We start from the raw sequence: 54787 nt of genomic DNA, 5'->3' as shown, positions 1-54787 counted from the left end.
GAGCTCCAGCAGGTCGGAGAGCAGGCGACGGCCCTGCTCGTCGGTCTTGCCGGTGATCCGCGGCCGCTGCATCTCGTGGTAGAGCGCCTCGCGCAGCTGCGGCTCGATCACCGGCCGGCGATCCTCGACCACCAGCACCTCCTCGAGCCCGCGCGCGAAGTCCCGTGCGGCCTCGGCATCCAGCGGCCAGGCGAGGCCGACCTTCCAGATGCGCAGGCCCGCCATCCGCGCCAGCTCGTCGGTGATGCCGGCATCGCGCAGCGCCTGGCGCAGGGTCGCATAGGCCTTGCCGCGGGCGGCGATGCCGAAGCGCGCCTGCGGGCTGTCCACCACGATGGGGTTCAGCCCGTTCGCCCGGGCGAAGGCGACGGCCGCCGGCAGCTTCACATGGCGCAGGCGCTGCTCCTGCGGGATGGCGTGGTCGCGGAGGCGGATATGCACGCCGTCGGGCGGGAAGGCGAAGTCCGGGATCACGCTCGCATAGGCCGCCGGGTCGACGAGGACGGAGGCGGCGCCGTCCATGGTCTCAGCCACGCATTTCATGCCGACCCAGAGGCCGGCGAAGCGCGACATGTCGATGGCCTTGAGGCCGTAGTCCAGGATCTCATGGACGCCGGCCGGGTCGAGCACCGGCATCTCCACATCCATGAAGCTGATCTCGCAGCCCGAGGTGATGGTGGAGGACTTGCAGGTCGGGTCGTCGCCGGCGAGCGCCAGCACGCCACCCTTCGGCGCGGTGCCGGCGCTGTTGGCATGCCGCAGCACGTCGCCGGAGCGGTCGACGCCCGGCCCCTTGCCGTACCAGATGCCGAAGACGCCATCGACCGTCTGGTTGCCGTAGAGCGCCACCTGCTGGCTGCCCCAGACCGCGGTCGCGGCCAAGTCCTCGTTCAGCCCGGGACGAACGACGATATTGGCCTCGGCCAAGCGCTTGGCCTGCTTCATCAGCTGCATGTCGTAGGTGCCGAGGGGCGAGCCGCGGTAGCCGCTGATATAGCCGCCGGTGTTCCAGCCCAGCGCGCGGTCGAGCTGGTGGCGCACCAGCGGCAGCCGGACCAGGGCCTGGATGCCGGTCAGCAGCAGGGTCTCGCCCGATTTGTCCCAGCGGTCTTCGAGGGTCGCTTCGGGGCGTAGGATACTGCCCATGGTCCGTCTCCCGCGTCGTTGTCCCGAATGTCGGGCGGCCGGGGCGCCAGGGCAATCCCCCGGACCCAGCCTTTCAGCATGGAAGGATGAACCGCTCCCGCCGGGGTTTCTTTCCGTTCTTTGTGCTGCACCGCCGAAAAGGCAGAAGGATCATCTGCGGTGGGCGGTCGCGGGATGGGGAGCGACAAGGCGTGGCCCGGCGTCGAACAGCTTCTCCCGGTAGGTGCCCGGCGCGTAGCCGCGCTTGTAGGCGCCGCGCGCTTGCAATTCGGGCACCAGCAGGTCGACGACGGCCTCGATCCCCTCCGGCATCACCGTCCGGGCGAGGTTGAAGCCGTCGACATCCGCCGCCTCGGCGAAGCCGATCAGCGCCTCCGCCACCTCCGCCGCGCTGCCCACGATCGGGCGCTGCCGGCTGCCGAGGACGAACTGGTCGATGAGCTGCCGCTTGGTCCAGCCCGGGCCGAAGACCCGGCGCATGGCCTCGACATTGGAGCTGATGGCATCCGTCGCGGCGACCTCGATCGGCTCGTCGATGCCGAACCGGTCGAAGTCGATGCCGAGCGAGGCCGCGGCATGGGCCAGGGCGCCCTCGACGCTGGCATGGCGGCAGTACTCGGCCAGCAGGTCTTCCGCCTCGGCCCGCGTCCGGCCGACGATCAGCGTGGCGCCGGCGAAGATGCGGATCGGCCGCGGCGCCGCCCGCACCCGGAGGTCGGCGGTGAGGCGGGCGATATCCGCCGGCCGGCCGTAATTGACGAAGACGCATTCGGCATGCCGCGCGGCGAAGGCCCGGCCCCGGTCGGAGGCGCCGGCCTGGTAGAGCACCGGTGTCCGCTGCGGCGAGGGCTCGACCAGGAAGGGCCCGCCCCCGGCCACGTCACGCACACGCGACGGGTCGGCATAGACGCCCGACGCCCGGTCCCGCCGCACCGCGTCATCCGCCCAGGAGCCCTCCCAGAGCGCATAGGATCGGTCCATGAAGGCCTCGGCCGCGTCGTAGCGGTCGTCATGCGCCGCCTGCCTCTGCAGGCCCATGGCGCGGGCGGCGCTGTCGAGATAGCCGGTGACGATGTTCCAGCCGATCCGCCCGCCTGTCAGGTGGTCGAGGGTTGCCATCCGCCGGGCGAAGAGCGGCGGCGCCTCGTAGCTGAGGTTGCAGGTGACGCCGAAGCCCAGGTGCCGGGTCGCCGCCGCCATGGCCGGCACCAGCAGCATCGGGTCCAGCAGCGGGATCTGCACCGCGTTGCGGATGGCGGCATCCGGGCTGCCGCCCAGCACGTCGTAGACGCCGACCACATCGGCGAGGAACAGCCCATCGAAGAGCCCCCGCTCCAGGGTCCGCGCCAGCGCCATCCAGTAGTCGAGGCCGGTGTATTCCACCGAGCGGTCGCGGGGATGGGTCCACATCCCGTGCTGGATATGGCCGACGCAAGCCATATCGAAGGCGTTCAGGCGGATTTCGCGGGGCATGGCAGCCGGCTTAGCATAGCGCATGGACGCCATCGACCGCCGCATCCTCCGTGCCCTCCACCGCAATGCCCGGCTCACCAATGCCGAGCTGGCCGAGGAGGTCGGCCTCTCCCCCTCGCCCTGCTGGACGCGGGTGAAGCGGCTGGAGCAGGCCGGCGTCATCAAGGGCTATGTGGCGATCCTCGACCAGGCCGCGCTCGGCCTGCCGGACACCGTCATCATCGAGGTGATGATGGAGCGGCACGACGAGGAGAGCCTGCGCCGCTTCGAGCAGGCGGTCACCGAGATGCCGGAGGTGGTGGAGGCCTGGCTCGTCACCGGCGAGTACGACTACGTCATCAAGGCCGTGGTCGGCGGCACGGCGGGCTACGAGCGGCTGCTGCGGGAGAAGCTCTACCGCCTGCCCGGCGTGCGCCACACGCGGAGCAGCTTCACCCTGCGCAACCTGAAGCAGATCTGGACGCCGGCGCCCTAGGCCGGCGGCAGCACCCGCTCCGCGCGGTAGGCGGCGATCTGCCGCTCGAACATCGCCCAGCTGTCGACATGGCCGGTGAAGCCGGCCAGCCGCGCCGCGGTCATCGAATGCAGCACGTCGTAGTCCATGCCGAGGACGAAGTCGGCGAACGCCCAGCTCGCCACCGCCTCGATCGGCAAAGCGAGGCCGTGGCGCGCGCGGATGCCCTCCCAGACCGGCCCCTTGTCGGCCATCCAATGCGCCAGCCGCATCGGCCGCACGGCGCCGCAGGGCAGGCCGAACCGCTCGGCGAGGAAGGGCCAGAGGCCGCACCAGCGGAAGCAGTCGCCGTTGACGAGGTTGAAGGCCCGGTTGGCGCAGCGCGGTTCGCCGATCATCCAGAGCACGCCCTCGGCCAGCAGCGCGGCATCCGTCACCTCGTGCAGGGCGGTCCAGGTGCCGGGCTTGCCGGGGAAGTCGAGGGGCAGGCCGAGCGCCCGGCAGATCGCGGCATAGGCGCCGAGGGTCGAGACGAGGTTGCGCGCCCGGCCCGGCGCCACGTCGAGCACGAAGCTCGGCCGGCTGGCGTTCCAGGACCAATCCTTCCCCTGCTGGCGCGCGGCCACCAGGTCCTGCTGGTCGTAGTAGAAATTGGGCGGCATGTGGCGCGGGTCATCTTCCCGGGCCGGGGTGCGGAAGGGGCCGATATGCACCCCGTACCACTTGCCGCCATGCACCAGGTGCAGGTGGCGGAAGCGCGGCAGGCCGGCCTCCGCCGCGTCCAGCAGGTTGCGCAGCATCGCCAGGTTGGCGGCGACATCCTCCACCCCGCTCTCGCCATGCGGCGCGCGGGAGGCATAGACGAGATGGGTGATCTCCGGCCGCGCCGCCAGCGCGCGCGCCAGCCCCGCCGCGTCCTGCAGGTCGGCCGCGATCCAGTCCCCCGCCCCCTCCGGCACGCGGCGGGACAGGCCGATCGGGGCGAGGCCCGGCGTCAGCGCCGCCCGTTCGGCGATGCGAGTAGCCGCGGCGCCGCTGGCGCCGACGATCAGCAGGCTGCGTGCGTTGCTCATGGCCCCTCCCCCACGGGCCGACAGACTGGACCGCCCCCCGGCGGGGCGCCAGGGCCTGCCCGCCTGGGCCATGCCGGTGCTAGACTCGGCGAAACCTGTCCGGGAAAACGCCATGCCGACGCGCCGCCGCCTGCTGCTCGCCACGCCCGCCCTGCTCGCCGCGCCGGCCCTGGCGCAGACCGGCTTCGACCACACCATCCGGGTCGTCATCCCCTTCGCCCCGGGTGGCACCAGCGACATCCTCGCCCGCATCCTGGCGCCGGAGCTGACGAAGCAGCTCGGCCAGTCGGTGGTGGTGGAGAACCGGCCGGGCGCGGCCGGCAACCTGGGCGCCGATGCGGTGGCCAAGGCGCCGCCGGACGGCCACACCATCCTGCTGATCGATGCCGGCATCCTGGCGACGGCGCCGAGCCTCTTCACCCGCCTGCCCTTCGACGTCCGGCGCGACCTGGCGCCGGCGACCATGCTGATCTACGCGCCCTACATCCTCGCCGTGCATCCGAGCCTGCCGGCGAAGGACGCGGCGGAGCTCACCGCCTATGCCAAGGCCAACCCCGCCAAGGTCAACGTCGCCCATTCCGGCATCGGCGCCGCCAACCACCTGACGGCGCTGATGCTGACCCAAGCCTGGGGCACGGAGCCGGTTTTCGTCCCCTATCGCGGCGGGGCGGCGGCGCTCTCGGCGGCGGCGAGCGGCGAGGCGAACCTCATCATCAACGGCGCGACGGCGACGCAGCCCTTCGTGCAGAACGGCACGTTGCGCGGCATCGCCGTCTCGGGCGCGCATCGCCTTGCCGCCTTCCCGGCGCTGCCCACCTTCCGCGAGCTCGGCTGGCCCGCGGTCGACAGCGGCACCTGGCAAGGGGTGCTGTTGCCGGGCGGCACGCCCCAACCGATGATCGCCCGCTGGGACGAGGTGCTGCGGAGCGTCCTCGCCCAGCCGGAGGTGACGCGGCGCATCGCCGATCTCGGTGGCGAAGTCCGCGCCGAGGGTCCCGCCGCCTTCCGCGGCTGGCTTGCGAGCGAGACCGAGAGCTGGGGCGCCATCATCCGCGCCAACAACGTGAAGCTCGATTGAGCGCCAACGCAACCGCATCGGGCGCGTTACCGGTGTTGAACTGAGGCACCAGGGGCTGTATGGCCCCTGTCGCCGCCGCGGGGCCTCCCGCCGGCAACCCGACGACAGAGAGACCGATGGACCCCCACCCTAGGCGTGGCACTGCCCCGATCGCCCCCGCGGCGACGGTTGCGGTGCCGCCCGGAACAGCGAGACCCGCCTCCGGCCCGGTGCCAGGCGAGACGGGAGGCGCGGCCTAGGCGGCGCTTTCCCCGCTCGCCTCCACCCTTAGGCCCCGGACGGGATGGAGACGAGCGATGGCGAATGGCGCACTCACCCGCGATGCGACCCTCGGCACGACCTTGGCCGAGGCGCGTGATGTTTTCATGAAACGGCACGAGGCGGCGGAGCACCCCGCTATGCCGGCGGCCGCCCTGGCCCTGGGCGATGGCGAGGCCACGCCGGCGCCGAGGAACCCCTGGGCCGGCGTCGTGGCCACCCGCCTCTGTCGCGTCGCCCTCGCCCTGCCGAAGGCGGCGTAACCCGTCCGCAAGACTGCCCCGCAATGCGATTGCTGCCCGGCCCAACCCTGCCCCGCGCCCTTTTCGGGGCATTGGCCGGGGCTGCCTTGGCGCTGCTCGGCCTGCTTGGCCCGGCTGCGGCGCAGGGCTATGGCAGCGCCGCCGTCGCCAATGTCGGCCCGCCCGAGGCGGCGCTCTTCCCTGACCTCGCCGCGCTCCAGGATCGGCTGGAGGAGCAGGGCTGGATGCTGCGCGGCCAGGCGACCTTCGTGCTGCAGGGGCATCCGCGCTTCAACTCGCCTTATCGCGGCGAAGGCAGCCTCAGCCCGGCGGCGAATGCACGGAACACGCTGTCCACCGACCTCATCCTCGGCCGGCAGCTCTGGCGCGGCGCGGAGGTGATCGTCGATGCCTCGGTGACGCGCGGCTTCGGCCTCTCCAACTCCACCGGCGCCGCCGCCTTCCCGAACAACGAGGCCTTCCGCCTCGGCTCCACCGAGCCCACCTTCTTCGTCCCCCGCGCCTTCCTGCGCCAGACCATCGCCCTCTCCGGCGACACCGTGCCGGATGACGAGGACCCGCTGCGTTTCAACGGGCCGATGCCGCGGGAGCGGCTGACGATCACGCTCGGCAAATTCTCGGTCTGGGACATCTTCGACGACAACCTGTACGCGCATGACGCTCGCACCCAATTCATTAATTGGGGCCTGGTCGGCGCCGGCGCCTTCGACTTCGCGGCCGATGCGCGGGGCTGGACCTATGGCGCCGCGGTGGAGTGGGAGAACGGCGTCTGGGCGTTGCGGGCCGGAGCCTTCCAGGTGGCAAGGCGTGCCAATGGCCTCTTCATGGACCCGGGTATCACCCGCGCCTGGCAGGTGATCGGCCAGGTGGACCGCTTCTACGAGATCAATGGGCGGCCGGGCGCGGTGCGGCTGCTCTACGGCGCCTCCCGCGCCCGGCAATCCAGCTGGGGCGAACTGTTCGAGAACGGCTTCGAGAGTTTCGACAAGAACCCCTCCGGCTACCGGCTGAAGCAGATGGTGGCGCTCAACATGGAGCAGGCGCTGACCGACGACCTCGGCGCCTTCCTCCGCCTCTCCTGGAATGACGGCCGCACCCAAAACTGGATGTTCACCGAGATGGACCGCGCCATCTCCGCCGGCCTCTCGCTGCGTGGCGACCGCTGGGAGCGGCCGGCGGACACGATCGGCCTCGGCACCAATATCGGCTGGATCTCGTCCGGGCGGCGGCAATACCTGGAGGCGGGCGGCATCGGCTTCATCACCGGCGACGGGCGGCTGAATTACTCACCGGAGCTGGCGACGGAAATCTTCTACGATGCGCGCATCGCGCCCGGCCTCAGCATGGCACTCGACTACCAGCTCATCGCCAACCCGGCCTACAACGCCGACCGCGGGCCGGTGAACGTCTTCTCACTCAGGACGCGGGTCGCCTTCTGAACTCCATGGAGGCGATGGCTGATCTGCGCATGACGCGGGTGGTAATTTCGATGGACCCACGCCATACCACGACCATCATGCGTGACATCCCCACCCTCCAGGCCGACGACACCGCCATCCGCCTCGCCGGCCTCAGCAAGCGCTTCGCCGCGGGCGGGACGCTGGCGCTGAGCGACGTCTCGCTTGAGGTGCGCAGCGGCGAGATCTTCGGCATCGTCGGCCGCTCCGGCGCCGGCAAGTCCACCCTGGTGCGCACCGTCAACCTGCTGGAGAGGCCGGATACGGGCGCTGTCACCGTGCTCGGCCAGGACCTGCTCGGCCTTGATCCTGAGGCGCTGCGGGCGGCCCGGCGCGGCATCGGCATGGTCTTCCAGCACTTCAACCTGCACCACCGCCGGACAGTTGCGGAGAACATCGCCTTCCCGCTCGAGATCGCCGGCATCCCCCGCGCCGAGCGCGTTGCGCGCGTCGCCGAGTTGCTGCCGCTGGTCGGGCTGGAGGCGAAGCGGGATGCCTATCCGGCCCAGCTCTCGGGCGGGCAGAAGCAGCGCGTCGGCATCGCGCGCGCGCTCGCCAGCCGCCCGCGCATCCTGCTCTGCGACGAGGCGACCAGCGCGCTCGACCCGGAGACGACGGCCGAGATCCTGGCGCTGATCCGCGACCTGCGCGACCGGCTGCAGCTCACCGTGCTGCTCATCACCCATGAAATGGCGGTGGTGAAGTCGATCTGCGACCGCGTGGCGGTGATGGAGGCCGGGCGCGTCATCGAGCAGGGACCGGTGCTCGAGGTCTTCACCCGGCCGCGCCAGGAGACGACGCGGCGCTTCGTCGCCGAGGTGATCGGCCATGGCGTGCCGGCCGGGACGCTCGCCCGCCTGCCCGCGCCAAGGCCAGGCGAGGCGCGGCGGTTGGTGCAGGTACTCTTCCTCGGCCCGCACAGCACGCGCGCCGTCATCAGCGAGGCAAGCCGGGACTTCGGCATCAACCTCGACATCGCCGCCGGCCGCATCGACAGCATCGCCGGCGAGCCCTTCGGCGTGATGGCGCTCGCCGCCTATGGCCCGGCCGAGGCGCTGGAGGCGGCTTTCGCCTGGATGCGGGCCTTGGGCCTCGTCATCGAGGAGATCGCGGCATGAGCTGGCTCACCTCCATGATGCAGGACCTGCTGATCGAGGCGCTGGGCCAGACCCTCGTCATGGTCGGTGTCAGCACGGTGCTCGCCGTCACCTTCGGCCTGCCACTCGCCCTGCTGCTGCATGTGACCGGACCGGACGGCCTCACTCCGCGGCCCTGGCTGAACCGGCCGCTCGGCCTCGTCGTGAATGCCGCTCGGTCGACGCCCTTCATCATCCTGATGGTCGCCATCGTGCCCTTTACCCGGCTCGTCGCCGGCACCTCCATCGGCACCGGTGCGGCGATCGTGCCGCTGGCCCTCGCCGCGACCGCCTTCCTCGCCCGGCTCTTCGAGAATGCGCTGCGCGAGGTCGATTCCGGCGTGGTCGAGGCGGCCCAGGCCATGGGCGCCTCGCGCGGCCAGATCGTCTGGAAGGTGCTGGTGCCGGAGGCGCTGCCAGGGCTGATCGCCGCCGTCACCGTGGCGCTGGTCTCGCTGGTCGGCTTCTCCGCCATGGCGGGGGCGATCGGCGGCGGCGGGCTCGGCGACCTCGGCATCCGCTTCGGCTACCAGCGCTTCATGCCGGAGGTGATGGCGAGCGTCGTCCTCATCCTCATCCTGCTGGTGCAGGGCCTGCAGTCCATCGGGGACTGGCTGGTCCGCCGGCTGTCCCACCGTTGACCGGAGTACCCCGCATGATCCGCCGCCGCCCGCTGCTGCTCGCCGCTCTTGCCGCACCCTCTCTCGCTTACGCGCAGGAGATCGGCAGCGCTGCCCGACCGCTCCGCATCGGCGCGACGGCGGGGCCGCATGCCCAAGTGTTGGAAAAGGTGCGCGAGGTCGCGGCGCGCGACGGGCTCGTCCTGCGCATCACCGAATTCCAGGACTACATCCAGCCGAACGCGGCGCTGGCGGCGGGCGACCTCGATGCAAACAGCTACCAGCACCAGCCCTTCCTCGACCAGCAGGTGAAGGACCGCGGCCTGCCGCTGGTCGGCGTCGGCAAGACGCTGATCTTCCCGCTCGGCGTCTATTCCCGGAAGGTCAAGTCGCTGGCGGAGCTGCCGCAGGGCGGCCGCGTCGCCATCCCGAACGACCCGACCAATGGCGGCCGCGCCCTGGTGCTGCTGGCCTCCAAGGGCGCCTTCGGCCTGCGCCCGGGCAGCGACTTCCGTGCGACGGTCGCCGACATCACCGAGAACCCGCGCCGGCTGCGAGTCCTGGAGCTGGAGGCGGCGCAGCTGCCCCGCGTGCTGCAGGAGGTGGATGCAGCGGCGATCAACACCAATTTCGCCGTTCCCGCCGGGCTCAACCCGGTGAAGGACGCGATCGCGCTGGAGAGCGCCGATAGCCCTTATGCCAACCTCATCGCCGTGCGGCGGCAGGACCAGGCGGCGCCCTGGGTGCGGCGCCTGGTGGCAGCCTACCAGACGCAGGAAGTGAAGGATTTCGTCGCCGCCACCTTCCAGGGCGCGGTGGTACCCGCTTTCTGAGACCGTCCGTCAGGCGACGGTGACGGGGCCGAGCGGGTCGATCTGGGGGGCGCGCATGACGCGGTTCCGCCCGTCCTGCTTGGCTCGGTAGAGTGCCTGGTCCGCCGCCTCGACCAGCGCCTCCGGCCCGCGGGCAATGCGGCAGGAGGCTGGCTGCATGCCGGCCAACCCGACGCTGACGGTGACGACGCCGCATTCGAGGCCGCGACTGGCATGCGGCAAGCCGAGCGCCTCGACCTCATAGCGCAGCCGTTCGGCGACGGCCTCGGCGCCCTCGGCATCGGTCTCCGGCAGCAGCACGACGAATTCCTCGCCGCCATAGCGGGCGACGAGGTCGCCGGCCCGGCGGATCGTCGCCCCGACGGTGGCTGCCACCACCCGGAGGCAGGCATCGCCGCCCTGATGGCCGTAATGGTCGTTGTAGGATTTGAACCGGTCCACATCGACCATGATGAGGGCGATCGGCAGCCCCGCCTGCATGCAGCGCGCCCATTCCTGCCCGAGCGCCTCGTCGAAGGCGCGGCGGTTGGCGACGCCCGTCAGCGCATCGAACCGTGCCAAGCGGGCAAGCTGGGTCTCGAGCGCCTTTCGCTCGGTGATGTCGCGGGCCACGGCGACCACGCCGTCCAGCGCGCCGCTCGCCTCGTCCTTCACCACCTTCAGCGTCGCTTCCAGCCAGATCTCCGTCCCGTCGGCCCGCCAGCTCCGGTAGGTGATCATCGCCTCCTCCGCCTCACGCGTGCGCAACCGGGCGATCTCGGTCCGCACCGCCGGCATGTCCTCGGGGTGGATGTCCTCCGTCGCCGGCCGGCCGACCAGCTGCGCCGGGTCGCGTCCGACCAGGCGGAGCGCGGAGGGCGAGACATAGCGGCGGATGCCGTCCGAGCCGATGCGGGAGACGATGTCGCTGGTATTCTCGGCCAGCAGGCGGAACTCCGCCTCGCTCTGCCGCGCCGCCTGCTCCGCCGTCTGGCGCCGGCCGAGCTCCAGCCGCAGCCGCCAGAGGGCGGCGAGCAGCGCCGTGACCAGCACCAGCGTCGTCCCGCCGATGACGAAGGCCCGCGGCCGCCACTCGGCCTCGATGGCTTCGATCGAGATGCCGAGGTTAAGGATCAGCGGCAGGCCCTCGATGCGCTTGAACACGTAGAAGCGCTCGACCTTGTCGCGGCCGGAGATGCTGCGGTAATGCCCCTCGGCCGCGTTCGGGATGGCGCGGAAGGCGGTGCCCTGGCTGAGATCCTGGCCGATCAGCCCCGGCTCCTCCGGCATGCGCATCAGGACGATGCCGTCCTCGCGCAACAGGGTGATCCGCCCGCTCGGGCCCAGGGCGAGGCTGCCGAAGATGTCCCTGAAATAGTCGAGCTTCAATGCGGCGACCACGACCCCACCAAGGCTGCCATCCGGCCTGTCCCAGCGGCGGCTGAGGGCCAGCCGCCACTCTCCGCTGCCCCGTCCGACGAAGGCGCGGCTGAGGAAGAGCCCAGCCTCGGTACCGGCCTGATGCACCCTGAAATAGTCCCGGTCGGCCAGGCTGAGCCCCTGCAGGCCGACGCCGCCGGTATCGCTTACCACCACGCCCTCGGCATCGAGGATGATGACCGAGCCGAGATGCCGCGCGGTGGCCGAACGGTCGAAGACGGGGGTGTGGAGCAGGCGCTCGCGATGGACGCCTTGGCCCTGGCGCAGCCGCTCGGCGACGTCGAGCAGGGCGAGGTCGAGCGTGCCGAGGGTGCGGGCGATGTCCTGGCCGACCGCACGGTTGAGGTTCAGCGACGCCTCGGTCGCCTCGGCCCAGCGATCGGCGCGCATCTCCAGGATGACGGCGATGGCGAGGACGCAAAAGCCAAGCACCACGAGCAGACTGAGAGCGGCGGTCCACCCGCTTCGCATGACCTCCCAGACCGACCGCATCGACGACAAACCCCCGGACCGGTATTTACACCAGCGCACGGAAAGCAGACAGGAAAATGCACCGAAAGGTGGTAGGGGCGGCGGGATTCGAACCCGCACGGGCTTGCGCCCGAGGGATTTTAAGTCCCTTCCGGCTACCGTTTCGGCACGCCCCCGTGCTTGCCGAGGCTAGCACGCACGAGCCATGAAGGCATCACCGCATGCAGCGGAGGAAGACGGTCGAGGGATGCGCAACCTCCCCGACCTCGGCCGCGTTGCGCAGCGCCGAGCCGGTGGTCGGTGCCAGCCGTGGCTGGATGCTGTTGCGGCGAAGGAAATCGACCACTTCATTACCCTTCACAGCGAAATTGACGTTCTGCGGGATGTCCCCGGTGGATTGGGCGATGCGCTGGGCATTCAGCTTTGACACGACGACACCCACCACATTGCCGCCGAGATCGAGCAGCGGACCGCCGGAATTGCCCGGCTGCACCGGCGCGCTGATCTGGAACTGCGTCTGGTTGTCTCGCAGCCCGGCCAGTGCCGAGATCTCTCCCGTGGTCAGGGTCGGGCCGGAGGAAAGCAGGCCGGCCAGCGGGAAGCCATAGGTGACGACACCCTCGCCGCGCCGCAGCTCCGGCCCGCTGCGGAAGCTGAGCACCGGTCCAGGGTCGCCGCCCTGCACGGTCAGCAGGGCGAGGTCCCGCTGCTCATCCGTTGCGCCGACGCGGGCGGTCAGCTCGGCGCCAGTGGAGGTGCGAACGCGCATTTCCGAGCACTGCCGTGCCACATGGTAGTTGGTGAGGATGCGGGAGGGCGCGACGACGAAGCCGGTGCCGGAGGAGACGGCACGCGGCCCGCCCGGCGACGCACCGAAGGGCCCGCTGCCCGGCGGCAGGGGCGGCGGCTTGCCGCCCGGCACCGCGGCGACGGCCGGGCCTGACGGAACGGGCGATGCGCCGAGCGGCGGCGGCTTGCCGCCCGGCTCCGCCGGCGCCGGGTTCACCCCGAGCGGCGGCGGCTTGCCTTGCGACCAAGCCGGGCCCAGCCCGGTGGCGATCAGGCAGATTGCAACGGGCAGCACGAGCTTGCGCATGGCGCGAGCCTGCCGCTGGCCGGTAGGTCGGGTCAACATCACAACATCTGCCCCTCGGTCACGCTCAGAGCAGCCCCTCCCGCCGGAGGGAGACCTGCCGCCCGTTGCCGATGATGAGATGGTCATGCAGGTGGATGTCGAAAACGGCGGCGGCGGCCTTGATCTGCGCGGTCATCTGCAAGTCGGCGCGCGAGGGGGTCGGGTCGCCCGAGGGGTGGTTGTGGACCAGGACCAGCGCCGTCGCCTGCAACTCCAGCGCGCGCCTCACCACCTCGCGCGGATAGACCGGGCTGTGGTTCACCGTGCCGCGGCCCTGCACCTCGTCGGCGATCAGCTGGTTGCGGGCGTCGAGGAAGAGCACATGCACCTCCTCCACCCGCGCCCTGGCCAGGCTGGCGGCGAGGTAGTCGAGCAGCCGCTCCCAGGAGTCTAGCAGCGGCCGGTCCAGCAAATCGGCCCGTGCCAGGCGAAGGGCGGCGGCCTGCACCGTCTTCAGCGCGGCGGCCCCGGCTTCCTTCACCCCCTCCACTTGGCAGAGTTCGGCGGCCGGCGCGGCGATGGCATTGGCGAAGCTGCCGAAGCGGGCCATCAGCGCGCGGGCGATCGGCTTGGTATCCTGCCGCGGCAGGGCGAGGAAGAGCACCATCTCGAGCAGCTCGTAATCGGCGAGCGCCTCGGGCCCGGCGGTAAGCAGGCGCTGGCGCATGCGGGCACGATGGCCGAGATGGCCTAGCGCAACCTCCGGCATCTTGAGCGGCAAGGCCAGCAGCCCCATATCGGCGAAGCCCTTCGCTTTCCCGCCCTTCGGCATCCCTGGCCCCATCTGCACGGGGCCAGACTACACGATACTCATATGGAACGAAAAGCCGCTAGACCTCGTAGGGCGGCTTGTGCAGCCCGGCGGGGGAGTAGGTGAAGACCTCCGCCCCCGTCTCGGTGACGCCGACCATGTGCTCGAACTGAGCGGAGAGGCTGCGGTCCCGCGTCACCGCCGTCCAGCCATCGTCGAGGATCTTCACCTCCGGCCGGCCGGCATTCACCATCGGCTCGATGGTGAAGAACATGCCGGGGCGGAGCGTCGGCCCCTCGCCGGGGCGGCCGAAATGCAGCACGTTCGGCGGCTCGTGGAAACGCCGGCCGATGCCATGGCCGCAGAAATCCCGCACCACGGCGAAGCGGTGGCGCTCCACGAAGCTCTGGATGGCATGGCCGATATCGCCGAGCGTCGCCCCCGGCTTCACGACCTCGATGCCCCGCATCAGCGACTCATAGGTGACGTCGAGCAGCAGCCGCGCCTTGGTCGAGGCGGTGCCGGCGACATACATCCGGCTGGTATCGCCATGCCAGCCGTCGAGGATGACGGTGACGTCGATGTTCACCACATCGCCATCCATCAGCACCCGCTCGCCGGGGATGCCGTGGCAGACGACATGGTTGATCGAGGTGCAGATCGACTTGGGATAGCCGCGATAGCCAAGCGGCGCCGGCACCGCGCCCTTCGACAGGATGTGCTCGTGGCAGATGCGGTCCAGTTCGGCGGTGGAGACGCCGGGACGGACGTGCGGGGTGATGAGGTCGAGCGTCTCGGCGGCCAGCTGGCCGGCCCGCCGCATGCCCGCGAAGTCATCGACGGAATGAAGGGTGATGCGGCGTGCGTCGCCGCCCTGCTGGTCCATGGTCTTCGACTGTCTCTGCATTCGGCGGTTGCGCCCAAGATGATCGCGGGGCGCCCTCGGTGCAATACTTGCGAGGCCCGCGACATGTCGCGGACGCGCGAGGTCAGCCCCCGGCGCGTTCGCCCGCGCTGCGCTCCTCGACGCCGAGGGCATCGGCCAGCCGGGCATTGGCGCTGCCGGGGCGGGCGGGCCGGCTCTGGCTCTCATGCGGCGCCCAGCCGGTCATCATCAGCAGGCGGAAAGAGGCGGGGATGCCCTCCGGCTCCTGCGGCAGTCCGGCCAGCGCCATCGGCAGCAGGGCGCGGGGCGGAATGCGCCCGTCGCGGGCCAGCACGGCATTGGCCTCGCCCGCTGCCCTCAGGTCCCGCAGCAGGCCGAGCGGTGTGCGGTACCGCAGCGGCAGGGTTTCCCCATCGGCGACCGGCAGGGCGAAGCCGGCCCGCTGCAACAGCCCCGCCAGGTCGCGCAACTCCGGGAAGGGCGAGACGCGGGGCGACAGGCCGCCGCGCAGTGCGCTCTCAGCCCCGGCCAGCGCCTCGCGCAATTCCTGCAAAGTGCCGAAGCCGGGCAGCGAGGCAAGGAACAGCCCGTCCGGCCGCAGCACCCGGCGAATCTGCACCAGCGCCCCCGGCAGGTCGTTCACCCAATGCAGGGCAAGGTTGGCGACGACTAGGTCGAAGCTTTCCGGGGCGAAGGGCAGCGCCTCCTCGTCGCCCGCTACCGGCAGGCCCCCGGCCCCGGCCGCCATGCGCGCCGAGAGGTCCATCGAGACCACGAAGGGGATGCCCCGCGCCCGGAGCCGCGGCGGCACCACCCCGCGCCCGCCGAGGTCGAGCGCCCGGGTGAAGCGGCGGGTGATGTCGTCCAGCCGGTCGAGCAGCCGTTCGGCCGCCTCTTCCAGCACCGGCGCCACCTGCGCGACGGTGCCGGCGGCGCGGTCGCGGCGGAGGCGCACCAGGTGGCGGTCGAAGACACGCATCGGGTCGGGGCTGCTCATGCCCGGCAAGTGGGGCCGCGAGGGGCCGGTGTCAGGGGGTGCGCAGCGCGGCGAGGATGGCCGAGGCGAAGGCGCGGGCGTCCGCCGGCGGCGCGTCCTGCCGGGGCACCGCCACGCGCAGCCGCAGCACGCCGCCGCCGACCCCGCCGGCGCAAACCAGCCCCTGCACCCGCTCCCGCCCGTAGGAGCCGGAGGTCTCGGCGCAGCGCAGCAGCGCGGGGCCGCCGGTGGGCAGGGTAAAGCGCGCCTCCTCCCGCATCCGCCGCGGCGGGACGGGGCGGAGCGCTTCCTGCAGGAGGTCGTTGAAGGCCGCTTCGGCATCGGCGCTGCCGGCGCCCTCGGGCAGCGTCACGCCCGGCAGGCGGTAGAGCTGCACGGTGGCGCCGGCCGCGACCATGCCCGCGGTGCGGTAGCCGATTTCGCGCCCTGCCTCGCCGCGCGACAAGGGCGTGGTGGCGCCGCGAAGGAAGCCGGCCGCCTGCTCCGGCAGGCGGGCGGCGAGGTCGGTGGGGCCGGCGGGGCGCGGTGCCGGCGTCGTCGCCGCCGGCACCGCGCAGCCGGCAAGCAGCAGCGCCGCCGCGACGGCCTCTTGGCCCGACCTCACCCGCTCAGCCCTCGCGGCCGACGACCAGGGCCGGGCTGCGCTCCAGCGCGGCATGGCCGGTACCGTACATCCCCACGAGGCGGTGTGCGTCCTCAAGGACCATCTTGACTCCGATCCAGACGATCAGCGCCACGCCGAGATAGGCGATCCAGCGGTAGCGCTCGAGCAGCTTCGAGATCAGCGTCGCCGCGACACCCATCAGCAGGATGGAGATGACGAGGCCGACGATGAGCATCGGCATGTTGCCGACCGCGGCGCCGGCCACGGCGAGGACGTTGTCGAGGCTCATCGAGACATCGGCAATGACGATCTGGCGCAGCGCGGTCCCCATCGTCTTGGTCTCATGCGGGGCGTGCGCTCCCTCGGCATCGGCCCTGTCCTCGTTCCGCAGCTCCTTGAAGAAGCTGTAGGCGATCCACAGCAACACCAGCCCGCCCACCAGCAGCAGGCCCGGGACCGCCAGCAGCCAGACGGCGGCGAGGCTGAGGAAGATGCGCAGCACCACCGCCAGCACCATGCCGAACATGATCGCCTTGGCGCGCTGCTCGGCCGGCAGCCCGGCGGCGGCGAGGGCGATGAGCACCGCATTGTCGCCCGAGAGGATGATGTTGACGCCGAGGATCTGCCCCAGCAGCAGCCAATTCCAGCTCTCGGAAAAAGACGACAGATCCATGCGGCAGGCTCCGGCCGGGTGACAGTGGCGACAACGGCCGGGATTCCGGCGCGGCGCACCCTAGGGGAGCGATTTCGGCCTGTGAAGTCGGCGCCCGTCTCAGGAACGGGCGCCAAGTGCCTCTTTACATTGCCAATTTTTCATCAATCCCGGTCGGCGGCCCGGCGCAGCAACGTCACCGTCCCCGTCGCCAGGGCAGCGACCACCACCACCTGCAGCGCCGTCGCCGCCGCCCAGATCCAGGCCGGGAAGACATGCGGCACCGCCAGGTAGCCGAGCGGCAGCAGCAGGTAGGCATAGGCGCCGGGCACCTGGTCGGCGACCTGATGCGTCCCTTGCCAGATCATGTCCACCGCCACGTAGAGGATGACGGCGAGCCCCACCCAGGCAATCCAGCGGTGCTTGTTCAACAGGTTGGCGATGAGCGTCGCCGCCACCCCCATCAGCACCACCGAGATGGCGAGGCCGCCGACCAGCACCCAGGTGTGCTCCTTCGCCGCCCCGGCCACGGCGAGGACGTTGTCGAGGCTCATCGACACGTCGGCGACCAGGATCTGGATGATGGCCTGGCCGAGCGTCTTGTTCGGCGGCGCCGTGGCCTCGGCCTCGGCGAGCGTCGCCTCGGACGGGGCCTCGTGATGCGAGCGGAGTTCGCGGAACATCTTCCAGCAGACCCAGAGCAGCAGCACGCCGCCCGCCAGGGTGATGCCGACTATGGCAAGAAGTTGTGCGGTGATGGCAGCGAAGCCGATGCGCATCACCGTCGCCGCCGCGATGCCCCAAAGGATCGCCTTCTGCCGCTGCTCCGCCGGCAGCCCGGCCGCGGCCATGCCGACGACGATGGCATTGTCTCCCGCCAGGACGAGGTCGATGAACAACACCTGGGCGAGTGGGACGAGCCATTCGGGCATGAGCATGCAATCCTTGAGGAGCCGGGCGCAGATAAATATACGTCAATCTTTCTGCAAGCCCAATCGGCAGCAGGGTGGCGGCCTTGCCATCCGCGCCTGCGGGGTCCAAACCGCGCCCTTCCCGCCCCTGACGCCCGAGGCCCGGATGGTCCCCCGCTATACCCGCCCGCAGATGGCCGCGATCTGGTCGCCGGAAGAGCGCTTCCGCATCTGGTTCGAGATCGAGGCCCTGGCCGCCGAGGCCATGGCCCGGCTCGGCACCATCCCCGAGGACGCGGCCCGCGTGATCCGCGAGAAGGGCGCTCCCCGCGCCGCCTCCATCGGCCCCGCCGAGGTCGAGGCGATCGACGCCATCGAGCGCGTCACCCGCCATGACGTCATCGCCTTCCTCACCTGGATGGGCGAGGGGATCGGGCCCGAGGCCCGTTTCATGCACCAGGGCATGACCAGCTCCGACGTGCTCGACACCTGCCTCGCGGTGCAGATGACCCGGGCGGCGGACCTGCTGGTCGCCGATCTCGACGCGCTGCTGGCGGCGCTGCAAGCCCGCGCCTTCGAGCACCAGTTCACACCCACCATCGGCCGCAGCCACGGCATCCATGCCGAGCCGACCACCTTCGGCCTGAAGCTCGCCGGGTATTACGCCGAGTTCCGCCGCAACCGTGACCGGCTGATCGCGGCGAGGGCGGAGATCGCCACCTGCGCCATCAGCGGCCCGGTCGGCACCTTTGCGAGTGTCGACCCGCGCGTGGAGGCCTATGTCGCCGAGAAGCTGGGGCTGGCCGTCGAGCCGGTCTCCACCCAGGTCATCCCGCGCGACCGCCATGCCGCCTTCTTCGCCGCGCTCGGCGTCGTCGCCTCATCAATTGAGCGGCTGGCGACCGAGGTGCGCCACCTCCAGCGCAGCGAGGTGCGCGAGGCCGAGGAGTTCTTCCATGCCGGGCAGAAGGGCTCCTCCGCCATGCCGCACAAGCGGAACCCGGTGCTGTCGGAGAACCTGACCGGCCTCGCCCGGCTGGTCCGCAGCCATGTCGTCCCGGCCATGGAGAATGTCGCGCTCTGGCATGAGCGGGACATCAGCCATTCCAGCGTCGAGCGGGTGATCGCACCGGATGCCACCATCGGCCTCGACTTCGCCCTCGCCCGCCTCACGGGCATGATGGAGAAGCTGACGGTCTATCCCGAGCGGATGGCTGAGAACCTGGAGGGGCTCGGCGGCGTGGTCCATTCGCAGAAGGTGCTGCTGGCGCTGACCCAGGCGGGAATGAGCCGCGAAGCCGCCTATGCCGCCGTCCAGGCCGCCGCCATGGCCACGTGGCGGGCGCTCGGGCGGCCGGAGTCCCGCCGCTTCCGCGACAACCTCCTGGCCGAGCCGGGCGTCGCGGCGGTGATGGACGGGGCGGCGCTGGATGCGGCAATGGACCCGGCGCGTGACTTCGCCCATGTGCGCACCATATTCGACAGGGTCTTCGCGGCGGAGTGATCCGCCGCCCCGGGCGGGCCGCGGGATTGCCGCGTTTCCGCCGCAAGCAGGGCGCTACATTCCCTGCTAGCAAGGAGGATCGGTCGCCATGCGCGCCCTTCGACTGACCATTCTCGCCCTGGCCGGCCTCGTCGCCGGCCTGGCCCTGGCGCCCGCGACGGGTGAGGCGCAGCCCTATTGGTATGGCCGCCCGCATGGCCATGGCTATGGCCACTACCGGCCGCCACCGCCGCGCTACTGGGGCCCGCCGCCGCGCTACTACGCGCCGCCTCCGCCGCCGGTCTATTACCGGCCGCCGCCGCCCGCCTACTACGCACCGCCGCCGCGCTACTACGCCCCGCCCCCGCCACCGCCGGGCTTCGGCTTCTACATCCGCTAAGGCGGAAGCGTGACCGGCGCACGGTGACGGACCGCGGGCCGGCCCACGCAACAGGGCAGCCAGCGGCTTAACGCTTCCTCAGCCTTCGCCCCCCTAGGGTCGTGGCCGGACATCGTCCGGCGAGATCCTGGGGCACACCGCTCCCCGGCGCGCCGGCGCAGGAGCGGATATGGAAAAGCCATTGCCGCCGGTGCCCGCGCGGGACACCGCCGGGTTGATCGCCGCCGCGAGCCAATGCGCGGCGGCGGGGGACCATCGACGAGCCCTTTCCCTCTTCGAGCATGCCATCGCCCTCGCGCCGGAGGACGCCAGGGCCTGGGCGGGCGCCGGCCTCGCCCTCCAGGCCCTCAGCCGCCGCGGCGAAGCGATGGCCACCCTCTGCCGCGCCCGCTTCCTCGCCCCCGACCTCGCCCCCGCCCGCACCGGCATCGGCGGCCTCCTGCTGGACCGTGGACTGGCCGTCGAGGCGGAGGCGGAATTCGCTGCCGCCACCGAGGCCGCGCCAGGCTGGTGGGTTGGCTGGGCCAATCGCGGCCTTGCCCTCCAGCATCGCGGACGAGCGGAGGAGGCACTGGCCCCGCTGCGCCACGCCACCAGCCTCGCGCCAGGCGAGCCGGAGGCCTGGCACAGCCTTGCCACCGCCTTCCTCCTGCTCGACCGGGCGGAGGAGGCGGAAACGGCGCTGCGCCGCACCCTCTCGCTCGACCCGCGCCATGCCGTGGCGCATTCCAATCTCGGCCGGGCGCTGCGCGGACAGAACCGCCTGGACGAGGCGCGCGCCGCCTACCGCGCCGCCCTCGCTATCGCGCCAAGCCAGGCCGAGACGCGCTGGAACCTCGCCGTCACCGACCTGCTCGCCGGCGACTGGGCCTCGGGCTGGGACGGGGCGGAGTGGCGGTGGCACGTCCCGGGCTTCCCGGCCCGCCCGCGTGGCTTCGGCCAGCCGCTCTGGGCTGGCGAGGCGATCGAGGGCCGCACCCTGCTGCTGCATGCCGAACAGGGCTTCGGCGACAGCATCATGATGCTCCGCTACCTGCCCCTCGTCGCCGCCCGTGGCGCCCGGGTACTGCTGGAATTGCCGGAGGCGCTGCTGCCGCTCGCCGCCGACCTTCCGGCCGAGACCGTCGCCACCGGCAAGCCCCTGCCGGGCTTCGACCTGCATTGCCCGCTGCTCAGCCTGCCCCGCGCCTTCGGTACCCTGCCGGAGACGGTGCCGCCCACCCCCTATCTCACCCCACCCGCCGCAGCCTCGGCGCGCTGGGCCGGGCGCCTGCCCGAGGATGGCGGCGCTCCGCGGGTCGGCCTCGCCTGGGCCGGGCGTCCGACCCATAGGAACGATGCCAACCGCTCCATCGGCCTCGCTGCCCTCGCCCCGCTGCTGGCCATGCCGGGGCTGCGCTTCTATGGGCTGCAGGCCGGGCCGCGGGCGGCGGACATCGCGGGGCTCGGCCTCGAAGGGCAGCTCGAGGACCTCTCGCCCCTGCTGACCGACTTCGGCGAGACGGCAGCGGCGCTGGCGCGACTCGACCTGCTGGTTTCGGTCGATACATCGGTCGTCCATCTTGCCGGCGCGCTCGGCCGGCCCTTCCGCCTGCTGCTGCCCTTCGCTCCGGACTGGCGCTGGATGCCCGGGCGGGAGGACACGCCCTGGTATGCCTCCGGCCGCTTGCTGCGGCAGGCACGGCTTGGCGACTGGTCCGCCCCGCTCGCGGCCCTGGCCGCCGATCTCGCGCAACTCGCCCCCCTGCCGGCCCTGGCCGCGGAGTAGCCCCCATGCATGAGCAGTCCAAGGCGGCCAAGCGCCGCATCGCCGATGCCGCCTTCCTCACCCGATACATGGTGGGCGACGCACTGGACGTCGGCGCCGGGCCGGACGGGCTCTCCCGCCACCTCGGTGCGTTTCCGCTGCTGCGGAGCGTCCGCGAATGGGACAGGCCGGATGGCGACGCGCAATACCTGGCCGGCCTCGCCGATGCCAGCTTCGACCTCGTCCATGCCAGCCATTGCCTGGAGCACATGCTCGATCCGCGCATCGCCCTTGGGCACTGGATCCGGGTGACGAAGCCGGGCGGTCACCTCGTCATCACCATCCCCGACGAGGACATGTACGAGCGTGGCCAGTGGCCGAGCCGCGCCAATGGCGACCACAAATGGAGCTTCACCGCCTTCAAGGCCGAGAGTTGGGCGCCGAAATCGGTCAATGTCGTCGACCTGGCGCGGGAGTTCGGCGGGCTGGTGGAGCTGGAGCGCATCCAGGTGGTGCGAGACTTCTTCCGCCCGGAGATGGCGGGCGACCAGACCATGGGTCCCGTCGCCGAATGCGCGATCGAGCTGGTGCTGCGCCGCCGGCCGGAGGCCGCGGCGGCGCCGATGCTGCACGGCGCGGCCGACCGCAGCCTGATCCCGCCCATCGGCCGCATGCGGCTGAAATCCTGCCGCCAGGGGCTGATGCTGTTCAACAGCCAGGACACCAATGTCGGCCGGCTGCTCGATACCTATGGCGAGTATGCCGAGCATGAGGTGGCGCTCTTCGCCCGCCTGCTGCGGCCAGGCGACGTGGCGGTGGATGCCGGGGCGAATATCGGCAGCCTCTCCATCGCCATGGCCCGGCAGGTCGGCCCGCGCGGCCGGGTGCATGCCTTCGAGCCGCAGCCGCATGTCCATCGCAACCTCGTCGCCAATGCCGCGCTCAACGAGCTCGACCAGCTGGACTGCTGGAATGCCGCGCTCGGCGAGGCGCCCGGCACCATCGAGGTGCCTCGCATGGACCCGAATGCCCGCCACAGCTTCGGCAGCGTCGCCCTCGACCCGTCACGCCGCGACGGGGCGGCCGATGCCGCCCGCGGCACGCTGGTGCCGGTGATGACGGTGGATGGCCTTGGCCTGCCGGCTTGCCGCCTCATCAAGGCGGATGTCGAGGGGATGGAGGCGCATGTGCTGCGTGGCGCCCGCGAGACCATCGCCCGCCACCGCCCGCTGCTCTATCTCGAGGCTGAGCTGAAGGAAAGCGTGCCGGCCTTGCTGGAGGAGGTGACCGCGCTCGGCTACGCCCCCTACTGGCATGTCGTTCCCTATGTGCAGCCGGGCAATCTCTACGGCCGGCTGGTGGAGTTCTTCCGCGGCATCGTCGCGGTGAACCTGCTGGCGGCGCCGCCCGGCTTCACCGTCAATGGCCTGCCGCCGGTCCGCTCGGCGGATTGGCAGGCCGATCTGCGTCCCGCCGCGGCATGACCGCGCCACTGCTGGCCGAGGCCCATCGCCTCGCCGCCGCTGGGCGAGCGGCCGAGGCGATCGCCCTCTACGACCAGGTGCTGGCGCAGGACCCCGCTGTGGCGGATGCGGCGAACAATGCCGGGGTACTGCTGCGCCGCCAGGGGGCGCAGGCGGCGGCGCTGCGGCGCTACCGCCAGGCCCTTGCCGCCGTGCCAGACCATGCCGATGCAGGCTGGAATCTCGGGCGGCTGCTGCTGGACCAGGGCGAGGCGGATGAGGCCTTCCTCCATCTCCGCCGCGCCGCCGCCTTGCGCCCGAGCTGGGAGCGTTGGCACGGCCTCGGCCGCACCTGCCAGGCCCGTGGCGACCTGGCCGGCGCCGAGGCCGCCTATCGCCAAGCCCTTGCTGCGAAGCCCGAAGCGGTGGAGACGCTCAACAACCTCGGCACCACCCTGCAAGCCACGGGGCAGCTGGAGGCGGCACTGCCGCTGCTGGACCGCGCCCTCGCCCTGGCGCCGGACCATGCCGATCTGCGCTACAACCGCTCGCTTCTTTTGATGCTGATGGGCCGCTGGGCGGAGGGTTGGCGCGAGCATGAATGGCGCTGGCGCGCGCCCGGCTTTCTCTCGCCGCGAAGGCGCTTCGACAGCCCGGCCTGGGACGGGAGCCCGATCGAAGGCACGCTGCTGCTGCACTGGGAGCAGGGGCTCGGCGATACGATCCAGTTCCTGCGCTACATCGAAACCGCCCGAGGCAGGGCCGGCCGGCTGGTGCTGGAGGTCCAGCCACCTCTCCTGCCGCTGCTGCACGATCTGCCTGGTGCCGATCTCGTCCTGCCCGCCGGCACGCCACTGCCACCCCATGCCGCGCATGCGCCGCTGCTGAGCCTGCCGCATCTGCTCGGTGAGCCGATGCCCTCCCCCGCTTGGCCCTACCTGTCTGCCGAGACTGAAAGGGCAGCGCGCTGGTCCGCGAGGCTGCAGGGCGAAGGCCCGCTGGTCGGCCTGGTTTGGGCCGGCAATCCGCGGCATGCGAATGACCGCAACCGCTCCATCCCGCTCGGCCTGCTGGCGCCGCTGTTACAGCAGCCGGGGCTGCGCTGGGTATCCTTGCAGGTCGGGCCACGGGCGGCCGACATCGCCACGGTGGGGGCCGGCAGCCGGGTTATCGACGCCGCACCCGCCCTGACGGATTTCGCCGAGACGGCGGCGGCGCTGGCGCAGATCGACCTGCTGATCGCGGTCGACACCGCGGTGGCCCATCTTGCTGGCGCGCTCGGCCGGACTTGCTGGCTGCTGCTGCCCCACGCGCCGGATTGGCGCTGGGGCCAGCAGGGCAACCATTGCTGCTGGTATGAAAGCCTGCGGCTGTGGCGCCAGCCCGCCGCGGGTGACTGGGCGTGCGTGATCGAAGAAATCTCCGCTTCGCTCCCGCGGCGTTAAGCGGCAGGTCACCACTCGACTATTACAATGCCGCATCGGCCCAAAGGGGCCCTCCGTCGGCAAGACGCCGATCTCTGCCATCAGAACGCAGGAATCAGCCCATGTCCGGCACCGTCACGCTTGGAGACTCCGCCAATATCATCACCTTGGGCAGCTTCGACAGCCTGATCGGTGGGACTGGCAATGACATCGTCACGGTGACCGGCGCGGTCTCTGGCGGCACGGTCAATCTCGGCGCCGGCGTGGACCGGTTGAATCTGGGCCATGGCGGCTATACGCTGACGGTTTCCAATGTCGAAACCATCACCGGCGGCTCCGGCAACGACGACGTCACCCTCGGCGCCGCCATCTCCGGCGCCACCGTCAGCCTCGGCGCCGGCACCGACAGCCTCACCCTGGCCAGCGGCGCCAACACCCTCACCGTCAGCGGCGCCGAGACCATCACAGGCGGCAACGGCACCGACGTCGTCACCCTCGGCGCCGCCACCTCCGGCGCCACCATCGCCCTCGGCACTGGCACCGACAGCCTCATCCTCTCCGGCGCCGGCGCCAACACCCTCACCCTCGGCGCCGACATCGAGACCATCACCGGCGGCTCCGCCGCCGACAGCATCACCCTCTCCGCCGGCGTCTCCGGCATCGCCGTCCGCCTCGGCGCCGGCAGCGACAGCCTCACCCTCGCCGACGACGGCAACACCCTCACCGCCAGCAGCATCGAGGCCGTCACCGGCGGCACCGGCGACGACGTCCTCACCCTCGCCGACGGCCAGACCAGCGGCAGCATCAACCTCGGCGCCGGCAGCGACCGCCTGACCCTGGCCAACGCCGCCAACGCCCTCACCGTCAGCGACGTCGAGACCGTCATCGGCGGCTCCCTCGCCGACGCCATCACCTTCGCCGCCGCCATCTCCGGCGCCACCGTCAGCCTCGGCGCCGGCCTCGACAGGCTGGCGCTGGCCGACGGCGGCAACACCCTCGCCGTCACCGGCGCCGAGACCATCACCGGCGGCTCCGGCAACGACGACGTCACCCTCGGCGCCGCCATCTCCGGCGCCACCGTCAGCCTCGGCGCCGGCACCGACAGCCTCACCCTGGCCAGCGGCGCCAACACCCTCACCGTCAGCGGCGCCGAGACCATCACAGGCGGCAACGGCGTGGATGTCATCACCTTCAATGCCGCGATCTCGGGTGCCAGCATCGATCTCGGGGCGGGGACGGATCGCCTGGCGCTCGCCAGCGGCGCCAACACGGTCACCGTCTTCAATACGGAGGTCGTCACCGGCGGCAGCGGCGCCGACAGCATCACCATCACCGGTTCCGTCTCCAGCCGGATCACGGGCGGCGACGGCAACGATACGTTGGTCGGCGGCGGCGGCGGCGACCAGATCAGCGGCGGGCTTGGCAACGATGTGCTGACGGGCGGCGCCGGAGTGGACCGCTTCACCTTCAGCGCCGCCAATGACGCACCGATCACCGGCGGCGACACCATCACGGATTTCAATCCGACGAACGACCTGCTGGTCTTCACCGGGATGCTGACCGGCGCCTTCTCTTTTCTCGGCGCCGCCGCGCTCACCACGACAGGCGCGACGCAGGCCCGCTTCGACGACACGACCAAGGTCCTGTCCATCGACCTGGGCGGCGACGGCACGGCCGACATGAAGATCGTCCTGACCGGCGTGAACCTCGCCGATCTGGACGCCGGCGCCTTCCTCTGGCTGTAGGGGCTACCGCCCCTCGGCTAGGATTCGTCGGCAATGGTCGAGCGCGGCCCCGATCAGGTTGTCGCTCGCCTCCGGGGTGCGGAAGGCGGCGTGCGAGGTGAGCGTCGCATTCTCGAGGCGGGCCAGCGGATGGCCCGCCGGCAGCGGCTCCTCGGTGAAGACATCGAGGCCCGCATGGCCCAGATGCCCGTCCTCCAGCGCCGAAGCCAGGGCCAGCTCGTCGACGATGGCGCCGCGTGCGGTGTTCACCAGGATCGCCCCCTGCTTCATCTGCGCCAGGCGCTCGCGCGAGAGGAAGCCCCGCGTCTCGTCGTTCAACAGCAGATGAAGCGAAACTACATCGCTTTCCGTCAGCAGTTGCTCGAGCGGGACGAACTCCACCCCCGGCATCGACTTGGCCGAGCGATTCCAGGCAATCACCTTCATCCCGATGCCGGCACAGAGCCGCGCCATCTCGGCGCCGATCCCCCCCACTCCGATCAGGCCGACCGTCTTGCCGGTGAGCTGCGTGCCCACCACCCGCGGCCAGCCGCCTGCGCGGATGGCGCCATCCATATGCGCCGTCTTGCGTGCCGCATCCCACATCAGGGCAAAGGCCATCTCCGCCACCGCGGTGTCGCCATAGCCCTTGATGATGTGGACGGTGACGCCGAGCGCCTCCAGCTCCTCCGGGTTCATGTAGCTGCGCGCGCCGGTGCCGAGGAAGACGATATGCTTCAGCTCCGGGCACTGCTTCACGATCTCGGTCGGGAAGGGCGTGTGGTCGTCGATGGCGATCTGGTAGCCCGCCAGCAGCCGCGGCAGGTCGGCCGCCTTGATCTCGGGGTCGCGGTGGATGGCCACCTCCGGGTCGCCCGGGCGCAGCAGCCGCTCGGTCACCGCCGCGAGCGACGGGTTGGCATCGACGAATAAGGCGCGCATGGCAGTACCCCCGGCAGATCCGATGCGCGGCATCGTAACGCCGGGCGGCGAGAGGTCCAGCCTCAGCGCCCGGTGGGCGGCCGCCTCTTCAGGTCAGGCGACCAATGCCCAGGAATGCAGGGCCATGGCGGGTCTTCCGGTCTTGGCCCCGGCATCCGGGGCGCGGTCAGGCGGCCGCCTTGCCGCCATAGGCTTGCAGCATCCGCGCCATCACCCCTTCGATCCCGCCGCCAGCCGCGGCCTGGCCGACCTCCTGCGCGCCGAGCAGCGCCGACATTCCCTCTGCACCCAATGCCGGCCGGCTGCCGCCATGAAGCAGGTGCGGCCGGGCCTTCGCCATCTCCGCCGCGTTGAGCTTGCCGTCGCCATCGGAATCGAGGGTCTTGAAGGCGGCATCCATTGCCGCCGTCGCGGCAGAAGCTGCCGGCTTGCCCAGCGCCTGGAACTCGGCAAGCGAGACGCTGCCGTCGCGGTCCTTGTCGGCGCGGCTGAACATCTGCTGGCGCATCTGCTGAATCAGGGCGGCGTTGCCCGCGCTACCCGGGCTTGAGACCTGCATCCTCTGCGAACCTCCGCTGCCGCCGGCCCCATGCCGGTCTGCAGCGCCAGGCTGAACAGCATCCGGCGTGCCAGCTCAGCCGAGCCGCACCACCATCAGCTCATGCTTGTTGTGCGCGCCGTGGAAGACCGTCGCGCCGGGGATGGTCGCGAACTCGGCCGCTGCCGCATGGTCCGTCTCGCCCTGGAACTTGATAGTGCAGCAGATGTTGCGCACCCGCCCCGCCTCCAGCCAGCGCCGCACCAGGGCGAGCAGCCGCTGCGGATAGCAGATCACGTCGCTGAACAGCCAGTCGACCGGCGGCATCTGCCGCGGGTCGAGGCCGAAGGCGCTCTCCTGCCGCATGGAGACGCCGGGCAGCGCTGCAACCGCCGGGTCGAGCGGCGCCTTGTCTACCGCTGTTACCTGCGCGCCGAGTTGCGCCAGCGCCCAGGTCCATCCCCCGGGCGAGGCGCCGAGGTCGAGGCAACTCTCCCCCGGCAGCGGCCAGCGCCCGGCACGGGTCAGCGCCTCCCAAAGCTTGAGGTAGGCCCGGCTCGGCGGCCCCTCCCGGTCCTCGACGAATTGCACCGCACCGTTGACGAAGGGGCTGGTCTTGGTCGCACTCAGCAGCAGACGGTCCGGTGCCAGCAAGGTCCAGGCGCCAAGATGCGCGGCCGGCGCCGGCTCGGGGAAGTGCAGCGGCCGTGCCTTCACCGGCGGCAGCCGATCGGCAATCAGCGCGGCGCGGCGATGCTGGCCATGGGCATAAAGCGCCCAGTTCCGCTGGATCGCGCGCAGCGCATCCGCTGCCGCCTTTACCGAGGGGGCCGGCACCTCCTCGGGCGCCGTCCAGGCCTCGAGCGCCCAGGCGAGCACCCGCGGCGGCTCGGGCGACAGGGCAAGGCGTCCATGCCAGCCGGCGATGCTGCCCCCGGCCAGGCGCAGCTCCTCGGCCAGTTCCGCCTCGAAGCCCTCGGCCGCGAGATAGGCCGCCCCGATCACCGCCGGACCAAAGCCGAAAGGCCGAGCAGCGCCCAGGCCGCCATCAGCGTCATGCCACCAACCGGCGCCACCGACCCGAGCGAGACGCCGCCGATCGCCACGGCATAGACCCCGCCACAGAACAGGATCAGCCCGAGCGCGAAGCCCGCCCCGGCAAGCTGCACTAGCAACCCGCGATGCCGCTCCGCCCAGAGGCCCGTGGCCAGCAGGGCCAGCGCATGCCAGCCCTGCATTTGGATGCCGTTCGCCAGCATGCCGAGCCGCGCCGGGTCGAGCCTTGCAGGCGCCCCATGCGCGGCCCAGGCCGCGAGGCCGACGGCAGTGAGCCCAGCGACGGCACCCAGGGCAATCCAGAGACGATGCATGGCCGCGGTCTACTCCGGCGCCCCTGGCTTGGCGACCCCATGCGCCCGCCGCGCGACATTGGCCGCCAGATGCGCCTGCCGCGTCGGCTCCGGCAGCCGGTAGCCGGTGCCGCAGCGTTGCACCCACTCCACCGCCGTCGCAGGCGAAACCCTGTGCCCCGGCGAGATGTAGAGCGGGTTGGACCGTCGCCGCGTCCGCAGCACCGTGCCGAGCGTGCGCCCCTTCCAGGCCAGCGACACCGCCTCGCCCGGCTCGGCCCCCAGCTCCCCCTCCGGCCGCCCGACCAGCGGCGACTTGGCGACGCCGATGCTCGGCACATCGAGCACCACCCCGAGATGCGAGGCGATGCCGAGCCCCCGCGGATGCGCCACCCCATGCCCGTCGACCAGCACCAGGTCCGGCCGCTCGCCGAGCTTCGCCCAGGCCTCCAGCAGCGCCGGCACCTCGCGGAAACCGAGGAAGCCAGGGATATAGGGCATCGTCGCCCGCCGCACGGCGGACGCGCTCGCCACCACCTCGAGCCCCGGCCAGGCCAGTAGCACCACGGCGGCGAAGACCAGGTTCTCCGGGTCGAAGCGCGTGTTGCTGATATCGACCCCGCCGATCAGCCGCACCGGGCCGAGCGCATCCTCCGTCACCACCCGGGCGGCGAGCGCCACCTGCGCGGCGCGGGCGGTGGCGAGGTCGGGCGGGTCGATCCAGTCGGGCGGCAGGTCCATGGGGCGGTTACGCCCAGACTCAGGGCCCGGTTGCCCCCAGCATGGCCGGGACCAGCAGGCCGAGATTGTGCCGCATCATCGCCTCATAGGTCGGCGCCGGCCCGTCGGGGGCGGAGAGGGTGTCGGCATAGAGCCGCCCCCGCACGCCGATGCCGGCATCCCGCGCCAGCCGTTCCATCACCGCCTGGCTGCCCCGCCCCTCGATGAAGACGGCCGAGACCCGCTCCGCCCGGATCTGCCGGATCAGCGCCGCCACCTGCGCCGCCGAGGGCTGGGCATCGGGCGCGATGCCCTGCGGCGCCAGCACCCTGACGCCGTAGCGCGCGGCGAAGTAACCGAAGGCCTCATGGCTGGTGACGACCACCCGCCGCTCCGCCGGCACCCGCGCGACCTCGCCCAGCACCCAGGCATCCAGTGCCGCCAGTCGCGCGTCATAGGCCTCGGCGCGCACCGTCCCCGCCGGCAGCACCCGGCCGAGCCCGCGCGCGATCGCCGCCGCATAGGCCCGTCCCCGCGCCACATCCTGCCAGGCATGCGGGTCATTGCCCCGCGCTGCGATGCCCTCGCTCGCCGTCGCCAGTGGCCCGCGGTAGCCCGTGCTCCGCAGCAGCCGGTCCAGCCAGGGCTCGAAGCCCAGCCCATTGCGAACGACCAGCGCCGCCCCCTCGATCGCCCGCGCCTCCGAGGGCCTTGGCTGGAAGACATGCGCATCCGTCTCCGGCCCGGCCAGCACCCGGAGCTCCACCGCATCCCCGGCCAGTTGCCGGGCCATGTCGCCGAGAATGGAGAAGGAGGCGACCACAACCGGTCGCCCCTGCGCGCGGCCCCCTCCCGGCAGCAGGAGGGCAGGCAGGGCGAGCAGGGCACGGCGGGGGGCAAGCATCATTGTTATAATATAACACCCGGATCGGGGATTGTCATCCGATTGCCGTGGATTGCATCTCCCGCGTTGGCGAAGCGCCCCCGACCGCCGATATTGGTCGGAAGGACACCACCCCACCGAACGGAAGGCATGCATGGCATCCAGCGAATGGGAAATCCCGCCGGAATTGCAGCCGGACCCGACCGATCACGCCTTCGATCTGGACGTGGCGCTGCAATCCGTCGTCGGGGTGAAGGCGCTGGTTCCGCCGGATGCCTTCACCGCGCAGAGCCTGGGGACGGAGCGGGTCGGCAGCGGCGTCGTTATCCGGCCGGACGGCTTGATCGCCACCATCGGCTACATCGTGACCGAGGCGGAGAGCATCTGGCTCACCACGCATGACGGCCGCGCCATCCCCGGCCATGCCCTCGCCCATGATTTCGAGACGGGCTTCGGCCTGATCCAGGCCCTCGGCCGGCTCGACCTGCCGGCCCTGCCGCTCGAGTCGGGCGAGGCGCCGCAGCCCGGCGATGTCGCCGTGCTGGCCAGCGCCGGCGGCCGCAAGCACGCGCTGCGCTGCACCATCGCCGCCCGGCAGGAATTCGCCGGCTACTGGGAATACATGCTGGAGGAGGCGCTGTTCACCGCCCCCGCCCACCCTTCCTGGGGCGGCGCGGGGCTCATCGGCGGCGACGGGCGGCTGATGGGCATCGGCTCCCTCGTCATGCAGCAGCAGGACGGCAAGGGGCGGCGCGTCGATCTCAACATGGTCGTCCCCGCAAGCCTGCTGCCCCCGGTGCTGGACGACCTGCTGAATTACGGCCGCCCCAACCGCCCGGCGCGGCCCTGGCTCGGCCTCTATGCCGGCGAGGACGAGGAGGGCGTGCTGGTCTCCTCCACCGCCCGCAACGGCCCGGCGCAAAAGGCGGGATTGCTGGAGGGCGACCGGCTGGTCTCGGTCGGCGGCCAGCGCGTCTCCGACCTCGCCAGCCTCTGGCGCGCGGTCTGGGCCTGCGGCTCGGCCGGGGCGAAGGTGCCGGTGACCATCGCGCGGGAGGCAATGCCGCACGACCTCACCATCGCCTCCATCGACCGGCGCGCCTTCCTCAAGCCACCGCGCCTGCACTGATGGCGGCGCTCGACGAGCTGGCGCTGCGCCGCCAGGCCCGCCGCCTGCTGGCGCCCTGGGACCAGCCCGGCTCGCCTGGCGCGACGCTCGGCCTGGTGCGGGAGGGCGCGCTGGCGCTCCATGAGAGCGCCGGCCTCGCCAGCCTCGAATTCGGCGTGCCGATCGGGCCGGACACCCGCTTCCGCGTCGCCTCGGTCAGCAAGCAGTTCACCTGCGCCGCCATCCTGCTGCTGGCCGCGGAGGGCCGGCTTTCGGTCGAGGATGCCATCCACGACCACCTGCCCGAGCTGCCCGATCTCGGCGCCCGCATCACCATCGGCCAGCTGATGCACAACGTCTCCGGCCTGCGCGACATGCTGGAGCTGATGCGCCTCGGCGGCGCCGACCTCTCGCATCCCTGTCGGACGGAAGACCTGCTCGCCGCCATCCTCCGCCAGCGGGGCCTGAACTTCGCCCCCGGCACGCGCTTCCGCTACTCGAACACCGGCTTCCTCCTGCTCGGCCGGATCGTCGAGCGGGTGGGCGACGAGCCCTTCGGGGAATTCCTCGCCCGCCGCATCTTCACCCCGCTCGGGATGACCCGCACCCGCCACACCCCGAGCATCGCCGAGGTCGTGCCCGGCCTCGCCACCGGCTACATGCCCCAGGGCGAGGGCTTCCTTCGCGCCCAGCACGGCTTCCCCCTCGGCGGCGAGGGCGGCCTCGTCTCCTGCGTCGAGGACCTGGCGCTGTGGGACCGCAACTTCGCGACCGGCCGCATCCCCGGCCTCGCCGAGGCGCTGGTCGCGCCCCTTTCCTTCGCCAATGGCCGGCCGAACCTCTATGCCCGCGGGCTGGAGGTGACGCGCTATCGCGGCCTCCGCACCGTCGACCATGGCGGCCTCTGGCCCGGCTACAAGACCTGCTTCCTCCGCGTGCCGGAGCGGGAGATGACGGTGATCGCCATCGCCAACCATGGCGGGATCGACACCCATGCCCTTGCCCATCGCCTGCTCGACGCGGCGCTGGAGGGCACGCCCGGCGTCCACCCCGTGCCGCCCATGCCCAACCTTGATGGCCTCTTCGGCCGCTGGGTCGCGCCGGAGAGCGGCACGACGGTGGAATTCGCCGAAGGCCCGACCGCCACCCAGCACGGCGTCCCCTTCCCCCTGGCGGCGACCGAGGATGGCCGCCTCGCCGCCATGCGCGGCGTCTTCCCCTTCACCGTCAGCCTGCCCGAGGGTGACAGCCTCACCCTCGAGACCGATGCCGGCACCCTCACCCGCTTCCGCCATGCCCCGGCCGAGGCCAGCCTGCCCGAGGGCCTCGCCGGCACCTGGCAGTGCGAGGACCTGGGCGCGACCTGGACCATCGCCCCGCAGGAGGGTGGCCTCGCCGTGCAGGTGCGCGGCCCGGTCGCCAGCGCCGGCCCCTGGCCCTTGCAGGCGGTCGAGGGTGATGCCTTCCGCATCCGCACGCCCGGCACGCTGTTCCAGGGCTGGGTCGATGCGCGGGCGGAGCGCGGCGCCGATGGCCGCATCGCCGCATTCGTCGTGAACGGGGCACGGGCGAGCGGCCTGCGTTTCCTCCCCGCCTGATCGCTGGCAGACTTCCTCCAAACCCGGAGGAAGCAGAGCCATGACGGACAGCCCCTACACCGTCGGCGACCTGGTCGCCGAATTCCTGGCGCGCATCGGCGTCACCACCTGCTTCGGCATCGTCTCCGTCCATAATATCCCGATGCTGGACGGCATCGGCCGGCGCAACGCCATCCGCTACGTCATGGCCCGCGGCGAGATGGGGGCGGGACACATGGCGGATGCCTATGCGCGCGCCTCCGGCCATCTCGGCGTGGTCTTCTCCTCGACCGGGCCGGGCGCCGCCAACACCGTCCCCGGCCTGGCGGAAGCACAGTTCGCCGGCTCCCCGGTGCTGCACATCACCGGCCAGACGGCGACGAAGTACATCGACCGCGACATGGGCACGGTGCATGACCTGCCGGGCCAGACGGCAATGCTCGCGGCCGTCTGCAAATCCGCCTTCCGCATCCGCTCCGCGCAGGAGGCGCTCGGCGTGCTGACCCGCGCCGCGACCCTGGCCCTGACGCCGCCCCGCGGCCCGGTCAGCATCGAGATCCCGATAGACATCCAGCGCACCGCCATCCCCCGTCCGGCGGAGCTGGACCGGCTGGTCCTGCCCATCCCGCCCGCCCTGCCGCCCGACCCGGCGGCGCTGGACGAGGCAGCCGCCATCCTAGCCCAGGCCAAACGCCCCATGCTCTGGCTCGGCAATGGCGCGAAGGAGGCAGGAACCGCGGCAATGCGGCTGATGGAAATCGGCTTCGGTGCCGTCTCCTCCTGGAACGGGCGCGGCATCATCCCCGAGGACCATCCGATGACCCTCGGCGGAATGCATGGCAACGGCTCGCCCCGCGTGCAGGAATTCTACGGCACGGTGGATGCGATGCTCGTCGTCGGCAGCCGGCTGCGCGGGCATGAGACGATGGACTTCTCGCTGAAGCTGCCCAAGACGCTGATCCAGGCGGATGTCGACCCGCGCGCCAATGGCCGCACCTATCCGAGCACGGCCTTCGTCTGCGGCGACGCCGCGCTGGTGATGCAGGGCCTCGCCGAGCGCCTCGCCGGCCGCATGACGGCCGATCCCGGCTTCGCCGCCGACTTCGCCGAGATGCGCCGCCGCGCCACGGCCGAGTACCGCGACACGCTCGGCCCGTATGCCGAATTCCCCGCCGCGCTCCGCGCCGCCCTGCCGCGTGACGCGCTCTTCGTCCGCGACATCACGCTGAGCAACTCCTCCTGGGGAAACCGCATCTTCCCGGTCTATGGCCCGCGCGATGCGGTGCATCCGGTGAGCGCCGCCATCGGTCCCGGCCTGCCGCTCGGCATCGGCGCGGCGATGGCGGGCGGGAGCCGCAAGACCATCGCGATGGTCGGCGACGGCGGCTTCGCGCTGAACCAGACCGAGCTCTGGACCGCGGTGCAGGAGCGCGCGGAGCTCATCGTCATGGTGATGAACGACCGTGGCTACGGCGTCATCAAGCATATCCAGGGCGCGCTGCAGGACGGCCGCATGTTCTTCGGCGACCTGCAGGGCCCGGACTTCCAGCAGCTCGCCGCCGTCGCCGGCCTGCCCGGCTTCAAGGTGTCCTCGGTCGGCGAGCTGGCCGGCGTGGTGGAACGCGCCGTCGCCACCCCCGGCCCCTCGCTGATCGAGGTGGACATGGCGGCGATCGGCGCCTTCCCGCCCTATGCGCCCTACAACGCCATGGGCATCTACGCCAAGGCGAGCCGGTAGAAACGGCTGGCCGTCCCGCTGAAAAGCGCCTGGCGCTCCTCGGCGGAGGCGCCGGAGGCGAGCTTCTTGCAGGCGTTCCAGAAGACGCCGTAGCCGTAGCTGCCCTTGTCCACCGGGAAGTTGCTCTCGAACATGCAGCGCCCGGCGCCGAAAAGCTCGATGGTGGTCTCCACATAGGGCTTCCAGGCGGCCACCAGCGCATCGGAGGTGGGCGGCTCCGGCGCCTCATCGAAGCCGAAGCCGTTGATGCGCATCCCAAGCCCGCCGACCTTCACCGAGACATTCGGGCAGGTCGCCAGCTCGGCCATGGCGGCGCTCCATTCGGTGAAGATCGCATCCCGCTTGCCGGAATAAGCCTTGATACCGAGCGGGCCGCCGACATGGTCGAGCACGATCGGCGTCTCCGGGAAGGCGCGGGCGAGCGCCGTCAGGTCCGGGATCTGCGGATGGTAGAGCCAGGCATCGAAGCTGAGGCCGAGCGGCGCGAGCTGGGCGAAGCCGGCGCGGAAATCCTCGCGGAAATAGATGTCCCGCGGTGGCTGGTAAGCCGGGTTCATCACCTCCGGGTCGGGGTCCCAGCTCGTGATGTGGCGGATGCCGCGGAAGCGGTCGCCGCCGGCGCGGATATGCGCCTGCAGCACCTCCCGCGCCTCGGCACCGATCATCAGGTTCACATGGCCGACGATGCCCTCGCAGATCCTGGCCGGGCCATAGTCGCCGCTGGCGCTCGTCGCCGCGATGCCGTTGACGAACTCCGTCTCGCCGACCGGCTTCCAGGCTTCCGGCCCATGGGCGCGGTGCATCGCGCGGCACTGCACGAAGACGGTGGAGACGATGTTGTGGCCCTGGTTGATGTCGGCCAGCAGCTCGGGCAGCAGGTAGCGCCAGCCCGGCCGGTCCCACAGGTGATGATGCGGGTCGACGATCGGCAGGGCAGGGTCGAGCGGCTCCTCGGCATGGCGGGCGAGCCAGTCCTCCCAGACCGGGGCGTAGTGCGAGTTCGTGCTGCTCATGACACCGTTTCCTTGGCGTTTCCGCCGCCGAGGATACCCCTGCCCGCCATCCCCGCCTATGCTTAGCCACCTATCGGGGGAGGTCCAGGGAATGAGCTTGCCATTGGAAGGCGTCAGGGTGATCGAGGTGGGCCAGGCCCTGGCGGGCCCGCTCGCCGGGGTGATCCTGGCCGATCTGGGCGCCGACGTGATCAAGATCGAGAAGCCCGATGGCGGCGACGATGCGCGGATCTGGGGCCCGCCCTACGGGCCGGATGGCGAGACCTCGCTCTACTTCCACAGCCAGAACCGCAACAAGCGCAGCGTCATCCTGGACCTGAAGAGCCAAGCCCATATCGAGACGCTGCACGCCCTCTGCGAGACGGCCGACATCCTGATCCAGAACCTCCGTCCCGGGGTAGTGGACGAGATCGGCATCGGGCCGGAAGCGATGCTCGCGCGCCATCCGCGCCTCGTCTACTGCTCCATCTGGGCCTTCGGCTATCAGGGGCCGATGCGGATGCGCCCGGGCTTCGACCCCTTGCTGCAGGCCTTCGGCGGCATGATGAGCATGACCGGCCGGCCGCAGGACCCGCCGACCTTCTGCGGCGCCTCGATCAACGACAAGGCGACCGGCCTGTTCTGCGCCGTCGGCGCGCTCGCCGGCCTGCGCCAGCGGGACAAGACCGGCCAGGGCTGCCTGATCGACACCTCGCTGCTGGAGACCGCAGCCTTCTGGGTCGAGGGCCAGGTCAACCAGCACATCGCCACCGGCGAGGTGCCGACGCGGCACGGCACCGGCGCCGCCGTCATCGTGCCCTACCAGGTCTTCGACACCGCCGACCGCCCGCTCTGCCTCGCCGCCGGCAATGACCGGCTCTTCGCCCGCGCGGCGAAGGTGCTCGGCCATCCCGAATGGGCCGAGGACCCGCGCTTCGCCCGCAGCGCCGGCCGCGTACGCAACAAGACGGAGCTGCTGCCCCTCATCGCCGACGCGCTGCGCGGCAATGCGCGCGACCATTGGATCGCGGCGCTCGAGGCGGTGGGCGTGCCCTGCGCCCCCGTGAACGATATCGGCGAGCTGGCGACGAGCGAGCAATTCGCCGCGGTCGACATGGTGCAGACCCTGCCGGAGAGCGGCGTGAAGGTGCTCGGCCTGCCGATCAACATCGACCGCGCCCGCCCCTGGTCGTCGCGCCCCGCGCCGAAGCTCGGCGAGCACACGGAGGAGGTGCTCGCCGCGCTCAGGCGGTAGGCCTCGGATACCCTTCCGCGGCTTTGCCGCGGAAGGTTCTGCGGAAGCGAAGCCCATCGGGGTCCCCGCGACGCCGCGCAGCGGTGTCGCCGGGAATTAGGCTGCCGGCGTCAGCACATGGATGACGCGGCTGGCGAGCATCTCCTTGGTCTTCGCCGCATACTCCTTCATGTGCGGCGCGGCGCCATGCGCCTTCAGCGCGTCGATGCTCTCCCACTTCTCGATCACGACGAAGCTGTCCGGGCCCACCGGGGTCTGGATGGCGCCCATCCCTTCCGCGTCGATGGCCGGGCCGTACTCGATGCAGCCCTGCTCGGCATGCACGGCCGGCATATTGGCGCGGAAGGCGGCGAGCACCTGCTCCCGCATGCCGGACTTCGCAGTGATGATGGCGAGGACGTGGATCATGGTGCCGGACGCTCCCTTGGTTGGCGGCGGCAGGCTACGCGCCGCGCCAGCGCCCGCCAAGCCGGGCTCAGTTCTGCGGCACGTCGAGCTTGCCGAGGATCGGCCGCCACCGCTCCGTCTCGCTCGCCATGAAGCGGGCGAATTCCTCCGGCGTGCTGCCCTTCGGGAACTGCCCGTCATTGGTCAGCCGCTCGCGGATGCGCGCATCCTGCAGCGCCTGCACCGCCGCGGCGTTCAGCCGCTCCACCGCCGCCGTCGGCGTGCGCGCCGGGGCGAGCAGGCCGAACCAGCTCTCGGCCACCAGCCCGGGGACGCTCTCGGCGAAGGCCGGCACGTCCGGCGTCGAGGTCACGCGCTGCGCGCTGGTCCAGCCGAGGATGCGCCCCTGGTCGTTGCGATGGACCGGCAGCGCCGTGGCCCCAGCCACCACCAGCAGGTCGAGGGTGCCGGCGAGGAAGTCGTTCAGCTGCGCCGCATCGCCGCGATAGGTCACGTCCTGCATGGTGACGCCGAGCCGGTCGAGCACCATCAGCATCGCCATGTTGGTGAGCGTGGTCGGCCCGTTGGTGCCGTAGGTGATGCGCCCCGGCCGCGCCTTCGCCGCCGCGACGAGGGCCGCGATATCCGCCGGCCCGTCCTTCCGCGCGATCACCGCGAAGGGGAAGGTGGAAGCCAGCGTGACCGGCGCGAAATCCTCCGGCTTGTAGGCGAGGCGGCGGTAGATCAGCGGGTTGATGGTCAGCGTCGTGCCCGCCGCCATCAGCACGGTATGCCCGTCCGGCTCGGCACGGGCGACGTATTCGGCGCCGATGATGGTGTTGCCGCCGGGCCGGTTCTCCACCTGCACCGGCCGGCCCAGCGCCTCCGTCATGCGCTCGGCCATCAGCCGCGTCATCACGTCGGTGCTGCCGCCCGGGGCGAAGGGCACGACGATGGTGACGGGCCGGCTGGGGAAGCCTCCTTGGGCCAGGGCGGGTGCGGCCAGCAGGCCGGCCGCCAGCGCGAGGCCGGCGCGGCGGGTCATCTCGGTCATGGACGGTCTCTCCCGGCGAGGATTTGGCGATGCTCTTCCCCCTTCGTCGGCCGGCGCGCAAGGCCCCGGCCAGCCGGGGCGGGCCGCGGCTGCTTAGCTTGGCCCGCTCATCGGCGCGGGAGATGGGGGATGCATGAGGTTGTCGTGGTCGGCACGGGCCTGGCGGGGCGGCGGGACATGATCCCCCACGCCTTCAACCATCGCAGCGTCGCAGCGCCCGGCGGGCAGGCCGCCTGCCGGAGGCTACCGGCATGAGGCCCGACCGCTTCACCGGCCAGGTGGCCCTCGTCACCGGCGCCGCCTCCGGCCTCGGCCGCGCTACCGCCATCGGCCTGGCGGGCGAGGGGGCGCGGCTGATGCTCTTCGACCGCGACGCGACAGGCCTCGCCGAGACCGCGGCGCAATGCCCTGGCGCCCTCACCCTGGCCGGCGATGCCTCCAGCGCCGCCGATGTCGACGCAGCCGTGGCGCGGGCGGCGAGCCTCGGCCCGCTCCGCCTGCTGGTGACGGCGGCCGGCATGCTCGGCCCCGTCCGCCCGGTAACCGAGGTGGAGGAGACGGAATGGGACCGGCTCTTCGCCGTCAACGTGAAGGGCACCTGGCTTGCCGCGCGCGCCGCCTTCCCGCTGATGCGCGAGGCCGGCGGCGGGGCGATGGTCGCCTTCTCCTCGGCGGCGGGGCTGGTCGGCTCGCCCACCATGCCAGCCTATTCGGCGAGCAAGGGCGCGGTGGTGCTGCTGACGCGCAGCCTCGCCGTGGCCCATGCGCCGGAGGGCATCCGCGTCAACTGCGTCTGCCCCGGCTCGATCGAGACGCCGATGCTGGAGGAAACCTTCGCCAGCGCCGGCGATCCGGCGGCCCGCGCCGCGCGCGAGGCCGTCTTCCGTGCCCGCCACCCGCTCGGCCGCTTCGGCCGTGCAGATGAGGTGGCGGATGCCGTGCTCTTCCTGCTCAGCGCCGAGGCCGGCTTCGTCACCGGCGTCGCGCTCCCCGTCGATGGAGGCCGGCTTGCCTGACACCACCGGACGCTTCGCCGGCCGTGCCGCCATCGTCACCGGCGCCGCGCGCGGCATCGGCGCCGCCACCGCGGCGCGGCTGGCCGAGGAGGGGGCCCAGGTCCTGCTCGCCGACCGGGCGCCGGAGGTGATGGCGCGGGCCGAGGCGCTGGGCGGCGTCGGGCTGCGCATCGACCTCGCCGCGCGGGGCGCGGGCGAGGCGGTGGTCGATACCGCACTCGATGCCTTCGGCCGGCTCGACATCCTGGTCAACAATGCCGGCATCGGCGGCTCGAAGCCGCTGCTGGACTCGGATGACGACCTTCTCGAGCGCTTCATAGAGACCAACCTGACCTCGGTGCTGCGGCTGACGCGCGCCGCCATTCCGCATCTGGCGCGGCCGGGCGGGCGGATCGTTTCCGTCTCCTCCACCTTCGGCATCGCGGGCTATCCCGGCACCACCGCCTATGCCGTCGCCAAGGCCGGCATCGCCCAGATGACGCGCCAGCTGGCGGGCGAGCTGGCGCCGGAGGGCATCCTCGTCAATGCCGTCGCCCCCGGCGTCATCGAGACGGCGATGACCGAGGGGCATCTCGGCAGCGACTATTACCGTCGCGCCGTACTGGAGCCGACGCCGCTGCGCCGTGCCGGAAAGCCCGAGGAGGTGGCGGCCGTCATCGCCTTCCTCGCTTCGGCGGATGCCGCCTATGTCGCGGGGCAGGTGATCGCCGTCGACGGAGGGTGGCTTGCGGCACGGCATCCGCCGCGCGAGGCTGGCTGAAACCACCGAAGGGGCGACCGATGATCGACATGAAGGTGAACTGGCCGGGCGGCGCCAAGGTCGCGGTGATGCTGACCTTCGACTTCGATGCGGAGACGCTCTGGCTCTCGCGCGACCCGGAGAATGCCCGCCGCCCCGGCATCCTCAGCCAGGGCGCCTATGGCGCCAAGGTCGGCGTGCCGATGATCCTCGAGGTGCTGCGGCAGGAGGGGGTGAAGGCCACCTTCTTCGTCGTCGGCTGGACCGCGGAGAATCACACCGCGCGGGCCGAGATGATCCTGCGCGAGGGACACGAGATCGCGCATCACAGCTACTCGCACAGCTGGATCGACCCGGCCTTTCCCGACAAGGAGGTCGAGGAGATGGAGAAAGGCCTCGAGGCGCTGAAGCGCACCCTCGGCGTCGTCCCGCGCGGCTACCGCTCGCCGGCCGGCGAGACCAGCGACAACCTCATCCGGCTGCTGAAGAAGCACGACTTCCTCTACGACAGCTCCCTGCTCGACCACATCAACCCCTACCGCCACGTCATGCCGGACGGCAGCCCCGGCCCGATCGAGCTGCCCTGGCACTGGAGCCTGGACGACGCGCCGCATGCGCTGTTCTCGATCAAGTCGCCGCGGCCGATCTTCCCCAACAGCCATATCCGCGAGATCTTCCAGGAGGAGTTCCGCGAGATCTACCGCTGGGGCGGGCTCTACAACCTGGTGATGCACCCGCAGGTCAGCGGCCGGCCGAGCCGCGTCGCGCTGCTGCGCGAGATGATCCAATGGATCAAGACCTTCCCCGATGTGTGGTTCGCGACAGGCACCGAGGTCGCCGAGGCCTGGTCGGCCGCGCACGAGGCGGAGTGAGACGATGATGCTGCGCCGCTTCCTGCTCGGCCTTGTTGCCGGCTCCGCCCTCGCCCTCTCCGCCGCCGCGCAGCCGCGCGAGCGGCCGCTGCGCCTCGTCCTCAATGTCGGGCTGCAGAACCTCGACCCGATCGCCAGCCCCTCCTTCGTCACCCGCAACTTCGCCTACATGGTCTATGACACGCTCGTCGCCATGGACGGCAAGGGCGAGTACCGGCCGCAGATGCTGGAAGGCTGGCAGGTCAGCGAGGACCGGCTCGCCTGGACCTTCACCCTCCGCCCCGGCCTTGAGTTCAGCGACGGCACGCCGGTCACGGCCGATGACGTCATCGCCTCGGTCAAGCGCTGGGGGGCGCGGGATGCGATCGGCCGGCGGCTGATCGCCGCAACGCAAGATTTCCAGGTCGAAGCACCGAACCGCTTCGTGCTGCGTCTCGCAAAACCCTTCGGCGGCGTGATCGATGCGCTCGGTAAGCCGAGCGTGCACGTGCCCTTCATCATGCCGGCGCGCATCGCCTCGGCAACGCCGCCGACGCAGCCGGTGGCCGAGGTCGTCGGCAGCGGGCCCTACCTCTTCATCAAGGAGGAATGGGTGCCGGGCGAGCGCACCTTCTTCCGGCGCAACCCGCGCTACGTGCCGCGCGCCGAGCCGGCCGATGGCCTCGCCGGCGGCAAGGTGGTGAAGATCGAGCGCGTCGAATTCGTCACCCTGCCCGACATCGCCCTCCGCGCCGCGGCCATCACCCGCGGCGAGGTGGACTACCTGGAATATGCGCCGATCGACTACCTGGCGAATTTCCGCCGCGACCGGAACCTCGTCATCGCCCGTCCCGGCGGCATCGCGCATATCGTCGGCGGCGTCAGCATCAACCACTACCTCCCGCCCTTCGACCGGCTGCCGATGCGGCGTGCCCTGCAGGCGGCGCTCGACCGCGAGGAGATCGTCGCCAGCCACGGCCTGCCGGAGGGGATGGCGGACCCGAACTGCGTGTCGGTCTATCTCTGCGGCACGCGCTACAGCACCGATGCCGGTGGCGAGGCCATCCGCAGGCCGAGCCTCGACCGCGCCCGCGCCCTGTTGCGCGAGGCCGGCTACAACAACGAGCGCATCGTCTATCTCCAGCCGGCCGACAGCGCGCTCATCAACCCGATGGCGCTCGTCGTCATCGACCGGCTGAAGCGCGCCGGCTTCAACCTCGATGTCCAGGCCTCCGACTGGTCCTCGCTGGCGCAGCGCTGGGTCGGGCGGCAGCCGATCGCCGAGGGCGGCTGGAACCTCATCTCGGTGGTCTATACCGGCTTCGACATGGCCGACCCGCTCTCCAACATGGGCATCGGCTACAACTGCTCGAACAACCAGCCCTGGGGCTATTGCGTGCCGGAGATGACGCCGGTGCTCGACCGCTTCGCCGCCGAGAGCGATCCCTCGAAGCGGCGCGAGCTGGCGGCGGAGTTGCAGCGGCTTTCCATCGAGAACGTCACCTTCCCGCTCGACGGGCAGTTCCAGGCCCCGGCGGTGTGGCGGGCGGAGCTACGCGGCGTGATCGATTTCGGCTTCCCGGTGATCTGGAACATCGAGCGGGCGCGCTGACCTGGGCAGGAGCCACAAGGCCGACTACATCGGGGGCATGGACACGCCCCCGGACCTCGCCCCCTTGGCCCTGACGATGGGCGAGCCCGCCGGCATCGGCGGCGAGATCGCCGCCGGCGCTTGGGCCGCGCTGCGTGCCACCGGCCCGGCCTTCTTCCTGATCGACGATGCAAACCGGATCGGGGGCGTCCCGGTCCGTCGCATCGCCGCGCCGGAGGAGGCACGCGAGGCCTTCGCCGAGGCGCTGCCTGTGCTGCACCGGCCCCTCCCCCGCCCCGCCGTTCCGGGCCGGCTGGATGCGGCCAATGCCCCGGCCGTCATCGCCGCCATCGACGAGGCGGTGGCGCTGTCGAAGGCCGGCCGCGCCGCCGGCGTGGTGACCAACCCGATCCAGAAATCCGCCCTCTACGCCGCCGGCTTCGCCCATCCCGGCCATACCGAGTACCTGGCCGAGATCGCCGGCACCGGCCGGCCGCCGGTGATGCTGCTCGCCTGCCCGGAGCTCAGGGTGGTGCCGGTGACGATCCATGAACCGCTGCGGCAGGCCATCGCCCGGCTCACCCCGGCGCTCATCGCCGAGACAGCACGTCTGACGGCGGCGGGGCTGCGGCAGGATTTCGGCATCGCCGCGCCCCGCATCGCCATCGCCGGGCTCAACCCGCATGCGGGCGAGGACGCCACCATCGGCACCGAGGACCGCGACATCGTGGCCCCGGCCGTCGCCATGCTGCGGGCCGAGGGGATCGACGCGCGCGGGCCCATCCCGCCGGACACGATGTTCACCGCCAAGGCGCGGCCAGGCTATGACGTGGCGCTCGGCCTCTATCACGACCAGGCGCTGATCCCGATCAAGACGCTCGACATGGCGGGCGGGGTGAACGTCACCCTCGGCCTATCCATCGTCCGCACCAGCCCGGACCATGGCACGGCGCTCGACATCGCCGGGCAAGGCCTGGCCGATCCGGGCAGCCTCATCGCCGCGCTCCGGCTGGCCGCCGAGATCGCCACTCATCGCAGGAAAGCCAGCCCATGACGCCGATGCGCCTCTCCGTGAACATCGACCATGTGGCGACGCTCAGGAATGCCCGCGGCGGCAGCTTTCCCTGCCCGGTGGAGGCGGCGCGCATCGCCATGGCGGCCGGAGCGGATGGCATCACCATGCATCTGCGCGAGGACCGTCGCCACGTCCGCGACCGGGACCTGGAGCGCGTCTCGGCCGAGGTGGCGACGCGGCTGAATTTCGAGATGGCGGCGACGGAGGAGATGGTCGGAATCGCGCTCCGCCTGCGGCCACCCGCCTGCTGCATCGTCCCCGAGAAGCGCCAGGAGCTGACGACGGAGGGCGGGCTCGACGTGATCGCCGCGGGCCGGCCCTTGCAGGATGCGATCGCCCGGCTGGCCGGGACGGGGATCGAAGTTTCGGTCTTCGTCGAGGCGGATGCGCGGCAGATCGAGGCCGCCGCCCGGATGGGGGCGCAGGCCGTTGAGTTGCACACCGGGGCCTATGCCGACGCACCTCCCGCAGAACGGGGATTGCATCTTGCAAGATTGCGCCAGGGTGCGGCGGCTGCGGCGGCAGCCGGGCTGGCCTGCCATGCCGGACACGGGCTTTCCTACGAGACGCTGCCGCCCATCGCCGCCATGCCGGAGGTGGTGGAGGTCAGCATCGGCCATTTTCTCATCAGTCAGAGCGTCTTCGAGGGCATGCCAGCCGTCATCCGCCAGATGAAGGAGCAGATCGCCGAGGCGCGCGGCGGAGTCTGACCGCAGGCGTAACTGCAAAATGCATGGCATGCGGGCTGCTGGGTAAGTGGCAGGTCACTCCAAAACGGAGCCTTATCATGTCCGACGCCACGCCGATCGCTGCCCGCCCAGCCACCCGCCCCAGGACAAGCGGATGAGCGCTGGTGCCTATGTGCTGCAGGGCACCGCCTTCATCGGCTTCCTGCTATTTCTCTTCGTCCTGGCCGGCTTCCGGGGCTGAAGGGTCAGGCGGCGTTTGCCGCCTCGATCATCACGCCGGCGAGGAGCATGTAGGCAGCCTTCCAGGCGGCCTCCACCTCCGGCGTGAAGCCCTCGCCGAGCCCCCTCCGCAGCGTCCAGAGCAGTGCCGCGCCGACCGTCGCGTACTGCGCCTCGGTCACGCCATAGGCGACGTGCCGGCGAGCGAGGGCCTGGGCGGCAGGCACGATCTCCTCCGGCCGCTTGAGCCCGGCGACCACCATGCCGAGCGTCGCCATCAGTTTCGCCCCCTGCTCCCGCATGTCCTTGCCAGTAAAGAGCGGCGGCGTGGTCGGGTCGGTCTCGAAGAGCCGGCCATAAAACAACTCGGCGGCCTTTTCCTTGATTCGCACCACTTGGCGGAAGCTGTCCTGCACAAGGTTGGCTGGTTCCGGGGTCATGTGTCTGCTGCCATCCCTGCAAAGTGGCATCTCGCCGCGTCCGACGATGTTTTGAAATCGAACCATGGTGGCGGGCGGCCCGGGCAGGTAGACCTGCCCCGGCCATGGGAGTGTGGAGCCGTCGAGGCTTAAATCCTTCAACTGCTTCAAGCCGGGGCGGGACCGGCGGGGTAAGGAGTTGAGAAACCCTGGGACCGAGGCGAAGGTTTGAGGGATTTAGGAGTTAAAGCGGGGTCAGGCATGGTTCTCAGCGAATGCACTTCGGGCCATGGCAGCCACAGTATTAGGAATATTATCCTTATCAGTCAACCGGTGGCGCGGGCCTGGCCGATCAGCGCCAGCCCCTCCGCAACCGAGACGAATTCGCCGCCGCCGGCCAGCCGCCCCGCGCCGAAGCGGACCTCGAAGAGGCGGCGGACGGCAGGGACAAGGGAGGTGCCGCCGGTGAGGAAGACGCGGTCGATCGCCTCATGCGGCAGGCGGGCCTCGGCCAGCGCCGCGTCGATGGCCGTGCCGAGGCGGGCGAGGTCGGGGGCGATCCAGGACTCGAAATCGGCCTGCGCGATCTCCACGTCCACCGCGAAATCCTCGTGGCGGAAGGCAAGGGTCGCGCGCGGGGCCTGGGAGAGCGCCGCCTTGGCGCCTGAGACGGCACGGTAGAGGGCGTAGCCGGCCTCCTCCTCGATCAGCGCGATGAGGTGGCGCAGCCGCTCCGGGTGGTCGGCGGTGCGGGCGACCTCGGCGATGTCGCGCAGCACGCGCGGCGCCCGCATCAGCGAGAGGCGGTGCCAGCGGGCGAAGCCGGTATACCAGGCGGCGGGAATCGGCATCGGCTTGCCCATCACCCGGTAGCTGTCGTTGCGGCCGAGCAGCGGCGAGACGACATGGTCGATGATGCGGTAGTCGAAGCTGTCGCCGGCGATGCCGACGCCCGAATGGCCGAGTGCGGTAACGCCGCCCGGCTCGTAGCGCAGGACGGAGAAGTCGCTGGTGCCGCCGCCGAAATCGCCGACCAGCACGGTCGCGGCCGTGCCGAGGCCGTGGGCGAAGCGGTATCCGGCGGCTTCCGGCTCGAGGGCGAGGTCGACATCCTCCCAGCCGACTTCGGCGAAGGCGGCGCGCAGGCGTGCCTCAGCCAACGCGTCGTCGGGCATGTCACCGGCGAAGCGGACGGGACGGCCGGCGACGATGCGGGCGCCGGGCTCGGCGGGCAGCAGCGCGCGGAGGAATTGGGCGATCAATGATTCCAGCGTGAAGCTGCGCGTGAGGATGCGCGTCTCGCTGAAGCTGCGCTGCGCGAGGTAGGACTTCATCGACATGATGAGGCGGCTGGCCAGCGGGTCCTCGAGATAGGCCTCGATGGCGGCGGGGCCGGCGGCATGGCGCGGAGCGCCGCCCGTCCCGGCGGTGAAGCAAAGAACGGTGCGGAAGACGTCGAGCAGCTCGCCGCCGAATGGGAAGCGGGCGGCCTCGACGCGGCCGTCGGGCCGGAGACGCGCGACGACGCTGTTGGTGGTGCCGAAATCGATGCCGATGATGGGTTGCACCGGATGCGCCCCTGAGCGGAAAGGGGCGCGTGTTAGCCGATGCGGCAGGCGGGGTCGAGCCCGGGCCGCAATACGCAATGCCCAAACCGCAGCTTTGGTCTCGCTTTTTGGGATTCATACCTTAGGCGAGCTGGCTCAGCGCACCGTAACCGATCCTTAGCCCGCAAGGACTGTACCGTAAACGTAACGGCAAGGAAGCAGCAGTTTCACCGTTCCTTGGCCACCTGTCTCTACCTTTCGGCGCAGGTCCGGGCCGGCAGGCCGTGCAGTCGAGTTACCAAACGAACGTTCGCTCATGAGCGTGCATACAACCTATGCGGGTAACGTACGTGTGGGCTTTCGGGGGCGTGATGACTCTTGCGGCGTGGACGAGCGCATTATCTCAACCTGAAGTCGCGGAACTTCATACAACGGAAGGACCCGGAGGATGACGGTGTTGCTGGTCGAGGATGACGCCATGGTGCGTCTCACCCTCGCCGATTTCTTCGAGGCGGTCGGGCTCGACTTCCTCGAGGCGGACAATGCCGAGGATGCGCTGGCGATCATCGCGGATAAAGCGCAGACCATCGACGTGCTGGTGACCGACCTCGATCTCGGGCTCGGCGACAGCGGGCTTATCCTGGCGAAGAAGGCGCGCCTCCTGCAGCCGGAGCTGCGGGTGGTCTATGAAACCGGCAGCCCGGAGCTGTTCCTCGGCCACACCTTCTCCGAACGGGAGCGCGTCTTCCACAAGCCCTTCGATCCCATCGCCCTGGCGCATGCCGTGCTGGCGCTCCAGGGCGGGGACCGGGGGGCGGGGTGGCGTCAGCGCCCTGCGGGGGAGAAGGCCGTCGCGTCGAGCTTGTAGCCGCCATGGTCGGTGATGATGAGGCGGGGCTGGGCCGGGTCCGCCTCGATCTTCTGGCGCAGGCGATAGACGTGCGTCTCCAGCGTGTGGGTGGAGACGGCGCTGCTGTAGTTCCACACGTCGTTCAGCAGCACCTGGCGGGCGACGGACTTGCCGCCGGCCCGGTAGAGGAATTTCAGGATCGCGCATTCCTTGTCGGTCAGGCGGATCTTGCGGTTGCGCGTGGCCTCCGTCAGCAGGCGGAGGCTCGGGCGGAAGACATAGGGACCGATGAGGAAATTCGCATCCTCGGAGTTGTCGTACATGCGAAGCTGGGCACGGACGCGGGCCAGCAGCTCCGACGGGCGGAAGGGCTTGGCGATGTAGTCGTTGGCGCCGGAATCGAGGCCGCGGACCACGTCTTCCTCGCCATCGGCGCCGGTCACCATGATGACGGGCATGTGGCGGCCGGCGCGGCGGAGGCTGGCGCAGAACTCGCGGCCATCGGCATCGGGCAGGCCGATATCGAGGAGAATGGCGTCGTAGCGCGCATCGGCGCGGGACAGTTTGGCCTCGGCCTCGGCCACGCTCTCGGCCTCGTCGGCGCTGAACTCGCCGTCGAGCAGGATCTGCTCGGCGATGGTGGCGCGCAGGGCGGGATCATCCTCGACGATGAGGATCTGGCGAAGGGCGGACATGGGTATCTCCGGCGGGCGAAAGAGAGCTTCGGCGGGATGGACTGCCTGGGGATATCATCTAGCGGTTGAGATCATACCGCACCAATCACTCAGCAGCGAGGATTGTCTGTTATTTAAGACATGACGAAATCGTGTATAAAGCGAACGGACCTTTTGCGATTTCGTACGGACATCATTGCAGGCGGATGCCGGCGCGCCGGATGACATCGCCCCATTTCGTGTATTCGGCGTCGATATGGGCGCGGTAGGCCTCGGGTGTGCCGGGGATGGGCGTAGCGCCAAGTTCGGCCAGGCGCTGGACCGCGGCCGGAGTGGCCAGCATGCGTTGCAGGGCGGCGTTCGCCGCAAGGACCACCTCGGGCGGCGTGCCGCGCGGTGCAAGCAGGCCAAACCAGGCCGTCACCTCGTAGCCGGGCAGGCTTTCCGCGATGGCCGGAATGTCCGGCGCGCCGGACCAGCGGGCCTTGCTGGTGACGCCGAGCGCCGTCAGCGCGCCGCTGCGGACATGCGGCAGGATGGAGGGCAGGTTGTCGACGCCCCAGGCGATGCGGCCGGGCAGCAGGTCGCCCAGCATCGGCGCGCTGCCGCGATAGGTGATGTGCTCGCCCTCGATCCCGGCCTGAAGGCGGAAGAGCTCGGCCGAGAGATGCGTGCTGCCGCCGATGCTGGTCTCGCCATAGGCCAGGCGCTCCGCCTTCGCCCGGGCGATGAGGTCGGGGATGCTGCGAAGGCCGAGGGAGGGGTGCGCGGCGAGCAGGTTGGGCACTTCCGCCACCAGCGAGATCGGGGCGAAGTCGGCGATGCCGTCATAGCCAGGGTTCGGGTAGAGATGGGCGTTGATGGCCTGGGTGCCGGGCGAGCCCATGAGCAGGGTGGTGCCGTCCGGCGTGGCGCGGGCCACCGCCTGGGCGCCGATATTGCCGCCCGCGCCGGAGCGGTTCTCGACGACGAAATTGCCCCCCGTTGCCTCCTGCAGCCAGTTCGCGGTGAGGCGGCCGAGGATGTCGACCGTGCCGCCCGGCGGGAAAGGCACGACGATACGGACAGGGCGTGACGGCCAGGCCTCCGCCGCGAGCGCGGGCGTGGCGAGGAGGCTGGCGGCGAGCAGGGTACGGCGCTTCATGGCGGTGGCAGCCTTTCCTGGGTCGGGCCCATCAACGGACATCCGGGGAGAGCGGTTCGTGATTCACCCTCGTCGTCATCGCAGGGTGGACGGTGCCTGGGGCCGGGGCAAGACGCCGCGCCACCGCCCTTGCGCCGGCTGGCCAAGGCTGTCTGGAGCATGAGCGACGTTGCTGCCCCCCGCCCATGGACATGCCGCTCGTCGTCGCGCCCAAACACCCCGCCCTAACCGCCGGCATCCGCGGCGGCGCAGCGTTATGCGAGGCTCGTGTCCGCGAGGGTCATGCGGCACAGGACGCCCTCCGGCCGGAACTCCACCCGCGCGCTACCGGATGCCTGGCCCAGGCCGCGCGCGATGACGGACTGGCCGAAGCCCTGATGCCTGGGGGGCGCCACCAACGGGCCGCCTTCTTCCTGCCAGGTGATCGCAAAGCTGCCATCGGGCTGCCGTTGGCCGGTGACGGCCACGCGGCCTGCCTCATTCGACAGCGCGCCGTATTTCACCGCATTGGTGATCAGCTCGTGCAGGACCAGGCCGAGGGAGACCGCCGTGTCCCGCGTGACCTGCTCGGCAAGCCCGGTGAGCGTCACGCGCGGCCCCTGCGGCGCGACGTAGGGCGCGAGCTCGTTCCGGATCAGCTCTTCCACCGTGAGGCCGGTCCAGCTCTTCTCGGCGAGCAGGTTCTGCGTCACGGAAAGGGCTGAGATACGCTGCGTGAAGCGCACGCGAAAATCGGGCAGGTCCTTGGCCGTGGCGAGCGTCCGGCTGCTGATCGCCATGACCAGGGCCAGCATGTTCTTCATGCGGTGATTGAGCTCGCCCATCAGCAGCGCCTGCCGCTTCTCGAGCGCCTTCCTCTCCGTGAGATCGACCAGCGTGAAGATGCACCCATGCACCTTGCCGCCCGACCCATGCAGCGGCGCGGCGTTGATCAGCAGTTCCAGCGTATGTCCGTCCACTGCCATGGAGGCTTCGATGCCCCGGACGGAACTGCCGCTCGCCGCGATCGCGACCAGATCCTCGGCGCCCATGGTGGCGGCCCCGGGCGCGAAGACAAGCGGAAAGGCCTCCTCGAAGGCCCGGCCGACGGGCGAAACCCCCTGGATGCGGCTGACTGCGGGGCTGGCATGGGTGATGCGGCCCGTTTCGTCGCAGACCAGCACCGCCTCGTTCGCGGAGGCCATGACGGCGCGCCCGATGCGCTCGCTCTCTTCCGCCGCAGCCGCCTCGACGCGGTCGGTGATGTCGGTGAAGGTAAGGGCAAAGCCCTCGGCGAAGGCGAGCTGCAGAGGTGCGGCGGTCGCCACGACATGCCGCGCCCGTCCGCCGACGACGAGGCCGATCGGCGCACTCAATTTGCCCGAGGCGGCCGAATCGAGGAGCGCCTGCACCTTCGGCGCGGCCGGCCCCAGGGCCGGGAACAGTCCATCGCGTTGGAGTTCGTCGGCGGAGCAGCCGAGAAGGGCCTCGAGGGCAGCATTGGCGTAGACCGGCCGCCGCTCCGCATCGAGGGCAGCGGCGCCAAGATCCATCGCTTCCATGAAGGCCCGGAAGGAGTCGCCGCTGTCGAGGTGGAAGATCTGCGCCTTGCCCGCACCGTCCACGACGAAGGCATCCACCTCGCCTTCACGGATGGCCCGCAGCGTTTCCTCGGCTTCCGCCAGGCGCCGGCGGAGTTCCGCGACCTCGTCCCCCCCGACGCTCATCGGCTCGCGTCGATCTGCAGGCTCACCAGGACCTTCTGCGTGTCGGAAAGGTCGCCGATGATCTTCTGGATCGGCACCGGAAGCTGGCGGACGAGGGTGGGGATGGCGACGATGTTGTGCTCCCGCGCCAGATGCGGCGATTGGCGCAGGTCGATGACGTCGATCAGGTACCGGCCGGGCCCCAGGTGCTCGCCGCAGATCCGCTCGAGGTTCCGGATGGCGGCGACGGATTTCGGTGTCTGCCCGGCCACGTAGAGCGTCAGCCGGAGCGGTGCCGCCCCACTCATCTCATTCGTCTCCGACATCTGCCGCCTGCGCTCTCCGGGACTTCGCCATTGCAAGCCTGTCGGACTGCGCCTGCGCATCGGAGCGCCGCCTGCCCTCGGCGACGCTGCGGAATTCCAGTTCCTCCGCCTCCAGCTCGGCGCGGAGTGCGTCGATCTGGGCGAGGGTACGGCGGCGGCGCTGCTCCAGCCTCTGCTCGACCACCTCGGCATCCAGGCGGCGCTGCGCCTGCTCGCGGCGCAGCCGCGCCTCCTCGGCACGGCGGGCCGAGCCGGTCAACGCGCCCTGCTCCCCCAGATAGGGCCGGATGAGGGAAATGCCGTGATCGGTCATCACGAACTCCCGCACCTGGTTGGAATGCGAGATGCCGCGCGCCTTGAGGAGGTAGAGCTCCCTGTTGAATTCGCCGTTCGCCTCGCGGTTCAGCAGCAGGACCCAGGCATCCATGAGGGAGGACAGGCCGGCATCGGTCTGCACCGACCCATGCTCGTGCGAGAGATGCGTGAAGAGGCCGGTGATGCCATGGGACTTCAGGTAGTCGATGACCCGCAGCAGCATGGCCTGCACGTCGCGGTGGTCGCCGGCATCCAGAAAGGCGGAAATCGGATCGAGCACGACGAGGGAGGGCTGCATGCGCGCGACGTCGCGCAGCATGATCGCCAGGTGCATCTCCAGGCTGTAGAAGGTCGGCCGCGACGCGTGCATCGACAGCTGCCCGTTATCGATATAGCGGCCGAGGTCAAGGCCGATGGAACGCATGTTCCGCACGGTCTGCGCCCCGGACTCCTCGAAGGAGAAGTAGAGCGCGCGCTCGCCGGCGGCACAGGCCGCGGCGAGGAAGGACGCGGCGATCGAGCTCTTCCCCGAGCCGGCAACGCCACTGAGCAGGATGCTGCTGCCGCGGTGGAAGCCGCCGCCCGTCAGCATGTCGTCGAGGTCGGGAATGCCGCTCGAGATGCGCTCCTCATGGACCATGTGCCCGAGGCCGAGCGCGCTGACCGGCAGGACGCTGAAGCCGTCCTCCGCGATCAGGAAGGGATACTCGTTCGTGCCATGCGCCGTTCCGCGATACTTCACGATCCGCAGGCGCCGGGTCGAGACCTGGTTCTCCACGCGGTGGTCGAGCAGGATCACGCAATCCGATACGTATTCCTCGAGGCCCTGGCGCGTGAGCGCGCCCTCGCCCCGCTCGCCGGTGATGACGGCAGTCAGCCCCCTCTCCTTCAGCCAGTCGAAGAGGCGGCGGATCTCGGCACGGAGAACGGCGACGTTGGTGAAGGCCGAGAAGAGGCTTTCGATGGTGTCGAGCACGATCCGCTTGGCGCCGACCGCCTCGACCGCCAGTTCCAGCCGCATGAAGAGGGCTTCGAGGTCGTAGTCGCCGACCTCGGCAAGCTCGGCCGGGTTGATGGTGATGTGCTCGATGAAGATCCGGCCATCCGCGATGAGTTCATCGAAGCCGAAGCCGAGCGAGGCGACGTTGTCGACGATGTCGTCCGGCCGCTCCTCGAAGCTGACGAAGACGCCGTTCTCCCCATAGTCGCGGGCGCCTTTGGCCAGGAAGGTGGACGCGAAGAGAGTCTTGCCACAGCCCGCGGAGCCGCAGACGAGCGTCGGCCGCCCGCGGGGCAGGCCGCCCAGCGTCAAGTCGTCGAATCCATCGATTCCGGTTGGAACCTTTTGAACACCCGCAGTCATACGGTACCCGCTCGCCACCAGCCCGATCATTTACGACCAACGTCGCGGCAGCGCAATTGGATGTGCCTGGTTAACCGGCGAAAAAGTCAAGGCAGTTGGGAGTATAAATTTGACCGGTGATAGGATTCTGGCAACTACCGCTAAGTCACGCTGACCGTAGATATACTGTAATCCTCCAGAAGGCGGCATCCTCGGCGTCGAGCCGGTTCCAGCCCGGCGCCTTGCAGCTGCGTCGCTACTGGGCTCGGTGTTACGGTCGGCCACAGAAGCGGACGGCTTAACCATTTCTTGCCCACTGAGATGAACGCGAACCGCCTTGTGAGGGTGGCCGCCAACCTCCTCGCAGCCGTCAGTTACTGACCCTGCATCCAGGCATTCAAGGCGGCGCGCAGCGCGGGCGGGATGGCCGTCGCGCGGCGCGTCTCGCGGTCGAGCACCACCATGACCGAGAGCGCAGCGGCGTGGCAGGCCTCGCCGGCGAAGAGGGCTTGCTGCAGGCTGAAGCTGCTGCCGCCGATGCGGGCGACGCAGGTGCCGATCCGCACGCGGCCGGGATAGTGCAGCTCGGCCAGGTAGTCGATCTCGACGCGGGCGAGAGCCATCGCCACCTCCCGCGTCTGCGGCGGCCCGGCGATCTCGGTCAGCAGCTCCCCCCGCCCGGCCTCGAAGAAGGCGCCATAGGCACCGTTGTTGATATGGCCGTTGAGGTCGGTATCGGCGATGCGCAGCTTCTCCTCCGTCCAGAAGGGAAAGTGCGCGGGACCGGGCGGGGTGGGCTTCACTTGCCCTTCTCGGCTTCGTAGCGGGCCTTGTTCTCGGCATTCGGCGGGTAGAGGCCGGGGAGCGTCTCGCCGGCTTCGACCTTGCCGACGATCCAGGCCTCAAGGCGCTCCTGCTCCTCGCCGGTATTGGCGACCTCGTCCACGAAGGCGGCGGGGATGCAGACGGCGCCGTCGTCATCGGCGACGATCACGTCGCCCGGGAAGACGGCAACACCGCCGCAGCCGATCGGCTCCTCCCAATTGACGAAGGTGAGGCCGGCGACGGAGGGCGGGGCGGCGCCGCCGGAGCAGTAGACGGGCAGGCCGGTGCCGATGACGCCGGCGACGTCGCGCACGGCGCCATCCGTCACCAGGGCGGTGACGCCGCGCTTCACGAGGCGCGCGCAGAGGATGTCGCCGAAGATGCCGGCATCGGTCACGCCCATCGCATCGGCGACGACGATGGCACCCTCCGGCATGGCCTCGATGGCGGCGCGCGTCGATTTCGGCGAGGACCAGCTCTCGGGCGTCGCCAGGTCCTCGCGGGCGGGGACGAAGCGGAGGGTGAAGGCGGGGCCGACCAGCCGCTTGCCCTTGGCGGCCGGGGTGAAGGGCGGGGTACCACGCAGCCAGATGTTCCTGAGGCCCTTCTTCAGGAGGACCGTGGTAATCGTGGCGGTGGTGATCTTCTCCAGCTTGGCGCGGGTGGCGGCGTCGAGGGCCATGGGCTTGCTCCTTCTTCGGCCTCCAGGCTTAGAGCAAACTCCGGCGCGACGAAATCGCCCGCGCGGCGCAATGCTGCAACGGGGCCGAACCTTCGCCCGGCCCGGCCGTTGGGGAGCGCTGGTTCCACATCTCAGAAAGGACAGGGCGACATGCCGGACACCGAATCGCGGCCCGCCGGGTTCGAGAGCCACTGGGACGCGGACTGGTTCAAGGCCAAGGCGGAGGAATGCCGGCGGCTGGCCGGGCTGCTCGCCCAGCATCCGCAGCAGGCCTCGCTGATCGCCCTCGCCGAGGATTTCGGCAAGCAGTCGGAGCATGCCCGGCAGCTGGCGGCGATGGCGGTGTCACACCGGCGCTAGGCTTCTCCACCCTGCGCCAGGGCAAGCAGCGTGGCGG

The 54787-nt window shown here is 70.7% G+C and carries 55 protein-coding genes, 1 tRNA gene and 1 pseudogene (2 of these 57 running past the window's edge); 26 read left to right on the top strand and 31 right to left on the bottom strand.

What is annotated here, in order from left to right:
- Positions 1-1146, bottom strand: the start of a protein-coding gene (locus JMJ56_RS12205; protein WP_202832046.1) for an indolepyruvate ferredoxin oxidoreductase family protein. The gene continues 2286 nt to the left of window position 1, outside the view; 1146 of the gene's 3432 nt are visible here — the first part of the coding sequence; the start codon lies at positions 1144-1146; its stop codon lies beyond the left edge, outside the window.
- Between the two features lie 150 nt (positions 1147-1296).
- Complete coding sequence (locus tag JMJ56_RS12200) at positions 1297-2619, bottom strand: LLM class flavin-dependent oxidoreductase (protein WP_202832044.1); 1323 nt, start codon at positions 2617-2619, stop codon at positions 1297-1299.
- Positions 2620-2641: 22 nt separating this feature from the next.
- Between JMJ56_RS12200 and JMJ56_RS12195 the strand changes: the two genes are divergently transcribed.
- Positions 2642-3094 carry an Lrp/AsnC family transcriptional regulator gene (locus JMJ56_RS12195; RefSeq protein ID WP_202832042.1) on the top strand — a complete coding sequence of 151 codons (453 nt, stop codon included), beginning with the start codon at positions 2642-2644 and terminating at the stop codon, positions 3092-3094.
- Here JMJ56_RS12195 and JMJ56_RS12190 read toward each other — a convergent pair.
- Positions 3091-4146 carry an SDR family oxidoreductase gene (locus JMJ56_RS12190; protein ID WP_202832040.1) on the bottom strand — a complete coding sequence of 352 codons (1056 nt, stop codon included), beginning with the start codon at positions 4144-4146 and terminating at the stop codon, positions 3091-3093. The genes JMJ56_RS12195 and JMJ56_RS12190 overlap by 4 nt on opposite strands.
- A 112-nt stretch (positions 4147-4258) precedes the next feature.
- Here JMJ56_RS12190 and JMJ56_RS12185 point away from each other — a divergent pair, with 112 nt between their 5' ends.
- The 6 genes from JMJ56_RS12185 (at position 4259) to JMJ56_RS12160 (ending at position 9791) form a co-directional block, all read left to right on the top strand.
- Positions 4259-5224: a Bug family tripartite tricarboxylate transporter substrate binding protein gene (locus JMJ56_RS12185; RefSeq protein WP_202832038.1), complete on the top strand. Its 966-nt coding sequence runs from the start codon at positions 4259-4261 to the stop codon at positions 5222-5224.
- Between the two features lie 296 nt (positions 5225-5520).
- Positions 5521-5745 carry a hypothetical protein gene (locus JMJ56_RS12180; protein ID WP_202832036.1) on the top strand — a complete coding sequence of 75 codons (225 nt, stop codon included), beginning with the start codon at positions 5521-5523 and terminating at the stop codon, positions 5743-5745.
- Between the two features lie 23 nt (positions 5746-5768).
- Entirely contained in the window at positions 5769-7184 is a 1416-nt protein-coding gene (locus JMJ56_RS12175) for a carbohydrate porin (protein ID WP_202832034.1), read from the top strand.
- A gap of 14 nt (positions 7185-7198) precedes the next feature.
- Positions 7199-8320 carry a methionine ABC transporter ATP-binding protein gene (locus JMJ56_RS12170; protein ID WP_236037695.1) on the top strand — a complete coding sequence of 374 codons (1122 nt, stop codon included), beginning with the start codon at positions 7199-7201 and terminating at the stop codon, positions 8318-8320.
- Positions 8317-8979, top strand: coding sequence for a methionine ABC transporter permease (locus JMJ56_RS12165; RefSeq protein WP_202832032.1), 663 nt, complete (start codon positions 8317-8319; stop codon positions 8977-8979). The genes JMJ56_RS12170 and JMJ56_RS12165 overlap by 4 nt, the downstream gene beginning before the upstream one ends.
- Before the next feature lie 14 nt (positions 8980-8993).
- Positions 8994-9791, top strand: coding sequence for a MetQ/NlpA family ABC transporter substrate-binding protein (locus tag JMJ56_RS12160; protein WP_202832030.1), 798 nt, complete (start codon positions 8994-8996; stop codon positions 9789-9791).
- Between the two features lie 9 nt (positions 9792-9800).
- Here the strand turns inward: JMJ56_RS12160 and JMJ56_RS12155 are convergent, their stop codons facing one another.
- The 9 genes and pseudogenes from JMJ56_RS12155 to JMJ56_RS12115 all read right to left on the bottom strand — a co-directional run.
- Positions 9801-11681 (bottom strand): diguanylate cyclase, encoded by a 1881-nt coding sequence (locus JMJ56_RS12155; protein ID WP_202832028.1) that lies wholly within the window; start codon positions 11679-11681, stop codon positions 9801-9803.
- A 90-nt stretch (positions 11682-11771) separates the two neighbouring features.
- A tRNA-Leu gene (locus tag JMJ56_RS12150) sits at positions 11772-11857 on the bottom strand.
- Between the two features lie 38 nt (positions 11858-11895).
- Positions 11896-12777 carry a S1C family serine protease gene (locus tag JMJ56_RS12145; RefSeq protein ID WP_236037694.1) on the bottom strand — a complete coding sequence of 294 codons (882 nt, stop codon included), beginning with the start codon at positions 12775-12777 and terminating at the stop codon, positions 11896-11898.
- A gap of 64 nt (positions 12778-12841) precedes the next feature.
- A complete protein-coding gene (gene radC / locus JMJ56_RS12140) occupies positions 12842-13552 on the bottom strand; it encodes a RadC family protein (RefSeq protein ID WP_236037718.1) in 711 nt (236 codons plus the stop codon).
- Positions 13553-13646: 94 nt separating this feature from the next.
- A complete protein-coding gene (gene map / locus JMJ56_RS12135; RefSeq protein WP_407927904.1) occupies positions 13647-14474 on the bottom strand; it encodes a type I methionyl aminopeptidase in 828 nt (275 codons plus the stop codon).
- An 82-nt stretch (positions 14475-14556) separates the two neighbouring features.
- The gene (locus JMJ56_RS12130) at positions 14557-15432 is read right to left on the bottom strand and encodes a methyltransferase domain-containing protein (RefSeq protein ID WP_236037693.1); all 876 of its coding nucleotides are present in this window, start codon (positions 15430-15432) and stop codon (positions 14557-14559) included.
- A 49-nt stretch (positions 15433-15481) separates the two neighbouring features.
- Positions 15482-16054 carry a hypothetical protein gene (locus JMJ56_RS12125; protein WP_202832014.1) on the bottom strand — a complete coding sequence of 191 codons (573 nt, stop codon included), beginning with the start codon at positions 16052-16054 and terminating at the stop codon, positions 15482-15484.
- A 4-nt stretch (positions 16055-16058) separates the two neighbouring features.
- Entirely contained in the window at positions 16059-16727 is a 669-nt protein-coding gene (locus tag JMJ56_RS12120) for a TerC family protein (protein WP_202832012.1), read from the bottom strand.
- 308 nt (positions 16728-17035) lie between these two features.
- A pseudogene (locus JMJ56_RS12115) lies at positions 17036-17644 on the bottom strand (TerC family protein); the annotation flags it as partial.
- 139 nt (positions 17645-17783) lie between these two features.
- Here JMJ56_RS12115 and purB point away from each other — a divergent pair.
- From purB to JMJ56_RS33825, 6 genes are all read left to right on the top strand, one after another.
- Entirely contained in the window at positions 17784-19121 is a 1338-nt protein-coding gene (purB, locus tag JMJ56_RS12110; RefSeq protein ID WP_202832008.1) for an adenylosuccinate lyase, read from the top strand.
- Between the two features lie 88 nt (positions 19122-19209).
- Positions 19210-19500, top strand: coding sequence for a hypothetical protein (locus tag JMJ56_RS12105; RefSeq protein WP_202832006.1), 291 nt, complete (start codon positions 19210-19212; stop codon positions 19498-19500).
- Between the two features lie 169 nt (positions 19501-19669).
- Positions 19670-21268, top strand: coding sequence for a tetratricopeptide repeat protein (locus JMJ56_RS12100; RefSeq protein WP_202832004.1), 1599 nt, complete (start codon positions 19670-19672; stop codon positions 21266-21268).
- 5 nt (positions 21269-21273) lie between these two features.
- Positions 21274-22731 (top strand): FkbM family methyltransferase, encoded by a 1458-nt coding sequence (locus JMJ56_RS12095; protein ID WP_202832002.1) that lies wholly within the window; start codon positions 21274-21276, stop codon positions 22729-22731.
- Complete coding sequence (locus JMJ56_RS12090; RefSeq protein WP_202832000.1) at positions 22728-24155, top strand: tetratricopeptide repeat protein; 1428 nt, start codon at positions 22728-22730, stop codon at positions 24153-24155. Before JMJ56_RS12095 ends, JMJ56_RS12090 begins: the two co-directional genes overlap by 4 nt.
- Before the next feature lie 101 nt (positions 24156-24256).
- A complete protein-coding gene (locus tag JMJ56_RS33825) occupies positions 24257-25879 on the top strand; it encodes a beta strand repeat-containing protein (RefSeq protein ID WP_236037692.1) in 1623 nt (540 codons plus the stop codon).
- Between the two features lie 3 nt (positions 25880-25882).
- Here the strand turns inward: JMJ56_RS33825 and JMJ56_RS12080 are convergent, their stop codons facing one another.
- From JMJ56_RS12080 to JMJ56_RS12055, 6 genes are all read right to left on the bottom strand, one after another.
- Positions 25883-26800: an NAD(P)-dependent oxidoreductase gene (locus JMJ56_RS12080; protein ID WP_202831998.1), complete on the bottom strand. Its 918-nt coding sequence runs from the start codon at positions 26798-26800 to the stop codon at positions 25883-25885.
- Positions 26801-26966: 166 nt separating this feature from the next.
- Positions 26967-27359, bottom strand: coding sequence for an EF-hand domain-containing protein (locus JMJ56_RS12075; protein WP_202831996.1), 393 nt, complete (start codon positions 27357-27359; stop codon positions 26967-26969).
- Between the two features lie 75 nt (positions 27360-27434).
- Positions 27435-28343, bottom strand: a complete 909-nt coding sequence (locus JMJ56_RS12070; RefSeq protein ID WP_202831995.1) for an SAM-dependent methyltransferase — start codon at positions 28341-28343, stop codon at positions 27435-27437.
- Positions 28340-28708: a DUF423 domain-containing protein gene (locus tag JMJ56_RS12065; RefSeq protein WP_202831993.1), complete on the bottom strand. Its 369-nt coding sequence runs from the start codon at positions 28706-28708 to the stop codon at positions 28340-28342. Before JMJ56_RS12065 ends, JMJ56_RS12070 begins: the two co-directional genes overlap by 4 nt.
- Before the next feature lie 9 nt (positions 28709-28717).
- Entirely contained in the window at positions 28718-29428 is a 711-nt protein-coding gene (gene nfi / locus JMJ56_RS12060; protein WP_202831991.1) for a deoxyribonuclease V, read from the bottom strand.
- Positions 29429-29447: 19 nt separating this feature from the next.
- Positions 29448-30314, bottom strand: a complete 867-nt coding sequence (locus JMJ56_RS12055; protein ID WP_236037691.1) for a metal ABC transporter solute-binding protein, Zn/Mn family — start codon at positions 30312-30314, stop codon at positions 29448-29450.
- Positions 30315-30444: 130 nt separating this feature from the next.
- Between JMJ56_RS12055 and JMJ56_RS12050 the strand changes: the two genes are divergently transcribed.
- Genes JMJ56_RS12050 through JMJ56_RS12040 form a run of 3 tightly spaced genes read left to right on the top strand, consistent with a single transcriptional unit; the run spans position 30445 to position 34713 of the window.
- Positions 30445-31419: a S1C family serine protease gene (locus JMJ56_RS12050; protein WP_202831989.1), complete on the top strand. Its 975-nt coding sequence runs from the start codon at positions 30445-30447 to the stop codon at positions 31417-31419.
- Entirely contained in the window at positions 31419-32996 is a 1578-nt protein-coding gene (locus JMJ56_RS12045; protein WP_202831986.1) for a serine hydrolase domain-containing protein, read from the top strand. Before JMJ56_RS12050 ends, JMJ56_RS12045 begins: the two co-directional genes overlap by 1 nt.
- Positions 32997-33036: 40 nt before the next feature.
- Positions 33037-34713, top strand: a complete 1677-nt coding sequence (locus tag JMJ56_RS12040) for a thiamine pyrophosphate-binding protein (RefSeq protein WP_202831984.1) — start codon at positions 33037-33039, stop codon at positions 34711-34713.
- Here JMJ56_RS12040 and JMJ56_RS12035 read toward each other — a convergent pair.
- Entirely contained in the window at positions 34692-35726 is a 1035-nt protein-coding gene (locus JMJ56_RS12035) for an amidohydrolase family protein (protein WP_202831982.1), read from the bottom strand. The two genes, JMJ56_RS12040 and JMJ56_RS12035, sit on opposite strands and share 22 nt — an antisense overlap.
- Before the next feature lie 91 nt (positions 35727-35817).
- On the opposite strand from JMJ56_RS12035, the gene JMJ56_RS12030 reads away from it, so the two are divergent.
- On the top strand, positions 35818-36960 hold the full coding sequence (locus JMJ56_RS12030; RefSeq protein WP_202831980.1) for a CaiB/BaiF CoA transferase family protein: 1143 nt from the start codon (positions 35818-35820) through the stop codon (positions 36958-36960).
- Positions 36961-37056: 96 nt separating this feature from the next.
- Here the strand turns inward: JMJ56_RS12030 and JMJ56_RS12025 are convergent, their stop codons facing one another.
- Positions 37057-37368 carry a putative quinol monooxygenase gene (locus JMJ56_RS12025; protein WP_202831978.1) on the bottom strand — a complete coding sequence of 104 codons (312 nt, stop codon included), beginning with the start codon at positions 37366-37368 and terminating at the stop codon, positions 37057-37059.
- 67 nt (positions 37369-37435) lie between these two features.
- On the bottom strand, positions 37436-38401 hold the full coding sequence (locus JMJ56_RS12020; RefSeq protein WP_202831976.1) for a Bug family tripartite tricarboxylate transporter substrate binding protein: 966 nt from the start codon (positions 38399-38401) through the stop codon (positions 37436-37438).
- 129 nt (positions 38402-38530) lie between these two features.
- Here JMJ56_RS12020 and JMJ56_RS34840 point away from each other — a divergent pair, with 129 nt between their 5' ends.
- The 7 genes from JMJ56_RS34840 to JMJ56_RS11990 are packed head-to-tail and all read left to right on the top strand — an operon-like array spanning position 38531 to position 44383.
- Positions 38531-38656, top strand: a complete 126-nt coding sequence (locus JMJ56_RS34840) for a hypothetical protein (RefSeq protein WP_268884998.1) — start codon at positions 38531-38533, stop codon at positions 38654-38656.
- Positions 38653-39417 (top strand): SDR family NAD(P)-dependent oxidoreductase, encoded by a 765-nt coding sequence (locus JMJ56_RS12015; RefSeq protein WP_202831974.1) that lies wholly within the window; start codon positions 38653-38655, stop codon positions 39415-39417. Before JMJ56_RS34840 ends, JMJ56_RS12015 begins: the two co-directional genes overlap by 4 nt.
- Positions 39410-40177 (top strand): SDR family NAD(P)-dependent oxidoreductase, encoded by a 768-nt coding sequence (locus tag JMJ56_RS12010; protein ID WP_202831972.1) that lies wholly within the window; start codon positions 39410-39412, stop codon positions 40175-40177. The genes JMJ56_RS12015 and JMJ56_RS12010 overlap by 8 nt, the downstream gene beginning before the upstream one ends.
- A gap of 20 nt (positions 40178-40197) precedes the next feature.
- Positions 40198-41028 carry a polysaccharide deacetylase family protein gene (locus JMJ56_RS12005; RefSeq protein WP_202831970.1) on the top strand — a complete coding sequence of 277 codons (831 nt, stop codon included), beginning with the start codon at positions 40198-40200 and terminating at the stop codon, positions 41026-41028.
- A gap of 4 nt (positions 41029-41032) precedes the next feature.
- Positions 41033-42619, top strand: a complete 1587-nt coding sequence (locus JMJ56_RS12000) for an ABC transporter substrate-binding protein (protein ID WP_202831968.1) — start codon at positions 41033-41035, stop codon at positions 42617-42619.
- 37 nt (positions 42620-42656) lie between these two features.
- Positions 42657-43652 (top strand): 4-hydroxythreonine-4-phosphate dehydrogenase PdxA, encoded by a 996-nt coding sequence (gene pdxA, locus JMJ56_RS11995; RefSeq protein WP_202831966.1) that lies wholly within the window; start codon positions 42657-42659, stop codon positions 43650-43652.
- A 5-nt stretch (positions 43653-43657) separates the two neighbouring features.
- The gene (locus tag JMJ56_RS11990) at positions 43658-44383 is read left to right on the top strand and encodes a pyridoxine 5'-phosphate synthase (protein WP_456318788.1); all 726 of its coding nucleotides are present in this window, start codon (positions 43658-43660) and stop codon (positions 44381-44383) included.
- Between the two features lie 224 nt (positions 44384-44607).
- Here JMJ56_RS11990 and JMJ56_RS11985 read toward each other — a convergent pair whose 3' ends face one another.
- Both JMJ56_RS11985 and JMJ56_RS11980 read right to left on the bottom strand, forming a co-directional pair.
- Positions 44608-45021 carry a globin family protein gene (locus tag JMJ56_RS11985; RefSeq protein WP_202831962.1) on the bottom strand — a complete coding sequence of 138 codons (414 nt, stop codon included), beginning with the start codon at positions 45019-45021 and terminating at the stop codon, positions 44608-44610.
- Between the two features lie 305 nt (positions 45022-45326).
- Entirely contained in the window at positions 45327-46568 is a 1242-nt protein-coding gene (locus JMJ56_RS11980) for an Hsp70 family protein (protein WP_202831960.1), read from the bottom strand.
- A gap of 427 nt (positions 46569-46995) precedes the next feature.
- On the opposite strand from JMJ56_RS11980, the gene JMJ56_RS11975 reads away from it, so the two are divergent.
- Positions 46996-47415 (top strand): response regulator, encoded by a 420-nt coding sequence (locus tag JMJ56_RS11975; RefSeq protein ID WP_202831958.1) that lies wholly within the window; start codon positions 46996-46998, stop codon positions 47413-47415.
- Here JMJ56_RS11975 and JMJ56_RS11970 read toward each other — a convergent pair.
- The 7 genes from JMJ56_RS11970 to JMJ56_RS11940 all read right to left on the bottom strand — a co-directional run bounded on the left by JMJ56_RS11970 (position 47373) and on the right by JMJ56_RS11940 (position 54390).
- Positions 47373-48092, bottom strand: a complete 720-nt coding sequence (locus JMJ56_RS11970) for a response regulator transcription factor (RefSeq protein WP_202831955.1) — start codon at positions 48090-48092, stop codon at positions 47373-47375. The genes JMJ56_RS11975 and JMJ56_RS11970 overlap by 43 nt on opposite strands.
- 172 nt (positions 48093-48264) lie before the next feature.
- The gene (locus JMJ56_RS11965) at positions 48265-49215 is read right to left on the bottom strand and encodes a Bug family tripartite tricarboxylate transporter substrate binding protein (protein ID WP_202831953.1); all 951 of its coding nucleotides are present in this window, start codon (positions 49213-49215) and stop codon (positions 48265-48267) included.
- A gap of 254 nt (positions 49216-49469) precedes the next feature.
- Positions 49470-50921 (bottom strand): sensor histidine kinase, encoded by a 1452-nt coding sequence (locus JMJ56_RS11960; protein ID WP_202831951.1) that lies wholly within the window; start codon positions 50919-50921, stop codon positions 49470-49472.
- The gene (locus JMJ56_RS11955; protein ID WP_202831949.1) at positions 50918-51226 is read right to left on the bottom strand and encodes a circadian clock KaiB family protein; all 309 of its coding nucleotides are present in this window, start codon (positions 51224-51226) and stop codon (positions 50918-50920) included. The genes JMJ56_RS11960 and JMJ56_RS11955 overlap by 4 nt, the downstream gene beginning before the upstream one ends.
- The gene (gene kaiC, locus JMJ56_RS11950; protein ID WP_202831947.1) at positions 51210-52904 is read right to left on the bottom strand and encodes a circadian clock protein KaiC; all 1695 of its coding nucleotides are present in this window, start codon (positions 52902-52904) and stop codon (positions 51210-51212) included. The genes JMJ56_RS11955 and kaiC overlap by 17 nt, the downstream gene beginning before the upstream one ends.
- A gap of 353 nt (positions 52905-53257) precedes the next feature.
- A complete protein-coding gene (locus JMJ56_RS11945; protein WP_202831945.1) occupies positions 53258-53686 on the bottom strand; it encodes an acyl-CoA thioesterase in 429 nt (142 codons plus the stop codon).
- Positions 53683-54390, bottom strand: a complete 708-nt coding sequence (locus JMJ56_RS11940) for a ribonuclease activity regulator RraA (RefSeq protein WP_202831943.1) — start codon at positions 54388-54390, stop codon at positions 53683-53685. The genes JMJ56_RS11945 and JMJ56_RS11940 overlap by 4 nt, the downstream gene beginning before the upstream one ends.
- A 150-nt stretch (positions 54391-54540) precedes the next feature.
- Between JMJ56_RS11940 and JMJ56_RS11935 the strand changes: the two genes are divergently transcribed.
- Entirely contained in the window at positions 54541-54750 is a 210-nt protein-coding gene (locus tag JMJ56_RS11935) for a hypothetical protein (RefSeq protein ID WP_202831941.1), read from the top strand.
- On the opposite strand, the gene JMJ56_RS11930 is transcribed toward JMJ56_RS11935, so the two are convergent.
- Positions 54747-54787, bottom strand: the 3' end of a protein-coding gene (locus JMJ56_RS11930) for a glycosyltransferase (protein WP_202831939.1). The gene runs 997 nt beyond the window's last position; only the last 41 of its 1038 coding nucleotides appear in the window; its start codon lies beyond the right edge, outside the window — the gene reads right to left on this strand; it ends in the stop codon at positions 54747-54749. The two genes, JMJ56_RS11935 and JMJ56_RS11930, sit on opposite strands and share 4 nt — an antisense overlap.

It is taken from the genome of Belnapia arida (assembly GCF_016773205.1).
GTDB lineage: Bacteria > Pseudomonadota > Alphaproteobacteria > Acetobacterales > Acetobacteraceae > Belnapia > Belnapia arida.
This window is presented reverse-complemented; position numbering and strand designations above follow the sequence as displayed.

Coding starts and splice junctions, on each gene's coding strand:
- kaiC (WP_202831947.1), bottom strand. CDS start 52,904: ATGACTGCGGGTGTTCAAAAGGTTCCAACCGGAATCGATGGATTCGAC.
- JMJ56_RS12195 (WP_202832042.1), top strand. CDS start 2,642: ATGGACGCCATCGACCGCCGCATCCTCCGTGCCCTCCACCGCAATGCC.
- JMJ56_RS12095 (WP_202832002.1), top strand. CDS start 21,274: ATGCATGAGCAGTCCAAGGCGGCCAAGCGCCGCATCGCCGATGCCGCC.
- JMJ56_RS12045 (WP_202831986.1), top strand. CDS start 31,419: ATGGCGGCGCTCGACGAGCTGGCGCTGCGCCGCCAGGCCCGCCGCCTG.
- JMJ56_RS11965 (WP_202831953.1), bottom strand. CDS start 49,215: ATGAAGCGCCGTACCCTGCTCGCCGCCAGCCTCCTCGCCACGCCCGCG.
- JMJ56_RS12190 (WP_202832040.1), bottom strand. CDS start 4,146: ATGAGCAACGCACGCAGCCTGCTGATCGTCGGCGCCAGCGGCGCCGCG.
- nfi (WP_202831991.1), bottom strand. CDS start 29,428: ATGGACCTGCCGCCCGACTGGATCGACCCGCCCGACCTCGCCACCGCC.
- JMJ56_RS12055 (WP_236037691.1), bottom strand. CDS start 30,314: ATGATGCTTGCCCCCCGCCGTGCCCTGCTCGCCCTGCCTGCCCTCCTG.
- JMJ56_RS12165 (WP_202832032.1), top strand. CDS start 8,317: ATGAGCTGGCTCACCTCCATGATGCAGGACCTGCTGATCGAGGCGCTG.
- JMJ56_RS34840 (WP_268884998.1), top strand. CDS start 38,531: ATGCATGAGGTTGTCGTGGTCGGCACGGGCCTGGCGGGGCGGCGGGAC.
- JMJ56_RS12200 (WP_202832044.1), bottom strand. CDS start 2,619: ATGCCCCGCGAAATCCGCCTGAACGCCTTCGATATGGCTTGCGTCGGC.
- JMJ56_RS12080 (WP_202831998.1), bottom strand. CDS start 26,800: ATGCGCGCCTTATTCGTCGATGCCAACCCGTCGCTCGCGGCGGTGACC.
- JMJ56_RS12030 (WP_202831980.1), top strand. CDS start 35,818: ATGAGCTTGCCATTGGAAGGCGTCAGGGTGATCGAGGTGGGCCAGGCC.
- JMJ56_RS12170 (WP_236037695.1), top strand. CDS start 7,199: ATGGCTGATCTGCGCATGACGCGGGTGGTAATTTCGATGGACCCACGC.
- JMJ56_RS12175 (WP_202832034.1), top strand. CDS start 5,769: ATGCGATTGCTGCCCGGCCCAACCCTGCCCCGCGCCCTTTTCGGGGCA.
- JMJ56_RS12160 (WP_202832030.1), top strand. CDS start 8,994: ATGATCCGCCGCCGCCCGCTGCTGCTCGCCGCTCTTGCCGCACCCTCT.
- JMJ56_RS12185 (WP_202832038.1), top strand. CDS start 4,259: ATGCCGACGCGCCGCCGCCTGCTGCTCGCCACGCCCGCCCTGCTCGCC.
- JMJ56_RS12040 (WP_202831984.1), top strand. CDS start 33,037: ATGACGGACAGCCCCTACACCGTCGGCGACCTGGTCGCCGAATTCCTG.
- JMJ56_RS33825 (WP_236037692.1), top strand. CDS start 24,257: ATGTCCGGCACCGTCACGCTTGGAGACTCCGCCAATATCATCACCTTG.
- JMJ56_RS11960 (WP_202831951.1), bottom strand. CDS start 50,921: ATGAGCGTCGGGGGGGACGAGGTCGCGGAACTCCGCCGGCGCCTGGCG.
- JMJ56_RS12100 (WP_202832004.1), top strand. CDS start 19,670: ATGGAAAAGCCATTGCCGCCGGTGCCCGCGCGGGACACCGCCGGGTTG.
- JMJ56_RS12000 (WP_202831968.1), top strand. CDS start 41,033: ATGATGCTGCGCCGCTTCCTGCTCGGCCTTGTTGCCGGCTCCGCCCTC.
- JMJ56_RS12120 (WP_202832012.1), bottom strand. CDS start 16,727: ATGGATCTGTCGTCTTTTTCCGAGAGCTGGAATTGGCTGCTGCTGGGG.
- JMJ56_RS12050 (WP_202831989.1), top strand. CDS start 30,445: ATGGCATCCAGCGAATGGGAAATCCCGCCGGAATTGCAGCCGGACCCG.
- pdxA (WP_202831966.1), top strand. CDS start 42,657: ATGGACACGCCCCCGGACCTCGCCCCCTTGGCCCTGACGATGGGCGAG.
- JMJ56_RS12035 (WP_202831982.1), bottom strand. CDS start 35,726: ATGAGCAGCACGAACTCGCACTACGCCCCGGTCTGGGAGGACTGGCTC.
- JMJ56_RS12020 (WP_202831976.1), bottom strand. CDS start 38,401: ATGACCGAGATGACCCGCCGCGCCGGCCTCGCGCTGGCGGCCGGCCTG.
- JMJ56_RS12005 (WP_202831970.1), top strand. CDS start 40,198: ATGATCGACATGAAGGTGAACTGGCCGGGCGGCGCCAAGGTCGCGGTG.
- purB (WP_202832008.1), top strand. CDS start 17,784: ATGGTCCCCCGCTATACCCGCCCGCAGATGGCCGCGATCTGGTCGCCG.
- JMJ56_RS12145 (WP_236037694.1), bottom strand. CDS start 12,777: ATGCGCAAGCTCGTGCTGCCCGTTGCAATCTGCCTGATCGCCACCGGG.
- JMJ56_RS12025 (WP_202831978.1), bottom strand. CDS start 37,368: ATGATCCACGTCCTCGCCATCATCACTGCGAAGTCCGGCATGCGGGAG.
- JMJ56_RS11985 (WP_202831962.1), bottom strand. CDS start 45,021: ATGACCCCGGAACCAGCCAACCTTGTGCAGGACAGCTTCCGCCAAGTG.
- JMJ56_RS11970 (WP_202831955.1), bottom strand. CDS start 48,092: ATGTCCGCCCTTCGCCAGATCCTCATCGTCGAGGATGATCCCGCCCTG.
- JMJ56_RS12090 (WP_202832000.1), top strand. CDS start 22,728: ATGACCGCGCCACTGCTGGCCGAGGCCCATCGCCTCGCCGCCGCTGGG.
- JMJ56_RS11975 (WP_202831958.1), top strand. CDS start 46,996: ATGACGGTGTTGCTGGTCGAGGATGACGCCATGGTGCGTCTCACCCTC.
- JMJ56_RS11935 (WP_202831941.1), top strand. CDS start 54,541: ATGCCGGACACCGAATCGCGGCCCGCCGGGTTCGAGAGCCACTGGGAC.
- JMJ56_RS12180 (WP_202832036.1), top strand. CDS start 5,521: ATGGCGAATGGCGCACTCACCCGCGATGCGACCCTCGGCACGACCTTG.
- JMJ56_RS12075 (WP_202831996.1), bottom strand. CDS start 27,359: ATGCAGGTCTCAAGCCCGGGTAGCGCGGGCAACGCCGCCCTGATTCAG.
- JMJ56_RS11940 (WP_202831943.1), bottom strand. CDS start 54,390: ATGGCCCTCGACGCCGCCACCCGCGCCAAGCTGGAGAAGATCACCACC.
- JMJ56_RS12065 (WP_202831993.1), bottom strand. CDS start 28,708: ATGCATCGTCTCTGGATTGCCCTGGGTGCCGTCGCTGGGCTCACTGCC.
- radC (WP_236037718.1), bottom strand. CDS start 13,552: ATGGGGCTGCTGGCCTTGCCGCTCAAGATGCCGGAGGTTGCGCTAGGC.
- JMJ56_RS12015 (WP_202831974.1), top strand. CDS start 38,653: ATGAGGCCCGACCGCTTCACCGGCCAGGTGGCCCTCGTCACCGGCGCC.
- JMJ56_RS12155 (WP_202832028.1), bottom strand. CDS start 11,681: ATGCGAAGCGGGTGGACCGCCGCTCTCAGTCTGCTCGTGGTGCTTGGC.
- JMJ56_RS11990 (WP_456318788.1), top strand. CDS start 43,658: ATGCGCCTCTCCGTGAACATCGACCATGTGGCGACGCTCAGGAATGCC.
- JMJ56_RS12130 (WP_236037693.1), bottom strand. CDS start 15,432: ATGCGTGTCTTCGACCGCCACCTGGTGCGCCTCCGCCGCGACCGCGCC.
- map (WP_407927904.1), bottom strand. CDS start 14,474: ATGCAGAGACAGTCGAAGACCATGGACCAGCAGGGCGGCGACGCACGC.
- JMJ56_RS11955 (WP_202831949.1), bottom strand. CDS start 51,226: ATGTCGGAGACGAATGAGATGAGTGGGGCGGCACCGCTCCGGCTGACG.
- JMJ56_RS12105 (WP_202832006.1), top strand. CDS start 19,210: ATGCGCGCCCTTCGACTGACCATTCTCGCCCTGGCCGGCCTCGTCGCC.